Annotated in this window: 44 protein-coding genes and 1 tRNA gene (1 of these 45 running past the window's edge); 18 read left to right on the forward strand and 27 right to left on the reverse strand. The window is 45.0% G+C overall.

Going from position 1 to position 57,671, the window contains the following annotated elements; translation table 11 throughout:
• Positions 1 to 143: 143 nt before the first annotated feature.
• The 3 genes from X939_RS0119775 to ubiE form a co-directional block, all read right to left on the reverse strand.
• Positions 144 to 218, reverse strand: a tRNA-Val gene (locus tag X939_RS0119775).
• Positions 219 to 421: 203 nt separating this feature from the next.
• Positions 422 to 1,156, reverse strand: a complete 735-nt coding sequence (gene porT / locus X939_RS0119780; protein WP_044200153.1) for a type IX secretion/gliding motility protein PorT/SprT — start codon at positions 1,154 to 1,156, stop codon at positions 422 to 424.
• Positions 1,105 to 1,827: a bifunctional demethylmenaquinone methyltransferase/2-methoxy-6-polyprenyl-1,4-benzoquinol methylase UbiE gene (gene ubiE, locus X939_RS0119785; protein WP_025765016.1), complete on the reverse strand. Its 723-nt coding sequence runs from the start codon at positions 1,825 to 1,827 to the stop codon at positions 1,105 to 1,107. The genes porT and ubiE overlap by 52 nt, the downstream gene beginning before the upstream one ends.
• A 285-nt stretch (positions 1,828 to 2,112) precedes the next feature.
• Between ubiE and X939_RS0119795 the strand changes: the two genes are divergently transcribed.
• A complete protein-coding gene (locus X939_RS0119795; RefSeq protein ID WP_025765017.1) occupies positions 2,113 to 2,844 on the forward strand; it encodes a hypothetical protein in 732 nt (243 codons plus the stop codon).
• 42 nt (positions 2,845 to 2,886) lie between these two features.
• On the forward strand, positions 2,887 to 3,462 hold the full coding sequence (locus X939_RS0119800; RefSeq protein ID WP_198034463.1) for a hypothetical protein: 576 nt from the start codon (positions 2,887 to 2,889) through the stop codon (positions 3,460 to 3,462).
• A 31-nt stretch (positions 3,463 to 3,493) separates the two neighbouring features.
• Here X939_RS0119800 and X939_RS22700 read toward each other — a convergent pair whose 3' ends face one another.
• The 7 genes from X939_RS22700 to X939_RS0119835 all read right to left on the reverse strand — a co-directional run bounded on the left by X939_RS22700 (position 3,494) and on the right by X939_RS0119835 (position 13,036).
• Positions 3,494 to 4,012 (reverse strand): DUF6265 family protein, encoded by a 519-nt coding sequence (locus X939_RS22700; RefSeq protein WP_229236119.1) that lies wholly within the window; start codon positions 4,010 to 4,012, stop codon positions 3,494 to 3,496.
• A 179-nt stretch (positions 4,013 to 4,191) separates the two neighbouring features.
• Complete coding sequence (locus tag X939_RS0119810) at positions 4,192 to 6,003, reverse strand: acyl-CoA dehydrogenase FadE (protein ID WP_025765020.1); 1,812 nt, start codon at positions 6,001 to 6,003, stop codon at positions 4,192 to 4,194.
• Between the two features lie 128 nt (positions 6,004 to 6,131).
• Complete coding sequence (locus tag X939_RS0119815) at positions 6,132 to 9,005, reverse strand: putative Ig domain-containing protein (protein ID WP_025765021.1); 2,874 nt, start codon at positions 9,003 to 9,005, stop codon at positions 6,132 to 6,134.
• A 216-nt stretch (positions 9,006 to 9,221) separates the two neighbouring features.
• A complete protein-coding gene (locus tag X939_RS0119820; RefSeq protein WP_025765022.1) occupies positions 9,222 to 10,343 on the reverse strand; it encodes a glycosyltransferase family 4 protein in 1,122 nt (373 codons plus the stop codon).
• The gene (locus tag X939_RS0119825) at positions 10,340 to 11,338 is read right to left on the reverse strand and encodes a glycosyltransferase family 2 protein (RefSeq protein WP_025765023.1); all 999 of its coding nucleotides are present in this window, start codon (positions 11,336 to 11,338) and stop codon (positions 10,340 to 10,342) included. Before X939_RS0119825 ends, X939_RS0119820 begins: the two co-directional genes overlap by 4 nt.
• 107 nt (positions 11,339 to 11,445) lie before the next feature.
• Complete coding sequence (locus X939_RS0119830) at positions 11,446 to 12,624, reverse strand: acetyl-CoA C-acyltransferase (RefSeq protein ID WP_025765024.1); 1,179 nt, start codon at positions 12,622 to 12,624, stop codon at positions 11,446 to 11,448.
• 175 nt (positions 12,625 to 12,799) lie between these two features.
• The gene (locus X939_RS0119835; RefSeq protein ID WP_025765025.1) at positions 12,800 to 13,036 is read right to left on the reverse strand and encodes a PspC domain-containing protein; all 237 of its coding nucleotides are present in this window, start codon (positions 13,034 to 13,036) and stop codon (positions 12,800 to 12,802) included.
• A gap of 300 nt (positions 13,037 to 13,336) precedes the next feature.
• Between X939_RS0119835 and X939_RS0119840 the strand changes: the two genes are divergently transcribed.
• The 3 genes from X939_RS0119840 to X939_RS0119850 all read left to right on the forward strand — a co-directional run bounded on the left by X939_RS0119840 (position 13,337) and on the right by X939_RS0119850 (position 17,879).
• Positions 13,337 to 13,525 carry a hypothetical protein gene (locus X939_RS0119840; protein WP_131694756.1) on the forward strand — a complete coding sequence of 63 codons (189 nt, stop codon included), beginning with the start codon at positions 13,337 to 13,339 and terminating at the stop codon, positions 13,523 to 13,525.
• A gap of 170 nt (positions 13,526 to 13,695) precedes the next feature.
• Positions 13,696 to 17,034, forward strand: coding sequence for a preprotein translocase subunit SecA (secA, locus tag X939_RS0119845; RefSeq protein ID WP_025765027.1), 3,339 nt, complete (start codon positions 13,696 to 13,698; stop codon positions 17,032 to 17,034).
• Positions 17,035 to 17,219: 185 nt separating this feature from the next.
• Positions 17,220 to 17,879 (forward strand): phosphatidylserine decarboxylase family protein, encoded by a 660-nt coding sequence (locus X939_RS0119850; RefSeq protein WP_025765028.1) that lies wholly within the window; start codon positions 17,220 to 17,222, stop codon positions 17,877 to 17,879.
• Here the strand turns inward: X939_RS0119850 and X939_RS0119855 are convergent.
• Both X939_RS0119855 and X939_RS0119860 read right to left on the reverse strand, forming a co-directional pair.
• Entirely contained in the window at positions 17,871 to 18,491 is a 621-nt protein-coding gene (locus tag X939_RS0119855) for a rhomboid family intramembrane serine protease (RefSeq protein WP_025765029.1), read from the reverse strand. The two genes, X939_RS0119850 and X939_RS0119855, sit on opposite strands and share 9 nt — an antisense overlap.
• 52 nt (positions 18,492 to 18,543) lie before the next feature.
• Positions 18,544 to 19,518 (reverse strand): polyprenyl synthetase family protein, encoded by a 975-nt coding sequence (locus X939_RS0119860; RefSeq protein ID WP_025765030.1) that lies wholly within the window; start codon positions 19,516 to 19,518, stop codon positions 18,544 to 18,546.
• Positions 19,519 to 19,736: 218 nt separating this feature from the next.
• Between X939_RS0119860 and X939_RS0119865 the strand changes: the two genes are divergently transcribed.
• Entirely contained in the window at positions 19,737 to 20,567 is an 831-nt protein-coding gene (locus X939_RS0119865) for an aminotransferase class IV (RefSeq protein WP_025765031.1), read from the forward strand.
• A 208-nt stretch (positions 20,568 to 20,775) separates the two neighbouring features.
• On the opposite strand, the gene thiL is transcribed toward X939_RS0119865, so the two are convergent.
• Together thiL and X939_RS0119875 are read right to left on the reverse strand one after the other, a co-directional pair.
• Positions 20,776 to 21,801, reverse strand: coding sequence for a thiamine-phosphate kinase (thiL, locus tag X939_RS0119870; protein WP_025765032.1), 1,026 nt, complete (start codon positions 21,799 to 21,801; stop codon positions 20,776 to 20,778).
• A gap of 97 nt (positions 21,802 to 21,898) precedes the next feature.
• Positions 21,899 to 22,351 (reverse strand): hypothetical protein, encoded by a 453-nt coding sequence (locus X939_RS0119875; RefSeq protein WP_025765033.1) that lies wholly within the window; start codon positions 22,349 to 22,351, stop codon positions 21,899 to 21,901.
• Positions 22,352 to 22,487: 136 nt separating this feature from the next.
• On the opposite strand from X939_RS0119875, the gene X939_RS0119880 reads away from it, so the two are divergent.
• The 8 genes from X939_RS0119880 to X939_RS0119915 all read left to right on the forward strand — a co-directional run bounded on the left by X939_RS0119880 (position 22,488) and on the right by X939_RS0119915 (position 30,222).
• Entirely contained in the window at positions 22,488 to 22,718 is a 231-nt protein-coding gene (locus X939_RS0119880; RefSeq protein WP_025765034.1) for a cytochrome b5 domain-containing protein, read from the forward strand.
• A 54-nt stretch (positions 22,719 to 22,772) separates the two neighbouring features.
• Positions 22,773 to 23,636, forward strand: coding sequence for an N-acetylglucosamine kinase (locus tag X939_RS0119885; protein ID WP_044200156.1), 864 nt, complete (start codon positions 22,773 to 22,775; stop codon positions 23,634 to 23,636).
• Between the two features lie 113 nt (positions 23,637 to 23,749).
• Positions 23,750 to 24,991, forward strand: a complete 1,242-nt coding sequence (locus X939_RS0119890) for a sensor histidine kinase (RefSeq protein WP_025765036.1) — start codon at positions 23,750 to 23,752, stop codon at positions 24,989 to 24,991.
• Positions 24,992 to 25,028: 37 nt separating this feature from the next.
• On the forward strand, positions 25,029 to 25,715 hold the full coding sequence (locus tag X939_RS0119895; RefSeq protein WP_025765037.1) for a response regulator transcription factor: 687 nt from the start codon (positions 25,029 to 25,031) through the stop codon (positions 25,713 to 25,715).
• An 86-nt stretch (positions 25,716 to 25,801) separates the two neighbouring features.
• A complete protein-coding gene (rpmB, locus tag X939_RS0119900; protein ID WP_025765038.1) occupies positions 25,802 to 26,041 on the forward strand; it encodes a 50S ribosomal protein L28 in 240 nt (79 codons plus the stop codon).
• Between the two features lie 132 nt (positions 26,042 to 26,173).
• On the forward strand, positions 26,174 to 26,686 hold the full coding sequence (gene folK, locus X939_RS0119905) for a 2-amino-4-hydroxy-6-hydroxymethyldihydropteridine diphosphokinase (RefSeq protein ID WP_025765039.1): 513 nt from the start codon (positions 26,174 to 26,176) through the stop codon (positions 26,684 to 26,686).
• Positions 26,687 to 26,897: 211 nt separating this feature from the next.
• A complete protein-coding gene (locus X939_RS0119910; RefSeq protein WP_025765040.1) occupies positions 26,898 to 29,270 on the forward strand; it encodes a TonB-dependent receptor in 2,373 nt (790 codons plus the stop codon).
• 34 nt (positions 29,271 to 29,304) lie between these two features.
• Positions 29,305 to 30,222 (forward strand): DUF4249 domain-containing protein, encoded by a 918-nt coding sequence (locus X939_RS0119915; RefSeq protein WP_044200158.1) that lies wholly within the window; start codon positions 29,305 to 29,307, stop codon positions 30,220 to 30,222.
• A gap of 70 nt (positions 30,223 to 30,292) precedes the next feature.
• On the opposite strand, the gene X939_RS0119920 is transcribed toward X939_RS0119915, so the two are convergent.
• The 13 genes from X939_RS0119920 to X939_RS0119980 form a co-directional block, all read right to left on the reverse strand.
• Positions 30,293 to 31,780 (reverse strand): tagaturonate reductase, encoded by a 1,488-nt coding sequence (locus X939_RS0119920; RefSeq protein ID WP_025765042.1) that lies wholly within the window; start codon positions 31,778 to 31,780, stop codon positions 30,293 to 30,295.
• Positions 31,781 to 31,904: 124 nt separating this feature from the next.
• Complete coding sequence (lon, locus tag X939_RS0119925) at positions 31,905 to 34,424, reverse strand: endopeptidase La (protein WP_025765043.1); 2,520 nt, start codon at positions 34,422 to 34,424, stop codon at positions 31,905 to 31,907.
• Between the two features lie 126 nt (positions 34,425 to 34,550).
• Positions 34,551 to 35,066, reverse strand: a complete 516-nt coding sequence (locus X939_RS0119930) for a DUF6702 family protein (protein ID WP_131694755.1) — start codon at positions 35,064 to 35,066, stop codon at positions 34,551 to 34,553.
• A gap of 40 nt (positions 35,067 to 35,106) precedes the next feature.
• Entirely contained in the window at positions 35,107 to 36,423 is a 1,317-nt protein-coding gene (rseP, locus tag X939_RS0119935) for an RIP metalloprotease RseP (RefSeq protein WP_025765045.1), read from the reverse strand.
• A gap of 168 nt (positions 36,424 to 36,591) precedes the next feature.
• Entirely contained in the window at positions 36,592 to 38,409 is a 1,818-nt protein-coding gene (locus X939_RS0119940) for a MutS-related protein (protein ID WP_052353510.1), read from the reverse strand.
• Entirely contained in the window at positions 38,406 to 40,220 is a 1,815-nt protein-coding gene (locus tag X939_RS0119945) for an ABC transporter ATP-binding protein (RefSeq protein ID WP_025765047.1), read from the reverse strand. Before X939_RS0119945 ends, X939_RS0119940 begins: the two co-directional genes overlap by 4 nt.
• A 230-nt stretch (positions 40,221 to 40,450) precedes the next feature.
• The gene (locus X939_RS0119950; protein ID WP_025765048.1) at positions 40,451 to 43,228 is read right to left on the reverse strand and encodes an alpha-amylase family glycosyl hydrolase; all 2,778 of its coding nucleotides are present in this window, start codon (positions 43,226 to 43,228) and stop codon (positions 40,451 to 40,453) included.
• Positions 43,229 to 43,285: 57 nt separating this feature from the next.
• Positions 43,286 to 45,130, reverse strand: a complete 1,845-nt coding sequence (locus X939_RS0119955) for a glycoside hydrolase family 13 protein (RefSeq protein WP_025765049.1) — start codon at positions 45,128 to 45,130, stop codon at positions 43,286 to 43,288.
• 99 nt (positions 45,131 to 45,229) lie between these two features.
• Positions 45,230 to 46,552 (reverse strand): SusE domain-containing protein, encoded by a 1,323-nt coding sequence (locus tag X939_RS22705; RefSeq protein WP_025765050.1) that lies wholly within the window; start codon positions 46,550 to 46,552, stop codon positions 45,230 to 45,232.
• Positions 46,553 to 46,645: 93 nt separating this feature from the next.
• Positions 46,646 to 48,190 (reverse strand): RagB/SusD family nutrient uptake outer membrane protein, encoded by a 1,545-nt coding sequence (locus tag X939_RS0119965; protein WP_025765051.1) that lies wholly within the window; start codon positions 48,188 to 48,190, stop codon positions 46,646 to 46,648.
• An 11-nt stretch (positions 48,191 to 48,201) separates the two neighbouring features.
• The gene (locus X939_RS0119970; protein ID WP_025765052.1) at positions 48,202 to 51,192 is read right to left on the reverse strand and encodes a SusC/RagA family TonB-linked outer membrane protein; all 2,991 of its coding nucleotides are present in this window, start codon (positions 51,190 to 51,192) and stop codon (positions 48,202 to 48,204) included.
• 44 nt (positions 51,193 to 51,236) lie between these two features.
• On the reverse strand, positions 51,237 to 51,428 hold the full coding sequence (locus X939_RS0119975; protein ID WP_025765053.1) for a hypothetical protein: 192 nt from the start codon (positions 51,426 to 51,428) through the stop codon (positions 51,237 to 51,239).
• Positions 51,429 to 51,439: 11 nt separating this feature from the next.
• Positions 51,440 to 53,332 (reverse strand): helix-turn-helix domain-containing protein, encoded by a 1,893-nt coding sequence (locus X939_RS0119980; protein WP_044200184.1) that lies wholly within the window; start codon positions 53,330 to 53,332, stop codon positions 51,440 to 51,442.
• Between the two features lie 102 nt (positions 53,333 to 53,434).
• Here X939_RS0119980 and X939_RS0119985 point away from each other — a divergent pair, with 102 nt between their 5' ends.
• From X939_RS0119985 to X939_RS0120000, 4 genes are all read left to right on the forward strand, one after another.
• A complete protein-coding gene (locus X939_RS0119985) occupies positions 53,435 to 54,556 on the forward strand; it encodes a DmpA family aminopeptidase (protein WP_025765055.1) in 1,122 nt (373 codons plus the stop codon).
• A gap of 111 nt (positions 54,557 to 54,667) precedes the next feature.
• Positions 54,668 to 55,027, forward strand: a complete 360-nt coding sequence (locus X939_RS22710; RefSeq protein WP_025765056.1) for a hypothetical protein — start codon at positions 54,668 to 54,670, stop codon at positions 55,025 to 55,027.
• A 283-nt stretch (positions 55,028 to 55,310) separates the two neighbouring features.
• Positions 55,311 to 57,341, forward strand: a complete 2,031-nt coding sequence (locus tag X939_RS0119995) for a tetratricopeptide repeat-containing sensor histidine kinase (RefSeq protein WP_025765057.1) — start codon at positions 55,311 to 55,313, stop codon at positions 57,339 to 57,341.
• A 132-nt stretch (positions 57,342 to 57,473) separates the two neighbouring features.
• Positions 57,474 to 57,671: the 5' portion of a hypothetical protein gene (locus X939_RS0120000; RefSeq protein WP_025765058.1), read on the forward strand. 195 nt of this gene lie beyond the right edge of the window; 198 of the gene's 393 nt are visible here — the first part of the coding sequence; its start codon is at positions 57,474 to 57,476; its stop codon lies off the right edge, out of view.

The following is a 57,671-nucleotide window of genomic DNA, read 5'->3' on the forward strand; positions in this document are numbered from 1 at the left end:
CAAACCTAGAAAAATGCAACAGACTCCACAAGTTTTTGACTTGATCCTTGGTTAAGTGCTAACTGGCACGCAATTGGCACGGGGGCATTATTGGTCATGAAAAAAGCCCTGTAACTGTCTGAGTTACAGGGCTTTAGTTCTTGTGGGAGTTGAGGGATTCGAACCCCCGACCCTCTGCTTGTAAGGCAGATGCTCTGAACCAACTGAGCTAAACTCCCTTTTTTTTTGTTTCCCTTACTCGTCGTTTGGGAGTGCAAATATGGCGGGTATTTTTTTATGGTGCAAATCTTTTTTGAAAAAAAATTGAATTTATTTTTAATAAAAATATAAGTTGTTGATTATCAATATTGTCTGTTTAAAGGTGTTCAGTGGTATATTTGCCAGGGAAATCCCAGGGGTAGTATAATATCCTCTTATCCTCTTATTCGAAATTCAGATACAAGGTTACTGTGTGGGTAGTAAGCTTTTTGATACCCGAGGTATTGCTGTTTTGCGAAGGGTTTAATACGTTCCCCAGCCCATGGGAGAAACGAAGTTCTGGTGCAAACTTAAAAAATTCGAAAAAACGTTCATAACCTACCCCGTAATCGAAGGTAAAGTCGCTGGTGCGGGTATCGAGTACCCCGGAGTTGCCTCCTCTATTACGCTTTACATTGGTCTCCAATCCGAGCGAAAAGCCAGCGAGCATGTACATGCGAGAGTTGCCTCGTCGTTCCGATTTGTATTTGAGAAGCAAGGGAATCTCTATCCAGGTCGATTCTCGCTTACTGATCTGGGTGGATCCGGATGGATAGCTAAAGCGCATCTTCCTATCGTATAGCGAAACGGAAGGGGTAGATCGTATATCGAAGCGTTCGTTCAGATAGGCGTTTATGATAAAACCCATACGGAATGCCGCAGTTTTCGGAGACTCAATAAGGAAGCTTGAATCCTTATCCATAAATGTGGAATTATGAGAAAAGCGGTAGTCCGTAAATGGCACCGCAAACAGAATCCCATAATGAATAGGCTTGTCATCATAATATTCCAGATGCTTCCTGCGGACTTGCTGAGCCGATGCCGGTTGAACGCAGGGCCCCAGCAATAGCAATAAATAAAAGAGCCCTATTTGTGACCTACGTAAATGGAGCAAATTCCGAATGTTAATGGTATGCATTGGGTATTTTTGAATCCTGCTTTGTTATAAATTTCTAGAAAATCATTCCCATCTGGAAAGGCCTGAACCGATTCGGGTAAGTAGGAGTAAGCGGAACTATCCTTGGATACCGTTCTTCCTATCAGCGACAAAAGATACTTCGAGTAGAAATGGTATAGCTGCTTGATAGGAAATGCCTGTGGTTTTGAAAATTCTACTACAACACAAGTGCCTCCTGGCTTCATTACTCGGTTCATCTCCGTAAGCCCCGAGAGTAGGTTTTGGAAGTTTCTTACCCCAAACGAAACGATAACAGCATCGAAATAATTGTCTGAAAAAGCCAATCTTTCCGAATCTCCGGTCTGAAGCGTAATAATATCCTGCTTATTACGCTTCAGGATTTTCTTGCGTCCCACCTCGAGCATACCTTCCGAGATATCCACCCCAACGATTTTATCTGGGTTCAGACTCAACGCCTCCAGGGCAAAATCTCCTGTCCCTGTGGCTATATCCAGTATGATTTTAGGTTGCTGTTTTTTGAGGATTTTAATCGCTCTTTTTCTCCAGTAAATATCAATTCCCCCACTTAATACATGATTCAATAGATCATATTTCGGGGAAATATTATCGAACATCTCGGCTACTTGCTCGCTCTTGCTGGATTGTTTATCTTTATATGGTAATACACTCATTAGTGGTATATCAATAGTTTATAAGTACAAAGCTAATGGTATTTGCGGCCAGGAAGATGATATTCCTGGTAAATTCTCAAGGTTTAGCCCATTTATCCCGGCTTGGGGTGCAGGCGCCAGGAATTCCCTCCTAACACGATAATGACCTATATAGTGTCTACATGGTAAGCTGTTAACATTATTACAAGGCATTAAATTTCAGGAACTGTCGGATTAACCAGTATAACTTTAAATTGTGAAAGGGGTATGTGTAGGCGTTGGCTTCTCGTTATAATGGTTTTATTGATGCCATGTTCCATAACTGTGGGGCAGCAAAAAGTTGCCCATAGCCCGAAAGAAAACCGGCAAGGACATTGGCAGGTAAGCGCTCGAGCTGGGCTCACCCAGTTTTTCGGCGAGCTCAATAGCCAGGATATGCAAGCCAATGCAGGGATAGGCGTGGCCTATTGGTTTAACAGACGTATTGGATTGATTCTGGACTATGGAGTAGGTAAGATAGGTGGGGAGCGAATACCCTTTTTTAATTCCTATTTTACAACCTCGATGAACGAGATAGACCTGCTTGTTAGCTGGAATATTACCGAGCAGTTTAATCGAGCCAAAACGCCAGTACCTTTCAATATTAAGACTTATGCTGGTTTGGGAATAATTAATTTTAATGCCAAGGCTTATGATATAGGGACCAACGATCTGCTCCGGTTTTCTAATAGCCCCCTAAGCAAGCGCAATCAATTATTTCTCAAATGGGGTAATCCGCATGGCCCTAGTGGAATTAAAAATACCCGAGAGCGGGTTATTCCTATAGGAGTTGCACTCGACTTTAGAGTACTTCCACGATTAGCAGTTGGTTTGGACTACAGGTTTTGTTTTGTCAGAACGGATAAACTAGATGCTACCTCGGGGTATAGGCTTATAAATCCGGAAGAGCATACCACTTACAGTGATACCCCGAATGACCGATATAGTTTCCTTGCCTTTTCGTTAGTGCATCGTTTTGGCAAAAATGTGCAGCATTAGACTCTGTAATCTTATTCTACCAAACGATAAATTCAAATGTTCATGAATAATATAGAATATCGCTTTTATCCTTCCCTACTAAATACCTTTAGTCGGTATAATCGGGGATATCTCGAGCGGCAAGAGCTTCTTGACCGGATCAACAGGGTGCCTATCCCCACCACTCCGGCCCAGGGCAGGGGGATTCGGTTCGAGGATGCGGTGATAAAGGGCACAGATGAAGAGGCCTACGATCCTGATCTGATGAAGGAGGTCAGGGCCCTTCTTCCCAGGCCTATGGTAAAGGCGCAGGTATACTGCGAACACCAACTTGATAACGTGCTGATTTACGGATTTGTGGATGTTATTGGGAAGTCCTTAGCCGTAGACCTGAAGACCACCCGTCATTATGAGCCAGGAAGGTTTGCTCATGACCACCAAAATTTTTATCTGCCCGCACTCCGCTCCAAAGGAATTCGGACTTTACGTTATGTTATTACCGATTTTGTGGGCGTATATCAGGAAGAATATCGGGAGCCATTGGATCTTTCTTCACAGATTGAGCAGGTAAAGGCCTTTTGTGATTTTCTAGAAAGTAATCGGGAGCTGATTACGGATACCAAAATTATGTGCTTATAAAAAAAGCCGGACAAAAAGTCCGGCTCAACGATTAATTCAGTTTTTTAAATATAAACAAGTCATTAAAGACCCAGGAGCCATTTTCAGGTACACCTTTTTGAAAAACAAGTTGATTTTTCTTGCGAAGCTCGTATAAGATGCGGACTGAACCATCATTTTTTTCGAACAGAGCCGTATTTTTCTCTGCTTCAATAAACTTGTAAGTATCCGCAACTTCCATTTCCTCTATCGAAATCATGCCTGGTTTGAAATGTTTAACTCTGGCGACCGGACCATTCTCAGTCTGCTCAAAAGCAAAAATCTCATATAGAGTCGCCTTGCCCTCTTTCATCATACGCAGGTAACCAACGATATTGTCGCCCATTGGATTGGTCCAGCCTCCATCAATAGGCCCACCGTTAAATTCACCCCGCCACTGTCCCGTAAGGAAACTAAGGTCGTCAAGGGATCCTTTTTTACTACCCTGAGCTTGGGTGTTCATACTGCTTCCAATAGCAATAAAAGCCAGCATAATGGCAGCAATAAGGTTTTGTTTTTTTAAACGAATCATTTGTTCCGTAATTAAGGTTTTAGGTTTCTGAATCTTATTGAACCGGCAATTTAGCCAATAAAAGGTTTTTGAGGAGATAATAAACAAAAAAAGAGCCAGATCTGATGATAATCTGACTCCGTCCTCAGAGAGGATTTTTAGTTGCACCGGGAGCATCTCCCAGAGTGTATGAAGTTAAATCAGTAGGTGAAATCGTTTTTTGCAATGATATCATCAGCGATTCGTCGACGCGCATCTTTTAGATTCAATGGTTCGATTTTGGTAAATCGCTTCAATCCCATAAGCATAACCCTTAGCTCATCACCGCTGGCAAAACTGGTAATGGCCGAGCGGCCGGCCCGGTTAATTTTATCTGTTGCATGGTGTAAGTATACCAAGGCCAAATCGCGGTAGAGTGTATTGCCTTCCTCGCCGTTTAAAAGTATGCGTTTTTCTACCCTTAATAAGGTCGATTCGGCGATATAAGTCTCTATGATCATATCGGCCACATCCATGATGATTTCCTGCTCTTCGGAGAGTTTCATCATGAACTTCTGAACAGCGGCACCGGCTATCATAAGCACTGCTTTCTTAAGGTTGCTTATTACCCTCTTTTCCGCATCAAAAATTCCATCATCTTCAAAAGTCGAAAAGTCAGGAATGGACATGATCTCTTTGCCTACGGCAGTTGCGGGGCCCATAACGTCCAGGTGCCCTTTCATGGCACGCTTTAAGATCATGTCTACAATCAGCAATCGATTAATTTCGTTGGTGCCTTCGAATATCCGGTTGATACGACTATCCCGGTAAGCTCTGTCCATGGGTGCATCGGCGGAATAGCCCATACCTCCGTAAATCTGTACCCCTTCGTCTGTAACATAATCGAGAACCTCCGAGCCATGCACTTTCATAATTGCGCATTCTATAGCGAACTCTTCTAAGGCTTTTAGCTTGCTGTCGGCATCGGCCATGCCCTGCTCCTGAAACGCCAGGATCAGATCGTCGATATTTTGCCCTATACGATAGGCTGCCGATTCCGTGGCAAACATTCTTACCGCCATTTCGGCCAATTTGTGCTTGATGGCTCCAAAGGAAGAAATGCTGGTCCCGAACTGCTTGCGTTCGTTGGCGTAGTTTACCGCTTGTTGGGCCACTTTCTTAGAACCTCCCAAAGCGGCTGCGGCTAATTTGATCCTTCCGATATTGAGGATGTTTACCGCTATTTTGAAGCCATTTTCACGGGTAGAAATCATGTTTTCAACGGGAACCATACAGTCGTTGAAAAACAGTTGGCGGGTGTCCGATCCCTTAATTCCCATTTTATGTTCGGGCTCATTCATGGTAATGCCACCGAAGTCCTTTTCGATAATAAAGGCGGTCAGATTCTTATCGGTATTTCCATTTTCTTCGATTTTGGCAAAAACAATAAAGATATCAGCGAACCCACCATTGGTGATCCACATTTTCTGCCCATTCAAAATATAGTGTTTACCATCACCGCTTAAAACTGCTTTAGATTTGCCAGCATTGGCATCCGATCCGGAATCTGGTTCCGTAAGGCAGTAAGCTGCTTTCCACTCGCCCGAGGCAAGCTTGGGCAAATATTTGCTCTTTTGTGCATCGTTTCCATAATACAAAATGGGTAGGGTGCCTATGCCAGTATGTGCAGATAGGGCCACGGAAAACGAATTGCCCGGGCCTGTAGCTTCGGCCACTAACATGGAGGTGTTAAAGTTCATGCCGAATCCGCCGTATTCCTCTGGAACCACCGTGCCCAACAGACCCAGGGCACCTGCTTTGTCCATTAAGGAGGACATAAGCTCAGGTGATTTGGCCTGATCTATTTCGTCTAACCGAGGCCAAATTTCTGTCCGAAGGAAATCGTGGCAGGTTGCAGCAATCATCCGTTGCTCTTCTCCAAATTGCTCCGGAATGAAGATGTCCTTCGCTAGCGTCTCTTTGATCAGAAATTCTCCTCCCTTTAGGATTTGTGTGTTTTCAGCAGCAGGCATGACTATCAGTATTTTGTGGTTTTGGGAATATAAGTTATTGGTATGCACGCATACCAATAACTTTCACAAATATAAATATTTCATATTATTATGCAAGCATACTAATTGAAAAAGTCCTGAATTTGCGCCTATCTTCGAAAGATTCGGAATTGCTGTAGTAGCTCTCCTTCACTTTCTACCCGAATCAGGTAATTGCCTGAGGGTAAGTTCATTTTATAAAGGTCGATATTGCTCAAATTATCCGCGGTCGTAATGAATGCTGCGGGAATCGGTATGATTTGTCCAGCATTATTGACCAAAGAGTACTTCAAGAGAAGGTTATTTTTGTCGTTGGGTAAACGAATGTTAATGACGTCGGTAGTGGGGTTGGGATAGAAGACCCATGCAGGGATATCGCGAACGATGTCCAAGCTATCTCCGCGGCTGATGCTAAACTGGATAGAATTGGACACGACGGTACTATCGCGGTTGATGGCTTTTACCGTGAGCGTATATCGCCCTACCACCGGAGGGAAGCCACTCTCATTTTCATAGAGGGCATAAGGGAATTTTTTCGTACTTGATTTGCGGTGGAAGGGGCCTTTCAGATCGAATTCGACCCGGTCGTAATCGAAGTTTCCATAGGCGTAGATATTAAGTAATGGAGGGAGGCCTTCAGATGGTACCACGTTTTCTCCTTCCAGCTTGCGGATGATGGATTGATCTATCGCCCTGCCTCCTCGTACCAACTCAAAACGTAGCCGGGGAATTTCGACGATCAGAATCAGAGGGATTTCTACATAAGCTCCTCCATTATCATAGGCACGGACAATTAACCGATACTCCCCTTCCTGGGGCGGTGTACCCGAAAGTACATTCAGAGATAGATCGAGCCAGGAGGGGCGATTCTGAATCGTAATGGAAGATATATATCCGTCATTATCTCCGAATACATTGGGTAATACATATTCGAATGCATAATTTAAAGAGAGATATTTGACGGGTAGCGGACTGGAAGCATAGGGAGGCTGGTTGAGATTATGAGGCTCTACCACTCGTATGGTGAAATACGTTTCTACGAATGCGTTTAGATCGTCATAGGCTCGTAAAAAAATGCGGGTTTCTCCCAGGCTATTTGGGGTGCCAGATAAAATACCATTGTTAAAACTCAGCCAAGCGGGAAGCTCAAAAGCCTCAATCTTTGTTATTTTCCCGTCTGTATCGATGAATGCGTCCTCGGGGATACGCAGGCTATAGGCTTTATTTACGGCGATTGTCTGGTTAGAAAAATTACTGTTAACCGTAGGAGGTTTATTGGCATTTTCCCGGGTATCTACCCGAATGGTAAAAAAAGCTTCCGTCCGACCGCCTTCATCATCAATTCCTATTACTTTGATCCGGAAGTCGCCCAAGGTTGTAGGCAAACCCTTGAGTTGCTCGCCTTCAAAACGCAACCAAGCGGGTAGGTTACTGGCTTCTATTCTGATGATGGTACCATCTACGTCGGAGAAAGTGTCGGTGGGTAGTTTATAGGTAAAATCTTTGTTAACGGCTATAATCTGCATGGGTATAGGCCGTAGGATATAAGGAGGGTAGTTGGAGGCATCGTCCCAGTAGGAGGGGTCCAACAGGTCTTCATGAAGGGTCACCTTAACGGGTTTTGGGTTATTCGGATCGGCGTAGGCGCGCTGGGCCCAGGCCTGGTAAATTACATTTTGTGCGCCTTTTTTCTCCACTGCATCCGAAAGTCGGTACCCTACAGAGTCGCGGTAGACAATAGGCTGCATGGGACTGTTCAGCCATTTGCTAGCGGCCTGGCGAAGGTAAGGTTCGGAGCGCTGCATGGTTTTAGTGGTAGATATCAAAGCGGCTACCAGATTAGCCCCGTGCGCGAAATTCTCATCGATTTGTTTCTGATGCAGCGCATTGTCGAGGAATTCATCAACAAAAAGTTCGTTGGCAATAAAGAAATTGTCGGGACTGTCACTTTTAATAATGTCTACCGACCAGCGGTGGTCAAAGCTCGCCAGGTCATCATTGACCTTGATTCCATCTGTCTTTTCATTCAGGTCTTTATAGCCCAGGGTACCCCTACCAAGAGAGGCTCCATCGAAAACAGAGCCATAGTCGGAGATAAATTTGATCTTAGAATCTACTGATTTGATGGTTCCCACCATCTGTTCAACATATTTCTTGAAGACGATATGTCTGTAGATATACCAATCTTTCCCATAGCGCTGGCGGAAGGCCTGAGCCGGTTCCCAGGGGGTGGAAGGAGCCGGAGCCTCATCGAATGTTTTGTAATGAGTCCCCCAAAGAAAATTGAGCCTTTCAATTTTTTTGTAATGCACTTTCAGCCATTCCTGGAATCCTTTGCGCATGCTGGGGGAATAATCGTACACCGTACTCTGTTCCTTCCCATCGATCTGGATTCCGCCATAATACTCCCCTTCCTGGGTTGGCGTATTGGTTACGGAAATAAATATCAGCTTGTTTTCAGTTTGTAAATATTTGTAACGATTGGTAACTTCTTTGACAAAGGCCATGCCTTTTTCTACAATAGGCTGATTGTCGAACCCGAAGAAGGTGTCTTGATAGCCTCCTAACAGGGGTGCCCCCGTCTGGCTGATTTGACTATCGCTAGTATTCCAAAATCCATTAATGCGTGTACTATGCCGTCCTAAATGGATTCTAATCGCTATCTTCATTCCCAGGCTGGTTGCAAGCTGGATCTGCTCATCAAATTTTTCCCAGTTAGGGGTTTCATTTGGAGATACCCGGTAGACCTTGTCCCAGGGGATGGCTATATATAAGGCGTTGAGACCATAATTGCGGGCGGTACGTATCAGCTCTAGCTCCGGCCCTTTTTCAATGGGCAGGTTTAACAGGAGCAAGGCCAGGTAGCGCTGGTTGGTAGCATCCGAGGCCATGCTATTTTGTGCGGAGCATATGCCAGGTAGCATGCAGATTACCAGCAGCAAACCAGTAAGTTTTTTTGAAATTGAAGTATAGGTTCGTCGCATATTGATCTTTTAATGGTCCTACTCAAGTCTTAGCCGGATTATTTAAACAACAGCAGGTCTGGGCGGTTGGCTTGGGGAATAAAATTAACCAGATGTTCCCATCTAATACGCCGAAAAGAGGTATTTATTTTACCTTGAAATTACTAAAGTAAACCAAGCGCATTAGGAAGGTTTTTTTAAAATTTTTCCTGTTAGGAGGAAATTAGACTTGCTACACTATTTTTTTTGGTAGAAGTCTTCAATGATCCTACACCAGTTGGCCATGCCTTGCCGGGTGCCGAATGAGAGACAGTGGTTTTGTGCCGTCTTCGTGTCGAAATGCTCACTTTTCTTTCTCCATTCCAGCATGGCAGCGGAAAATTTTTTCAGATCGAAACAGGGAATTAGGGTTCCCATGCCTGGCTTAATAAATTCTTGAGGACCACCACTTTCGAAGGCTACAATAGGTTTTCCGAGCCAGGCGGCTTCTACCATTACCAGTCCAAAAGGTTCCTGGCGAGAGGTCATCATAAAACCATCGGCAGCTGCTAGGTAATCATAGTATGCTGCATTTTGTGCCCCTACAAAATGAATATGTACGTTTTTAATTCCCGCACAGCGCTGCTGAATCCAGGACGTAAGTCCATCGTCCAGAAGGCGTCCTACCCACATCAGGTGCAGGGTCCGATCCTGCGGGAGTTCCTTGGCAAGATCGGGCAGTAGATCGAAGCCCTTGCGCTCTGAAGTGGTACCCGACATGGCCCATATAAAATCGGAGGGGCCGGCTCCTAACTCATTTCTGATAGACTCCACCGATGATGCTGAAGTCTGGATCGATTCCAGGTCCACAAAAGAATACAGTCTTTTAACATTTTTCGCCCCTGAATCTGAAAGGATGTCACAAACAATTTGGGAGCAGCCGATCAGTAAGTTCGAATCTTCCATCAGTGTCCTGAAGTTTTGAACGCTGGTAGAAGCGAACATATGACCTAGCTCATGCACATGTGTTACAACAGGGATGTTTAGCCTCTTCGCCTGGTCTATTACAAAGGGAAGCATGATGGTGTTGATATACCATAAATCTGCTTTAAATGCTTTGGCCGCGGCCTTAATTCCTTCCTGGGTGGGGTTCCAGCCTAGGTGAAAGGCAAGCTTTTGAGTGATGGAGTAGGACTCAGGAATATGAAAATACTTTACATCGGCGGGGAGTTCCGACAGGAGTTCGCCCTGGCGAAAGCTAACCACGGCCATCTCGAATTTGCTGCGGTCGAAATGCTTGAAAATATACCATAGCATGACCTCAGAGCCGGTCCGGGATGCATAGGGGGTAAAAAACAAGATGCGTATTTTGTCTTTCATAAACGGCCTTGTAAATCGATGTTTTCCGAGGGCAATATCTTAAAAAGAAACTTCTTTCCAAGGACAGTCTTCCAGAAATAGCGCAACATGACCCCAATTTTCTGGGTATATAAATGTTGTGTGCGTAATTCACCAAAAGCTTTACCACTGTTTTTGATATTAAGCATAATTTTCCAAATGTAGATCACCGGTATCATGCTCGTATAATGTAAAATCATAAGCAGATAAGCGCCCAATCCATATTGTTTTCGAATCCAGAGCAGATTGGAGAGTTGCATCTGGGTGCCAAAACGATTGATCCAGGAAATGTTCGTTCGGCGGAAAGGATTCGTGTTTTCTAAGTGCAAGAATTGGCAGTCCTGAAAATAACAGAGCTTGCCATGCATGGAAAGGCGACTACACCATTCCACATCTTCGCCGTACATAAAAAAGTCTTCGTCGAACCCCTTCGTTTTTTCGTAGCCTTCTCGTCTCACAAATAAAAATGCACCTACGAGCCAATCGCACTGATCCGGGTCTGCATATTTTGGGTCGGGAAAGGCCCGGTCTATATATCTGGAAATGCCAGGAGGAACGATAAACAAGGTGCGGCGTATCGCATTGAAGCTGGAATAGTAAGGCATTGGGCTTCGGTCGGCATATAATTGTAGGGCGCCGGCAGCTACGATATCGGGCCGTTGCTCCATGCGGTCATAGCACCTTTGGATAACGGGATCAAACAGGAGGGTATCGGCGTTCAGCAGGAGCAGGTACTTGCCTTTCGCCTGGGCCATCCCCCTGTTATTTGCGATACCAAATCCTGAATTAAAATCCATATCGATCCAGTGCACAGAAGGGAATTCAGCTAATACCAAATGCTTGCCTCCTTGTATAGGATCGTTGTCAACGACAATTATTTCAATTTGGAGGCCATGCGTATATTTAAAAACAGACCTTAAGCAATCAATAATCAGTTGTGGTGTGCGATAGTTTACAATGATGATGGATACATCCATTTAAATTTTCCTTTTCGGTGGAACCGCAAAAGTATAAAAATCTCCGTGGAAGCATTAAAATACTTGCACGGAGATTCGTTTGCGGCACTAGGGATAGCCTCGATGCTTTAATTAAGACGCTCAAAGATTCCCGCTACACCTTGGCCACCTCCCACACAGGCCGTAACCATTCCATACTTCTGATTGCGCCGTCGCATTTCATTGAGGAGTTGTACGGTTAGCCTGGCTCCAGTCGATCCGAGGGCATGGCCCAGTGCGATAGCTCCCCCATTGGGATTAACCAAGTCAGGATTGATATCCAGCTCTTGAATTACCGCTAAGGCCTGTGCTGCAAAGGCCTCATTAAGTTCTATCTGTTCGATGTCGTTCAGCTGTAGTCCAGCTTGTTTCAGCGCTTTAGGGATGGCGGCTACCGGTCCAATTCCCATAATTCTAGGGTCTACACCGGCCGTGGCATATGCTAGCATTCGTGCCACAGGTTTTAGTCCTAACTCTTGTACGAGTGCTTCGGACATGACAGCCACAAAAGCGGCGCCGTCGGAAGTCTGGGAAGAATTTCCAGCAGTTACACTTCCCCCGGCTGCAAAAACGGGGCGTAAGCCCGATAAAGCCTCGAGCGTAGTGTCGGCACGAGGCCCTTCATCTTGGTCAATGACTGTAGTCTTTGTTTTTTTCTTTCCGCTCAGCTGGTCAAAATATGTTTCTTCTACGGAAATTGGGACAATACCATCCTTGAAATAGCCTACCTTCTGTGCGTTTAATGCCTTTTGGTGCGAGGCAAAGGAGAATTCATCCTGCCGTTGGCGATCGATTTTGAAGTCTTTAGCAACTTGTTCGGCAGTAAGGCCCATACTGAGATAGTAATCTGGGTTTGATTTGGCAATATCATAATTTAATGCAGTTTTCCAGCCCATAGTGGGAACCATTGACATGGATTCGGTACCCCCTGCTATGATGCAGTCGGCTAGCCCGGCATGTATCCGTGCCGCGGCCATGGCAATAGCTTCTACACCCGACCCGCAGTATCGGTTGATGGTAATGCCCGACACATGTTGAGGAAGGGAAAGAAGGGCCACATAGCGGCCCATTTGCATGCCTTGCTCTGCCTCGGGAACGGCGTTTCCAACAATTACATCGTCGATGCGGGCGGGATCCAGCTCGGGCAATTGTTCAAGTATATGCTTCACTACTCTGGCGCCCAGATCGTCGGGACGGGTGAATCTAAACCCCCCTTTATTTGCCTTGCCTACAGCCGTCCTGTAGCCCGAAACAATGTATGCATTCATAATGTTATTGGATTATGGTTCAAGAAAAGCCTATGTTTTACAATAGTATGCTAGCATACTATTGTAAAATTAGCGATTAACTTTAAAACAACAAACCGGCAGAAAACGTTTTCTGCCGGTTTGTTGTTTTGTATTTCCTTGGTAGGGATAGCGCTAAGGCCCGTTTGCCATCAGGCTATTCTGGGTTGTAGTGGCTCTGTGGCAATTCTTTCGGCTTTTTGGCAATATCAGGCATAATAATCCAGCAGATTATATACACGATGACGATAGAAAAAGGGATGGGGAAAAAAAATCCGAATACAAGCAGTACCCGTACCAGCACCACGTCAATGTCGAAGTAGTCGGCAAATCCGGAGGCTACTCCTCCAATCATTTTATTATTGGTGTTTCGATATAACTTATTGTTGTTCATGGCTAATAGATGTTTCGTTTTGATGAATCAAAGGTACTGTGTATTACATGGTAGTGGTTGGAAATTGTTATAAATGGTCGCGGGGCTGGAGAAAAGGCTGTGGAGCTGGAAGAGTCTGTTTATTTATTGAGGCCCAAGCTGAGGTTAGGGGTTGATATTGAATACCTAAGAGCGTAAAAGGGGCGTTATATATGGATATATTGCAGAAAAGTACAGATCTTTTGTTTCCTGGAATCCTATTTAGCGATGGGTACCACCAATATTTTGGTAAATTTGGAGCTGACTATTACATTTCCATTTATGGCAATTCAAAAATTTAATGACCGGGTTCGGGTACGAGTGAAGAACGATTCTGATGTATGGATAATTTTATCGCATGAAAAAATCCAGAAGGGTGCCACGATCAAGATAACCGGAAAGGTGAAATGTAGAAACGAGCAAACTGGGGAGGTCAAGTTCTTTAATGAGAAAAACTGCGAGTTGGCCTGATCAAAAAGGTCTTTAATGAAGGTTTAATCATATGGTCACCGATAAGATCAGGTAATGACTTACTTTTGTAAGCAATATAGAGCCTAAAATTGCTGACAATCTGGCATTTTTAGGATATCAGGCTTAATAATTTATCATATAAGAGGATATAAATTCAATATAGGAAGATCATGTTTAAAATATTTTCTAAGATTTTTGGAACAAAATCTGAACGCGACCTTAAGGATCTGACGCCCTATGTCGATAAGATCAATGCAGAATACGCTAAACTGGCTGCTTTGACACACGACGAATTAAGGGATAGCTCTGCTGCTTTGAAGGCGCATATTGCGGCTCAACTCAAGTCCATCGACGACCAGATAGACAGTTTAAAGCAACAAGCAGTGGTGGAGTCTAATGTCGATTCCAAGGAGGCTATATTCAAGCAGGTTGACGGCCTGGTCAAGGAGAGAGATAAGGAATTGGAGGTAGTGTTATTGGATATTCTTCCAAAGGCATTTGCAATTGTCAAAGAAACGGCAAGGCGTTTTAAGGAAAATGATAGCCTTACAGTGACTGCGACCTATTCAGATAGAGAAGTTGCGGCTCGGAAGTCGCATGTTCAAATTGCGGGCGATCAGGCAACATGGCAGACCACCTGGGATGTAATTGGCCAACCTATCCGTTGGAACATGCTGCATTATGACGTTCAGCTCATCGGTGGTCTGGTATTGCACCAAGGTAAAATATCGGAGATGGCTACGGGGGAAGGTAAGACCCTGGTAGCTACTCTTCCTGCTTTTTTGAATGCACTGGCCGGACAGGGAGTGCATATTGTAACAGTCAACGACTACCTTGCTAAGCGTGATGCAGAGTGGAACGCCCCTCTTTTTGAATTTCATGGCATGCGCGTGGATTGTATAGATCTCCATCAGCCTAATACGGAGGCGCGCAGGAATGCGTATCGGGCCGATCTGACCTATGGTACCAATAATGAGTTTGGTTTCGATTATCTGCGTGACAATATGTCACGCACACCAGAAGAGCTCGTGCAGCGTAAACATCATTTCGCTATGGTGGATGAGGTCGATTCTGTATTGATCGATGATGCACGTACCCCCTTGATTATCAGCGGGCCTGTTCCGCGCGGAGATGAGCAAGAATATATTTTACTGAAACCTCGGGTAGCCAAGATCGTAGAAGCACAGAAACGCTTGGCGATGGACTTGCTAAATGAAGCTAAGAAGAAAATTAATTCAGGAGACCGGAAGGAGGGATCTCTGGCTTTGTTCCGTGCGCATAGAGGGATGCCTAAATATAAACCCTTGATCAAGTATTTAAGTGAACCTGGTATCAAGGCATTGATGCAGGAATCGGAATCGATTTATTTGGCCGAAAATCAGAAATTGATGCCATTGGCCGATGAGCCCTTGTACTTTACGATTGACGAAAGGCATAATAGCATTGAACTTACAGAAAAGGGAATCGATTTCTTGACGGGTGAGTCCGAAGAAACGAATTTCTTTATCTTGCCCGATATTGCGGTAGACCTTGACGCTATTGAAAAAAACGCCAGTCTAACCGAACAGGAACGTATTATCGAGAAGGAGGCCCTTATACGGGACTACTCTGTGAAAACTGCTCGTATTCATACGGTCAATCAGCTCTTGAAAGCCTATACCTTGTTTGAGAAGGACGTGGAATATGTGATCATGGATAGCAAGGTTAAGATTGTAGATGAGCAGACCGGGCGGATTATGGACGGTCGTCGCTATTCTGATGGTCTACATCAGGCGATTGAGGCTAAAGAGAATGTTCGGGTAGAAGATGCTACCCAGACCTATGCCACTGTCACCTTGCAAAATTACTTCAGAATGTACCATAAGTTAGCTGGTATGACTGGAACGGCAGAAACCGAGGCGGGGGAATTCTGGGAAATCTATAAATTAGATGTAGTTTCTATTCCCACCAATGTACCGGTAGTCCGTAAAGATGAGGAAGATAAGGTATATCGTTCGGTAAGGGAGAAGTATAATGCAGTTACAGATGAAATAGTGGAGTTGGTACAGGAGGGACGACCCGTGTTGGTCGGTACTACCTCAGTAGAAAACTCTGAGATTATCAGCCGGATGTTGACCCTACGGAAGATACCTCACCAAGTGTTGAACGCCAAGCAGCACCAGCGCGAAGCTGAAGTGGTTGCCGAGGCGGGTAAGCCTGGAACGGTGACCATTGCCACCAACATGGCGGGTCGGGGAACGGATATTAAGCTTTTACCGGATGTTAAGGCTGCAGGTGGTCTGGCCATTATTGGTACTGAGCGGCACGAAAGTCGCCGGGTAGACCGCCAGCTGAGGGGCCGTGCCGGTCGTCAGGGGGATCCAGGATCGTCTCAGTTTTTTGTTTCTCTGGAAGATAACCTGATGCGTTTATTCGGTTCAGATCGTATGGCCAAGGTGATGGACCGCATGGGGCTGGAGGAAGGTGAGGTAATCCAAAGCAGTATGATTACCAAATCGATTGAACGGGCTCAGAAGAAAGTTGAAGAAAATAACTTTGGAATGCGTAAGCGTCTGTTGGAGTACGACGACGTGATGAACTATCAGCGGGAGGCGATTTATAGTCGCCGGAAAAACGCTCTGTTTGGCGATCGTTTGGCGGTAGATATCGCTAATACCCTGTTTGATGTATGTGAGGAGATTGTAAACGTAGCGGAAAACCATAGTAGTCTTGAGTTAGCGGCCATTACTACCCTGGGTATTGAGCTTCCCTACACAGAGTCGGCCTATGGAAGTATGAAACCCCAGGAGCGCTTGCAGCAACTCTATCAGGCAGCCGAGAAGCACTATCAGGATAAGAATCAGGCTATAGCAGATAAGGCACTGCCCATTCTAAACTCTATTTATGAGGAACGTGGTGCTACCATCACCGAAATTATGATACCATTCTCGGATGGAGTACGCCAGACAGGCGTAGTGGTGAAGCTCGAAAAGGCCATTGCAACGGGAGGCAAAGAGATTACCCGGGAAATGGAAAAGGCCATCGTACTATCTTTGATCGATCAGGAGTGGAAGGAGCACCTGCGTGAGATGGACGATTTGAAACAATCGGTACAAAATGCGGTATTTGAACAAAAGGATCCATTATTGATTTACAAGTTCGAATCGGTAGAGCTTTTCAAGCGTTTCTTGAGCAAGGTTAATTTTGACATGATCTCCTTCTTAATGCGGGCCGATATACCCCAGGAACAAGAGGCGCCCCCTACGGCAGTGCCTCAGCAGGTACGTCGCCCGGCGCCTACGCCCGAGTTGCATACCAACCGGGAAGAGGAGATAGAGGCCGAAACTGCGAATGGTCATGCTCCTCATATGGAGAATTCTACGAAAGCTCAACCGGTAAGAGTTGATAAAATTGCTGATCGCAATCAAAAAGTTTCGGTTCAATACCGCGATGGACGCATCCTGCGTGATGTAAAGTATAAGAAAGTAGAGCAGGAGGTCAAAAATGGCGAATGCGTTGTAATAGAATAAAATAAGGGCTGCTTAGCGTATCTCTATTCTGTCCAGAATTGGTCGGCGATAGAAGTAATCGGCTCCCCCTAAATGGATACCCTGCCCTTCGGTAACAGAAAGGCAGGGTTTTTCTTTCTGATACAATCAGGAAATATGCGATATTTGCACACTGTAATCGAATCGAATGTACTAACACCCCTGATATGAAATTGCATAGAGAAGGATATACGATCATGACGGTAACGGCCATCGTGTTGCTCCTTATTAATTTAGGCTTGAATTATTGGCTGCCTGACGGACACTGGGCTACCGGACTGGCCCTGGCGGCTAGTATCGTGATCTTTATACTGGTGGTACAGTTTTTCAGAGTTCCTAAGCGGTTGAGCTATAAGAGTGAAACCCAGGTTGTCGCTCCCTGCGACGGCAAAGTGGTGGTGATCGAAGAGGTGGTTGAGACGGAATATTTTAAAGGTCCACGACGCCAGATCAGTATTTTTATGTCTCCCCTGAATGTGCATATCAACTGGAACCCTATCTCGGGGGTGATCCAGTATTTTAAATATCATCCAGGACTTTACCTGGTAGCCTGGCATCCCAAATCGAGTACCGAAAATGAGAGAACTACGGTAGTTATCCGGAATCATGCGGGAGTAGACGTTTTGTTCCGTCAGATAGCCGGAGCCGCCGCCCGTCGTATTCGCTGGTATGTCAAAGAAGGAGATGAAGTGGAACAAAGTACCGAAATGGGCTTTATAAAGTTCGGCTCTAGGGTCGATATCTTCGTTCCACTGGACGCAGAAATTAAGGTGAATCTGCAGGACAAAACAGTAGGGAGTGTCACCGTCTTAGCCGAATTAAAATAAACGCCAGCTAAGAATCTGTTGAAAAAATTGAGGTACAGAGGGAGGGTAGACCACCGCCATGAATACCATTCCGAACAGGGCGCCGTATAAGTGGGCGCTATGATTGATATAGCCGCCCCCTTTACGATCGGAATAGTAGCTGTAACCCAGAAACAGAATTCCGAATATGAATGCCTTAAGCTGAATGAAGAAGTAGAGATATATGTCCATCAGAGGGGCATATAAGATGGCTGCGAACAATACAGCCGACACTCCTCCCGAAGCTCCGAGAGAGTTGTAATTGGAATTGGATTTATTCTTGAAGAAGGTGGGTACATCTGAAATCACGATACCGAGAATAAATAGCACCAGGAAGTAGAGCGTGCCACTGGCTCCAAAGAGCATAGCGAAAAGCCGCTCAATCCCTTCTCCAATAAACCATAAGCTAAGCATATTAAAAATTAGGTGGCCATAATCGGCATGAACGAAGCCGGAGGTGATAAAGCGATAATATTCATTTTTCTTCGTTACCCGATAAGGATTCATGATCATCTTTTCCATAAAGGAATAATTATTGAAGGCATAATAACTGATGCCGCAGATGATGATGATTAAAATGATGGTAATTGACATATAAGGGAAAGGATAAGTGAAGGCTGAAAGGGCAAAGGAGCCCCTCATACGATTAATTTTCGCGATTTACGAGATTATAAACAAATTCTAATAAAGGCTTTTTTCTGGATTCGTCTACGGGTAAAGCTTCCAGATGGGCAATTCCTGCTGAGAAGCATTCCGCAATTTTAGCCTCGGTGAGGGCCCTGATACCGAGTTGGTCATATATTTTTCTTACGGCCTCCACCTTTTCATCTTTTTCGAAATGAGAAGCTTCAATCCATCCATAAAGGGCCTTTTTTGTCTCACCGGTGGCTCTGGCCAGTGCTTCAATAAGCAGGAAGGTTTTTTTATTGGCCATGATGTCTCCTCCTACTTGTTTGCCAAACTTAGTGGGGTCTCCATATACATCTAAGAGATCATCTTTAAGCTGAAAACCAATACCCATGGTCTCTCCGGCCAAATACAAAGATTTTTTGCTACTAGCATCGGCTCCGCCAATGATGCCCCCCAGCTCCAGAGCCATTCCGAGTACAACAGAGGTCTTCAGTCGGATCATCTCCAGATATTCGGCCTCTGTTACATCCCAGCGGGTTTCAAAATTCATGTCCAGCTGTTGACCTTCGCATACCTCCGCAGCCGTTATATTGAAACGCTCGAGCACATTCCGAAGGCGATCATCCTGAACCTGTATCAATAATTCGTAGGCCTTAATCAGCATGACATCCCCAGAGAGAATTGCAGTGTTAGCATTCCACTTTTCATGTACCGTTTGCTCGCCCCTGCGTAGCGGAGCCTGGTCCATAATGTCGTCGTGCATCAATGTGAAATTATGAAAGACTTCCACGGCCATGGCCGGTTTAAGTGCCTTGTCCAGCTCGTCGGTATATAGGGAGGCCGATAATAAGGTCAGCAAGGGCCGAAATCGCTTGCCGCCCAATGACATAATGTATTGAATAGGATCGTAAAGCTCGGAAGGATGTGTTCCGTAACGATGTACTGCAAAAGCTTCGTGCAGATTTTTTAGAAGTGGATCAATCTGTATCATTCAACGGTTAATTCAAGTCAGGAGGAACATGGATATCCTGCATTTCGATTGTGTTCCCTAATCGTTAAGGGAAGCACGCAAAGTACCTAAATAGTAACGTAAATCTCAAAAGGTTCTGGGAATTGACTGCTATCTATGCCGAAAATGTTAATATATTTAGGCTATATGCGGCTTGGTTAGTATCCTGAGCGCTTTGGTTTATAGAAAAATGATATCGTATGGCTTTTTTTCAATATTTTAATGGGCAGGTCCTTCCATTGGATTCGTCCATCTTACAGTCCAATGATCTGGGGCTAATTCGGGGTTTTGCTATGTTCGATTTTTTTAGAACTTATAACGGTATCCCTTTCCGGTGGGAGGATTACTGGAAAAGATTTGAAAACTCGGCTCGTTTGCTGAAGTTACCCCTTCCACTGACCCAGAAACAGGCATATGATATATTGACTGAACTCTATACTCGATCAGGAGAGCCGGAAGTGGCATTTCGATTTATCCTGTCTGGAGGCCATTCTCCCGATGGAGTACAGGTCCAAAGTCCTAATTTCATTATTCGTACGGAACAGCTTCCAATGGACAGCCCAGAGGGACGAAGCAAGGGTATCAAAGTGCTTCCATATGAATACGTACGGGATTTGCCTACTGTCAAAACGACAAATTATGTTCATATGATATTGATGGCCGAGGAGATGAAAAGAAAGCAAGCCGCTGACTTGCTCTTCCATAAAGATGATGAGGTAAGCGAACTCACCCGGAGCAACGTTTTCTTTTTCAAAGGAGATCAGCTGATTACTACAGACCGTCATATTCTCCATGGCATTACCCGAAAGGTAGTTTTGGAGATTGCCCAGGATCATTTTGAGATCGTTATACGTCCCATATATCTTACCGAATTGCTGGAAGCAGAAGAGGTCTTTACTACCAGTTCTACCAAATGGGTTATGCCCATTCGTCAGATTGGCGACCAGGTGATTGGTCAGGGCTCAGCAGGTCCAAAGACGCGTATGCTTCAACAAATGTTTGAGGAGGTACTTATAAATTGGGGAAAATAGATTCATTATTTATTACCAGATACAGAGGCTCGACTTAGCCGATAATATCCTGAATCCAGAGTGCCTATTATAAAAAGTACAGTTGTCTCTCCCTATTCATGAGCTGCGCATGCTTGCCGTTCTTATATCAGAAATAGAGGCAGTATACTGTTCCAAAAAAAAGCACGATCCTTACTGATCGTGCCTAATATAAAACTTCCTTAAACTACTACTGCTGCCAGCCTTGTGCAGTAATAGGGATACGGTTATCACCATTAGTGTGCAATAATACCTCGTTGGCTACATCGGTAATATACCCTACAAAGCTAATTTTAGGGTTGTTTTTGATCAGGTCGTATGCCGATTGCGGAACGGTGAAGAGCAGTTCATAATCTTCGCCACCATTCAATGCTGCAGTGATAGGGCTAAGTTTCAGCTCAGTGGCTGCCAGAAAGCTCTGGTCATCTATGGGGAGCTTTTCCTCAAAGACCACCGCCCCAACTCCCGACTGGGCGCAAATATGCAGCAGGTCGGAGGCGAGCCCGTCCGACAGATCGATCATCGAGGTAGGAAGCACACCGGCCTCTGCGATCTCGTATATCACGTCCATGCGTGCTTCTGGCCTCAATTGTCGTTGGATCACGTAGTCCATTCCATCCAGCTCCGGTTGCATATTCGGATTGGCAAGGTAGACTTGTTTTTCACGTTCCAGAAGTTGGAGGCCCAGATAAGCTCCCCCCAGGTCTCCGGTTACACACAGGAGATCACCCGCTCTTGCCCCATGTCTATACGTAATCTTATCTTTTGCTACCCGGCCAAATATATTTACTGAGATGATAAGTCCGGAACGGGAAGAGGTGGTATCCCCTCCTACCAGATCTACATTAAAGTCTTTACAGGCGAGTTTTACCCCTTCATAGAACTCATCTACGGCTTCAACAGAGAACCTGTTGCTAAGGGCTATTCCAATGGTGACTTGGTGAGGCTTGCCATTCATGGCGGCTATGTCCGATACATTGACGGCAACGGACTTATATCCCAAATGTTTTAAAGGGAAAAAAGACAGGTCAAAATGGACGCCTTCTAATAGTAAATCGGTAGATAAAAGGCCAAATTCCTCTCCTAGATCGATCACTGCAGCATCGTCGCCTATGCCCGTAACCGTGTCGGGAAGGTTGGGTGTAATACCTTTGTTGATCCTTTGAATCAGTCCGAACTCACCTAGGCTGCTGATTTCCGTTCTTGTTTGTGACATATTAATTTAGGCTTTCAAATAAAGAAGCCACTTCAAAATCGAAATGGCTTGAACTATATCAATGAAATAAATGAATGCTGGGTTCCAAAATACCTGATTATCGGGTCAAGGTATAGGTATTCTTGGTGTCTCCTGTTTTCTTGCTGGTCGATATTCTGGTCAGTACGAGTTTGGTATCATCCAGTGAGGTAATCGTAAATTCGATGGTGCCCCCTGTTCCGGTAGGCTGGGGTTCCAATCCTTTAAGAATCAGTTTCGAATCTCCTTCCAATGCCCAGGTACCACTGAAGCTATTTTTATTAAACTCTACGTAAGTGACCCGATTTTCACCGTTTACAGTACTAAGGGTAAGCCGAAAGTCTGAATAACCCGGCCAGGTATTAGCCGTGCCTCCCTTCAGATATACGGTTACATTATCATGGTTAACGGTTTCTGCCAGCCATGCTTTGGCTATCCTCTCCGATACAGGGGCTACCTTTTTCTTGCAAGAGGCTGTCCAGCAGATGAGCCCTACGAGTATACACCATACAAAAGCGTATTCCTTTTTCATATTTCAGGTTTATGTTTGTGCAAAACAAAGTGCCAAGTTCTTACTTTTTTGGCTTAAAATCAAAATATTATCCTCAGATGCTTTTTATTTGCCTGATAATTCGGTAATTGAAATTTTAGAAAAACCAGACGATTAAATGAAGCAATATTCCCGGGCTCAGTTGGCCCTGCGAAATGGGCAGGATAGAGAGGAAATCTGGTGTGCTTACCAAGGTATTATTTATGATGTTACTACCTCGCGGTTATGGCGTAATGGGCATCATTACGAACACTGGGCAGGGCAGGACCTGACCAAAGAACTTGGAGATGCTCCTCACAGCGACCAGGTGTTTAATCGTTTTCGTGTAATTGGTAAGCTGGTAGGATAATTTTAGAATAGGCGTAGTATATAAGCAAAGTGCAATCAACAAATTTTCAGGAAAATGTCTAGTAAAACAACCAATATACTTATTGCCGATAGCGGCTCCACCAAAACTGACTGGGTTCGGGTGAGTGAAGCTTCCGTTAGGGAACAGTTTCAGTCGACGGGAATGAACCCTTTCTATCAGAATCAGGACGAAATTATAGAAATATTGAAGGCAGAGGTCCTTCCGAACTTACCGGAGCCAATTGATTCTGTATATTTCTACGGTGCCGGTTGTGCCGATGAGCTCTCGTCCAAGCCCATCTCTGAAAGCCTTAAGTCGGTATTCCCCGACCTTGGACATTTGCTGGTCGCTAGTGATATGCTAGGAGCTGCCCGAGGGCTATGTGGACATAAGCCTGGATTGGCCTGTATCTTGGGTACTGGAGCCAATAATGCCTTGTACGACGGGGCTCATATCACGCGTTCTATAGGCTCTCTAGGTTTTTGGCTTGGAGATGAAGGGAGTGGTTCTTACCTAGGAAAAACCTTACTGGTCGCTTATTTACAAGGAGAATTGCCTGAGGTAATTCAGGAAGATTTTAAAGCAAATTTTCCTGACATCAATCGGCTATCGGTACTGGATCGTGCGTACCGCCAGCCATTCCCCAATCGATATTTTGCTGGCTTTACCAAGTTTATCGCCAGGCATACACATCATCCTTTTATACAGGAGATGGTGGGTGAGGCCTTTGCCTCTTTCATAACCAAATATATCAGGAAACATCCCGAATCCGCGCATCTTCCAGTGAGTTTCACTGGTTCTATTGCCTATTATTTCAGAGATATTTTGGAGAAACAGGTCGACAGGCAAGGACTGAGAATAGGAGTAATAGCCAAAGCTCCCTTGCAAGGCTTGGTGGATTACCATCTGGTAGGATAGGAGAGCCCGGGCACGCAATAGCCCTGAAATTTGTTGTTAAACTGTATCACCGATTTAATTTACCAATTCAATGAAAGCTGCCGTGGTGCGATGATGCACCCGGTTTGAGAAATATGTCAAGGAAAACAATTCAATGGTTAACGGTATTTTCGGCGGCCCTCATTATGGGGGTAGTCATCACGCAGATATTCTGGGTAAAACAGGCATTGGAGCTTCGCCGTAGGGAATTTAATCAAAATGCCCATGTCGCATTGCAGGATGTAGCAGGCAGGCTTGCGATTGTAAGTGGAGTGATGCAAACCACTAACCCCGTAGAGCAGCTATCTCCAGGGTATTTCCTGGTGAATACCAATTCCACTACGCAGCCAGAGCTCCTGGAGCTCTATATGAAAGAAAGTTTTCAGAAGCATAAACTGATTACGGATTTTGAGGTGGGTATATATGATTGTACCACCAATCGCATCCGCTATGGCATGTCTTTGAGCACGAAGAATAATGAGAAGTCCCCAACACCCACCTCCAGCTGGATAAAAACTGATAAATACCCATATTATTTCGGGGTCCGGTTTCCCGAACAGGCTACTTTTTTTGCTGGGAGTATCAACAATGCTATTGGATCCTCGGCACTGGTCTTGGTGGCCGTATGTTTCTTCGCATATGCCCTTTTTATTATTCTGCGACAAAAACAACTTTCCGAGGTGCAGAAGGACTTTGTCAATAATATGACTCATGAGCTTCAAACGCCCATCTCTACCATACGCATAGCCGCCGATGTGCTTAATAGCGATAAAATAGCTACCCAGCCCGAGCGACATAAGCGTTATGTACAGATCGTTCAAGAAGAGATAAAACGCATGCAAGGACAGGTCGAAATGGTGCTTAGCATGGCCAAGGCGGAGCAAAATGCCCTGTCCTTAGCCATGGAAAGGATTAGTTTAATAACGGTAATCAATTCTGTCTTAGAGCCCTATGGAGATCAGGTGACTTTGGTTACAGAAGGCGTAGAGCAGGAAGTGGATGCCGATCCTTTCCATTTCAGATGTATGATCAATAACCTCGTAGATAATGCTCTAAAATATTCCACTGGTGAACCACATGTTGAAGTAAATGTTGTTTTTGAGAAAAAGCGATGTAGTGTCTCAGTGGCCGATAAAGGCATAGGTATCGCTCCAGAATACCAGAAGAAAATTTTTAATAAATTTTTCCGGATTACCTACGGGGATGTTCATAATGTTAAAGGCTTTGGGATTGGTCTGAGCTATGTAAAACAGATAGTACGGGCGCATAGATGGAAGCTTACCCTAGAGAGCGTTTTAGGGAAGGGGAGTACCTTCAGGATTGCTATCCCCTTATAGGATTAAATGAGATCTTTTACCAAAAAATACAGCGGAATTGAAAAAGAAAATATTATATGTAGAGGACGATCCCAATCTGGCATTTGCCACTGCCGATAGTCTGGAACAGTACGATTATGATATTGTGCATGCCCATGATGGGGTCGAAGGACTCAAAATATTTGAAAAAGAGCATTTTGACATATGTGTACTGGATATTATGCTTCCCAGAATGGATGGGTTTGAGTTGGCGCGTCAAATACGTCAGCAGGACGCGCAGGTTCCTATCTTGTTCCTGACGGCCCGTTCTTTGCAGGAAGATAAGATTAAAGGGCTTCAGCTCGGTGCGGACGATTATGTTACCAAACCCTTTAGCGTAGAAGAATTGCAGCTTCGGATTGAGGTGTTCCTCAGAAGAAGCAATGGTCCTGTTCAGGTGGTGGAGCAACCCGGGATTATGCAGGTGGGTTTGCATTCTTTCAATTTTGAAAAGCTTACTCTAACACTTCATGATCAGACTCAGACTCTAACGTTTAGGGAGGCCGAAGTGCTGAAATATCTGGTGGAAAGACCTGGAGAAATTATTAAAAGAGAGGATTTGCTGAAGGCTATATGGGGGGATGACGATTATTTTATGGGCCGGAGCCTGGACGTGTTTATCTCTCGCCTTAGAAAATACCTCTCCGGTGACCCTGCCTTTAAAATAGATAATATTCACGGGGTAGGCTTCAAGGTACGTTGGTAATTAATTGTAATTATCTTTGGCAGTTGCTTGCAAGGGAAAACTATAGTTCCTATATTTGCACCCTCATTTGGAAAAATCATAAGGATATGGCTAAGGTTTGTCAAATTACTGGAAAAAGAACACGCGTCGGAAATAATGTTTCTCACGCTAACAATAAAACAAAACGTAAATTCTTCCCGAATTTACAAAAGAAGCGTTTCTTCTTGCCTTCAACTGGTGAGTGGGTTACGCTAAGAGTAGCTGCGTCTACCCTTCGTACCATCAACAAGAATGGTGTAGAATCTACCATTCAGAAGGCGTACGAAAAAGGCACACTTACGTTCTAAGAAATTACGAATTTATTGGAAAGGGACTATCCGCTTTGGTTGGTCCCTTTTTTGGCATCTTTGCATTGGTATGCTATTCCGCTTTGCAGGTAGGATCGAATGCAATTTTACAGATTCCCGTAAGCTGTGGCTATGGAATGCACTTCCATTAATATCTTATATCTCCTGCTAGGATCTAACCTTGGCGATCGTCAGGCAGTCCTGTCCCAGGCGTCGGAAGAGATAGTACGTGCTGTCGGAACGATTCAAAAATCTTCGTCACTATATGAAACGGCACCCTGGGGTGTCACCAATCAACCTGCTTTCCTTAATCAGGTGCTGGAGGTACGTACGACCCTTTCCCCCGATGCCGTGCTTCATTCCGTCCTCGAAATAGAACAGGCTTTGGGGAGGGTACGTTTTGAGCGCTGGGGAGCCAGAGTGATCGATATTGATATCCTTTTTTTTAATGACTTGGTGTGTCATGAGGCGCGCCTTACCATACCTCATCCACGGCTGCATGAGCGTCGCTTCACCCTTGTGCCCTTAGCCGAAATTGCCCCTGTTCTGGTGCATCCCTTACTGGGTAAAACGATCCAAATATTGTTGGATGAAACTTCAGACATCACGGAGGTGACTTTATTTTCTTTAAATAGTACTATTTAGGTATTTGCCTCCAACCCGCTTTACAGCCCATTCAATAATATATTTTGATGCTTCATCATTATTTGTGAACGGAATCCCTATAGATTCTCTTTTTTTGTAAGGAAGACTTTTAATAAGTTTTTTAATACTTCTACATAGGGGATGGCCTTACTCGGTTGTCGTTCATATATACCACATGATCTAAAAATTTAAAAAGGTAATTTGTTACAGCATGAAAAATAAAATCTATCAGCTGAGCTTGCTTTTGCTCGGCGTCTTGTGGGGTCTGTCCGTGCAGGCCCAAAGTAAAACAACCATTAGCGGGTACGTGAAAGACCGATCCAATGGTGAGGGGTTAATTGGAGTATCGGTCTATGTGCGCGAAGCACAGACTGGTGTCACGACCAACACCTACGGATTTTACTCCATTACCCTTCCCGCAGCAAATTATACGCTTATTTATAGTTATATCGGCTATGAACGAATTGAAAAGTCCGTGGATCTAAACGCCGATCAAACGCTGAATATTGAGTTAGGGGCAGAGAGTGAACAACTTAAGGAGGTGACGGTATCCACTCGCCGTGACGATGAAAATGTTCAGAGTATAGAAATGTCGGTCAATAAAGTCGATATGAAAACGATCAAGAAAATGCCCGCTCTGCTGGGGGAGGTAGATCTGATTCGTAGCATTCAGTTGTTGCCAGGGGTAACAACAGTAGGAGAGGGAGCCTCCGGATTCAACGTGCGGGGAGGTGACGTGTCCCAGAACCTGGTACTATTGGACGAGGCACCAGTTTATAATTCTTCGCATTTATTTGGCTTTTTTTCCGTTTTTAATCCTGACGCGGTTAAGGATGTGAAACTGATAAAAGGAGGGATTCCTGCCCAATATGGAGGACGAATTTCTTCTATTCTTGACGTCCGAATGAAAGAAGGGAATTCTAAGCAGCGGGAAATAAATGGTGGGATCGGAACCATCTTCTCCCGTCTTACCTACGAACAACCTTTCGCCAAAGGGAAGGGCTCTTTTATTGTTGCCGGTAGAAGATCTTATATCGATGTTCTGGCTAAACCGTTCCTGAATAAAGACCTTAAGGACTCTAAATTTTATTTCTACGATTTAACGGCAAAGGTTAATTATAGGCTTGGTGATAAAGACACATTTTATGCATCCGGCTATTTTGGAAAGGATGTTTTTGGAGGAGGCGATTTCGGATTTGGTTGGGGAAATGCTACCGCAACGGTGAGATGGAATCATATTTTCTCTAATAAACTCTTTATGAATCTCACCAGCTATTATAGCAATTATGACTATAGCTTAGGCCAAAATACTAATGATCCCGATGCTAAAGATAAGTTTGACTGGAAGTCTAAAATTATCAGCAACAGCTTCAAGCCAGATTTTACTTATTATTTGACACCTAATAATCAGCTGACCTTTGGCGGACAATACATACGTTATGATTCTCGCCCGGGTTCTGCCACAGCTATTTCGGAAGGAGAGACTACGGATATTAGTCTTGAGCCTCGTTATGCAGATGAATGGGCCTTATATGCTGGTGACGAGTTGAAGATTGGCAGCAAAATTTCCCTGCAATATGGCCTGCGCTACAGCTTTTTTAGGAGTCTGGGGCCAGGTGTTGAATATGACTATCAAGAGGAGGTTAAGGGCCAGAGGAAAGAGCCCATATTTCCGGGAAAGGAATATGAGAAAGGAGATGTCATCAAAACCTATGGGAACTGGGAGCCTAGAATTTCTATTAACGTAGGGGTTACTCCTTCAGCATCTATAAAGGCCAGCTATAACCGTACCTCACAATACTTACATCTTTTGTCTAATACAGCGGCCAGTTCTCCCCTAGACGTATGGACCATGAGTTCGGCAGTTATTAAACCTGAACTTGCCGACCAGGTAGCTTTGGGCTGGTTTCAGAATTTTAATAATAACACCTACGAAGCATCTGTCGAGGTTTATTATAAAAAACTATATAATCAGATCGATTATGTTCCGGGTTCTGACCTGCTTTTAAATCAATTTGTTCCGGGTGATTTGCTTTTCGGAGAAGGGCGGGCCTATGGTGCAGAATTTTATTTGAAAAAGAACAAAGGCCGGTTAACCGGCTGGATGAGCTATACACTGTCGCGTACGGAGCGGTTGGTAGAAACCATTAATAATGATGACTGGTTTCCGGCACGTTTCGACAAGCCGCATAACTTTACCGCAGTAGCTATTTATGATCTGACACCCCGACTTTCCCTCTCTTCTAATTTTACATTTGCTTCGGGAACACCGGCCACTTTCCCTACCAACAGGCTTGAGGTGAATGGATGGGCGATAGGACATAATTTCGAGGGGAAAAGGAATAATAGCCGCATCCCTGCCTATCACCGACTGGACTTCGCAGCTACCCTTAAGTCCAAAAGAAAGTTATTTAGAAAGGGTGAAGGAGAGTGGGTATTCTCAGCATATAATGTCTATAACCGAAGAAATCCATTTTCAGTTTATACTCAGGGAGATGAAGATAATGCCCTCCGTACGCAGGCTATCAAGTACTCCGTTATTGGGAGTATTATCCCTTCCGTTACTTATAATTTTAAGTTTTAATAAAATATCGGATTCTACAATATTAATTAGTACTATGGAATATATTCAGAATACATGGAAATTATGGGGGATAATTCTGATACCCTTTCTCCTTTTAACGGGCTGTGAGGATGTCATCGACTTGGATAGTCAGGCTGGGCCCAGTCAACTGGTGGTTGACGGTTGGATAAATAATACCAAAGGCCCCCAAAGCATTCGGCTAACCTGGTCGGCTCCCTATTTTAGTAATGCGCCGGCAAAGCCTGTAGTTAATGCCACTGTAGTGGTAGAGGACAATTTGGGCACAAAATTTGAATTTATGGATCCCGATGGAGATGGGCGTTATGTTTGGGGCAACGATACGACTGTACTAGGAACAGTAGGCCGAACCTATACCCTTACCGTACGAGCTGAGTCGGAAACCTATCAGGCTGTGAGTGAATTGCGGCGCGTTCCGGCCGTAGATTCTATCGTTTATCAAAAAGAGACCCTTCCAATTAAGCCGGAGAAAGGGCCTAAGGAGGGATATGTGGCTCAATTTTATGCCCGTGATTTTCCTGGTGAAGGAGATACTTATTGGATCAAACCCCTTCTAAATGGGCAACCGAGGGTAGACAATCCCCGCAATATCTCTATTGCATACGATGCAGCCTTCAACGCCGGAGCCCCTTCGGATGGGCTTATATTTATTTTGCCACTTCGGCAGTCCATTACCGTGGACAGCCTCTATTCGGCTGGAAATATGGTAGGGGTAGAGCTACACAGCATCCCTCAGGAAACCTTCGAATTTCTCAAACAAGTGAGAGAGCAGGCGGCCAATGGAGGGTTATTTGCAACACCTATCGCCAACGTGGTGAGCAATATTACCAATACAAATTCTAAGGGTCCCAAAGCGTTGGGATTCTTCACTGCTTCAGCCGTGAGTAAGCTGTCGACGGTGATCGACCCGGAGAAGGCGCGGCCGGAAGAATAAGCCATAGTGTACCGACACAGAAAAAGGGCAGCCTCCATTGGGAAAGCTGCCCTTTTTCTGTGGCTCCATTTTAGGCCTGCTGAGAGACCTGATAGGACGCAAGACTAGCCTTAACGGCGTCGGCGAAGCCTGGGAGGACAGCCAGGTTGGCTCCCCATAGGTTTTCGTCGGACAAGACGGCCTGTGCCAGCGATTCGGGATGATCATGCTCCTTCCATTGACGATTAAAATAATCGGCAGCATCGCAGCGTATGGGGTAGAATTCGCCATTTCTGGTACCGAAATATTGGCCGTCTTCCTCCTTTACAGGTTTCATAAATTGCAGGAAGGCAGCAAAGCCGCTGGCGATTTTCATAGGCACAGCGTCTGTTTTACGATAATGATTCAGCAAGGTTGGGACATTGCGCATTTTCATTTTGGCGGTGCACTGCACCGTAATATCGATGAGCTTGTGCCTGATAAAAGGATTCCGGAAGCGGTCGAGCACTTGATGGCCAAACTCCTGAGCGGCCTTAGCATCTACTGGAAAGGGAATCGCAGGGGCGAGCTCTTCCAGCATCACTTCAGATATAAATTCGGCCGAATCTTTGGCATCCATACATTCACGAACCGTATTTTGTCCGTTCATAAAGCACCATACGGAGGCTAGGGTGTGGGTACCGTTCAGCAGTCTCAACTTTAGTTCCCGGAACAAATCTATATCGGGGGCGATTACCACACCCGTGTCTGTCTTTGCAAAGGATAGCACTTCTTTTACTACGGGATCATGCGCCTGAATGGCCCACAGACTGTAAACTTCAGAAACAATCAGCAGTTGGTCGTCATATCCGTTTTTTTCGGCCAGCTCACTTATTGTAGCCGCTTCGGGCTTGCCAGGAACAATGCGGTCGACTAGAGAGCTGCAGAAATGATTACACTCCTCTATCCAGCGAATAAAAGCCTTATCCAGCCCATGGCTAGCAGCTTGCTTCAAAACAATCTCCTTTAGTTTGTCGCCGTTGCCGATAATTAATTCGGTAGGAACGATGACCATTCCCGACTCTTCCGATCCTTCGAAAGCCTGGTAACGGGCGAAAAGAAAGGCGGTTAACTTGCCCGGGAAAGAGACGGGCGGACTGGCGGTAAGGTCGTCATCGCTAAATTGTATTCCCACTTCAGTGGTATTAGAAATTACGACCTGCATGTCAGGATTAGCCGCGCACTGCAAGATGGCCTCCCACTCCTGGTTGGCGTTGAGTGTACGGCTGATTGCCGCATTGATAAAGGTAGTATCTACCTGCTGACCCTGGTCAATCCCTCTGATAGTATGTGAGAACAATCCCGATTGATCGTTGAAAGCGTCTGTTCCGCCACCGCTGGTAGATTTTACTACGACGATACGTCCATTAAAGACTCCCTGCTGGTTGGCCTTGTGAACGAAATAGTCTGGAAGGCCTCGAAGCAATACGCCTGTTCCGAATTGTATGATCTTTTCGGGCAAGCTTAATAATTTAAGATGATCGGGCAGCAGTTCGGGCCGTTGATCGAGTAATGCAGGAGAAAGTATGGGTCGCGACATGAATGATAAAGTTTCTGTTACGTCTTTATGACGCTAGTAATGAACGCTAACCCTTAAAAAGAAAAAGAGACACGCGTAGGTGCCTCTTTTTCTCAATCTTTTTCTTCCAAACCCGAACCCAGGTCTAGACGGTCACCACTTTAAAGGTGCCATCTTCGTTGCTTTCCTTTTTTTCGGATGGGAATTCGAAGACCATAGCGTCTTTTACTTTCTGGGGGAGAAGGGCAATTTCCAGCACCTCATCTACCTGATCCACATAATGAAAGGTCAGATCCTTAATATAGGTCGCTGGTACTTCTTCTACATCCTTGCGATTTTTTACGCAGAGGATTATCTCTTTGACACCAGCTCTCCGTGCTGCCAGAATCTTTTCTTTTACTCCACCTACAGGCAAAACCTTCCCACGAAGGGTAATTTCGCCTGTCATGGCTATATAAGGTTTTACCTTACGCTGGGTAAAGATTGAAGCCATAGAAGTGGCCATAGTAACCCCGGCAGAAGGACCATCTTTGGGTACAGCACCCGCTGGCACGTGTACGTGGAGGTCGTAATGATTGAAGATGCGGTAATCGATACCTAAGCGATCGGCATTGGCCTTCAGATAGGAAAGGGCGGCGACCGCCGATTCTTTCATGACATCGCCTAACTGCCCCGAGAGGGTTAGGTTGCCTTTACCTTTGCTAAGGCTCGTTTCGATAAACAAAATTTCTCCTCCTACAGATGTCCAGGCCAGGCCTGTCACCACACCTGCGAAATCGTTGTCCTGATACAAATCCTTGTCGAAAACCTCCGCTCCCAGGAATTTTTCGACCTGATCCGCTTTGATGCTTTTTACGTAGGTTTCTTCCATGGCCACCGACTTGGCGATCTTCCGCACCACGGTACCGACCTTTTGCTCCAAATTCCGAACGCCCGATTCCCGGGTATAGCCTTCTATGATCTTCAGCAAGGCGGAGTCATCTATTTTAATATCCGTTCCTTTCAGACCATGGTCTTTGCGCTGCTTGGGTACGAGGTATTTCTTTGCAATCTGAAGTTTTTCCTCTATGGTATAGCCAGTCATTTCAATGATCTCCATACGGTCGCGCAGGGCGGGATGAATGGTATCCAGAGAATTGGCAGTCGCAATAAATAAAACCTGCGAAAGGTCGTATTCTACCTCCAGATAGTTGTCGGTAAATGAGGAGTTTTGCTCAGGATCCAATACTTCCAGAAGGGCGGAAGAAGGGTCGCCACGGTAATCGGAGCTCACCTTGTCAATCTCGTCGAGAATGAAAACCGGATTGGCCGTACCAGCCTTTTTGATATTTTGTATCACTTTGCCGGGCATGGCCCCTATATAGGTTTTACGGTGTCCCCGAATCTCGGCTTCATCGTGCACCCCCCCTAAGGCCATTCGGATGTATTGTCGGTTAAGTGCCTTGGCTACAGACTTCCCTAAAGAGGTTTTACCCACGCCAGGAGGGCCATACAGGCATAGAATAGGTGCCTTCAGGTTGCCCTTTAACTTCAATACCGCAAGATATTCTATGATTCTTTCTTTAACTTTTTCCAGGCCGAAATGGTCTGAATCGAGTATTTTCTGAGCGCGGGCCAAATCGAAATTGTCCTTGGTAAATTCACTCCAGGGAAGATCCACCATAGTCTCCAGATAATTCATGGTTACCGGATATTCCGGCGCCATAGGATTGATCCGTTGAAGCTTCGTCAACTCCTTCTCAAAATGGGCCTGAACACTAGGTTTCCACTGTTTCAAAGAGGCTTTCAGTCTGAGTTCGTCCAAGTCTCGCTCAGGGCTATCCATGCCCAGTTCATCATGAAGAACTTTAATCTGTTGGCGCAAGAAGTAGTCACGCTGTTGCTGGTCAATATCCGAGCTAGCTTTCGACTGAATCTCTCTTTTAAGTTCCAGCATCTCGATGTCGCGCATCATATACTGCAGGAGGAGATTGGCTTGCTTGTGGCCATTCCGTTCCTCCAATAATTTCTGCTTGTCGGCCACATCTACATTGATGTTCGACGACAAGAAATGAATCAGAAAGATAGGGCTCTCTATATTATCCAGTGCGATACGAGCCTCCTGAGGTATCTCAGGGTTGAGCTTCATTATCTTGTGGGCGCCATCGCGAAGAGACTGAAGCAAGGCCTTGGATTCCTTTTTGGAAGCGCTGCCAAAAACGTCTTCTATGGCCTGGACTGTAGCGGTGATATAGGGGTCTTCGCTGACAATAGATTTTATTTCGAAGCGCTGGCGGCCCTGAACGATAATGGTAACATTGCCATCGGGCAGGGTTATCATTTTCAGGATTTGCGCCACCGTTCCTACATTGAAAAGGTCGTCGGCCGCAGGGTCTTCCTTATTAGGTTTTGCCTGGGTCACAGCCCCTAGTATGCGCAGGTTAATATCAGAGTTACGGTAGATCTTTTTTACCAAACGAATGGCTTTCTGACGTACTACCGTCACGGGAATTACCATGCCAGGGAAAAGTACTGTTTGGCGAATTGGCAAAATGGCCAGTTCGGCAGGAAGTTCCAAGGGCTCGTCCGCTCCGTCTGGTCCTCCTAAAGGTACTATTTCAAGGCTATCCATATCATCTTCCGATGCGAGCAGTCGACTATATAAGTCAGAAGGTTCAAATTTCATAGGCGTTCTGTCATTGTGACAGATAATCATGTCCCAATATATAAATAAAGAATTTCAGAATAAAGGTTAATTAACCCAAAATAGCCATGCCACCCCCCACACTGGCAGGGATTGGAATGGATATTTTTAGAGGGTCAGCCGGGTCTGGCCTTTCTTGAAGAGAAACGTTTTCTTATTGTCCCCCCACTTCAGATTGGTCATATTGACCTGGTCATTGAATACGTCCAGCAAGGTGCTATTGGTGAGTATATGCCCCTGTAACTTACTGCTAAGGGGTATCTCCAAATAAATCCAGGTAGCATCTGCTTCGGCCTCTTTTCCTAGATAAGTAAGAGGCAATGTTTTTTCTTTTGCATCCGTCAGTACAAAATGCTGGCGGATATATTTTTCTATATAAACATTATTATGATCCTGATTGTTAATGACAAAACGGCGGTTAGCATGGGCCATAGATAATGCTGTTTCCAGGTCATCGGTAAATACCCGAAGGCTGATCTCCAATGATCTGGTGGTGCTATTATATTGCATTTGGGTGACACTCACGTGATACTCATGGACTAGAGGGGGCATAGCAGCCTCCACTGACCCCAGACTCCTCGCTAAACAATATACCAGGCTTAACCAAAAGGATAAATGGTTCATTTTGTAACGGGATTTCGGTTATCTTCCTTGCCACCCATGTTTAAAATACGGCCTTCCAGACGTCGTTAAAGATGGCAAAGGCCATCAGCCCCAGCAATAGGACCATTCCGACTTTCTGGGCATTTTCCAAGAATTTGTCCGAGGGTTTGCGTCCAGAAATGATTTCATACGATAGAATCACGGCGTGACCTCCGTCCAGTGCCGGAATAGGCAGGGCATTCATAAAGGCCAGTACCATAGAAAGAAGGCCCGTCAGGTACCAGAATCTACTCCAGTCCCAAACCCCACCAAACATGCGTGCAATGCCAATAGGTCCGCTTAGGGCCTTGGAGGCCGAGACTTCTCCTCTAAATATTTTACCAAAGCCCTTTATATTATTATAGACTACGGCAAAAGCATCCTGTGTACCCACCTGAACGGCTTCGACCAGAGTATAATCGACAACCGTAAAGTTGAGAAGACTGACCGGATAAAATCCGATGGTACCATCTTCGTTAACATCGACGACTAAATTCTTATTTTCACCCGCACGTTGAACGGTAAGGGCGGCTGATTTGCCGGGTAGGTTTTTCAATGCTTCCTGCATTTCATTGAAATAGGTAATCGATTGCCCATTAATGGCGATCACTTTGTCGTCCGATTTTAAGCCAGCCTTTTCAGCAGGAGAACCCGCAAGGACTTCACCGATCTTGAAGGGCTCCAGGGGACGAATGAAATTTCCTTTCTGCTCGGGATCTGAAAGCTTTTCGATGAGGTTGTTAGGTATATCGATTTCTACTTCCTGACCGGCTCTTTCGACCGTATAGGAGCTATTAGAACCCAAAAATACTTCAGACCCTAATAAATCGCTGAAGTTTTGATAGGGTTGACCATTTACGCGGACAATTTTATCCCCTGTTTTCAACCCGATTTCCTGAGCTAATTCGCCGGCAACAATGCCATGTTTATTAACTTCTTCTCCGGATAGGAATTTCTCCCCTTCATTATACGCAATAGCAATAAATATCAACACACCGACTACTATATTGACAATGATTCCCCCGAGCATTACCACCAGCCTCTGCCATGCCGGCTTGCTTCGAAACTCATAGGGTTGCGGCTCCCGGTTCATGGTATCGGTGTCCATCGACTCATCGATCATACCTGATATTTTCACAAATCCTCCCAAGGGAATGGCGCCTATGCCATATTCGGTCTCACCTTTTTGGAAACTAAAAATTTTGGGAGGGAACCCGATAAAATATTTTTCTACCCGCATTCCAAACATTTTGGCGGCTGCCATATGTCCCCATTCGTGCAATCCTACCAATATTGACAAGCCCAGTATGAGCTGTCCGGCCATTATTAATACTTCCATTTATTGTAATTTGTGAGCGTTTTCTAAATTAGTAATTAGTGGGTATTTTTTTGTCTGCATATCTCAATCGAAATTAAAAATGCATCCTGATATTGGGTATAACGTAAAATTAATCTGCAAAGTTACGCAAAAGCGGGGATAAGAATGTAACGCATCCGTTTTTGTGTGCTACTGGTCCTGATTTCTCTCGATTTTGATACCCATCATGCGCATCAACTCAGAGGCATTGAAACTTTGGCATATTCCTGGATGGAGCTTATAGTCGAAGTCGAGCCTGCCTTCGGCCACATCCGATCGGAAATGGTAGTTTTCTACGTAATCTTGTCCCGCTCCCCATTCGCCGAGTTCCAGATCGTGGGTAGAAACCAGTCCCGCCGAGTTCTTATGATGTAATTGTTTGATAAGCGCTTCAGCTCCTTTATGTCTGTCAGCAGAATTCGTTCCTTTTAAAATTTCATCTAAAAGGTAGAACACCGGAACTGTATCTGCCTGGTCGGCGAATTCAAGAAGAAGGCGCAGGCGTTTTAGTTCTGCATAAAAGCTAGAAGTGCTTTCTTCCAGTGAGTCCTGTGTTCGCATGCTCGTAAATACTCGGGTGGGTGTGCAGGTGAACTGGTCGGCACAAACTACGGAACCGGTTTGAGCCAATACCAGGTTCAGCCCTAAGGTACGTAGGAATGTGCTTTTTCCGGACATGTTAGATCCAGTGATCAGCATGGTCGTGCCAGTTCCTTCCATTTTGAAGTCATTGGTGACTTTGGAAGTAGGGGCGATAAGGGGATGACCAAGACTTTTGGCTTCTATCTGAAGGCTACCTCCCCAGGCAACTTGAGGAAAGCGGTAGGTTGGATTGGCAAAGGCAAATCCTGCCAGACTGTTGATTGCCTCAAGGTCGGCCAGAACCCCCAGCCACTGATTGAGGCCTGCATGTTGTTGGCTTTTCCACTTTTCAAGGCTTGCCAGGCAGTGAAGGTCCCACATGGTAGGAATGCCGATAAAAATGGAAAAGTAAGGATTGTTCCGAAAATCTAGTTTATCAAATACTGAGCCCACCTGACGTAAAAGACGGCTGGAATTATCAATTTTACGTTTTCTTTCCATCCACCACCTGGATGAATACGAACTTTTCTCGGCTATTTCTAATAGCTCTGCATAAGCGAGCATTGTTTTTCCTAGGTCAGTTGTTTGCGCGAGCAAATTGTTAAGATAGGGCTGGTATCTTTTCAAAATTACCATTTGCCAGGCCAGGCTTAGCAATAGGAGCCAAAGTGGAGCCCAGCCAGCTAGTAAGGCTATTGCGATGCCCATTGTCAGCAGAGGGAAGAATCTCCACTTCAATGCCGATTTTAAGTTAGGGTCCATAACTTCCTTCACCCAGGAGCGAAGGGCCCCAATCTGTTGTCCTGCATTTTGGTGAAGCATGGCAGTTGCTTCCCAGTTTTGACGCCATTCTGGTCTCTGTGAGAGTTCTGCAATAGCCTCCTGGCGCATCAGTATATCTTCCAATGCAGCGGGTTGTTTCAGCCAATCGCCCAGTCGCGAACCACCGGCTCTGGTATGGGTCCGATTAAGGAGACTATAAAGAGAATAAGCTCCGAAGATATCTAAATCTGCGGCGTAAGGATGGTCATTATTTTTAAATTCCTCCCCATTTTCCTGTCGGTTGAATTGAAATTGCTGCCTTCCCAATTCATCTAAGTTGATAAACTGTAAATTTCGCTGATAGTCACGTTTTCTTTTGGCTTCCTGCTGACGTCGCATCAGCATTAGAAATGCAATGAAAAGGATCAAACCTAACCCACCGTATAAGGAGTCGTCGGTTTTGTGCCAGGCCCAGCCACTCAAAACGGCACCTAAAAAGGCTGTCAGGCGTAGTGTAGCCAATAAATTAAACCTTTTTTGGGCAATTTTTTCTTCAGACAGCGCCTGATTAAGTCTTGTTTGAAAGAAGGAGGAAGGGTCGATTTCAGGTGTGTTTTGTGTCATTTTGAGTTTTCAGCGTCTTCAAATTGCATTTTAATCAGATTGGCATATAGGCCATTGGGAAGAGATAGTAGTTCCTGATGCGATCCGGCTTCGGCAATCTGCCCTTCACGAATCACATAAATGGCATCTACTTTTCGGATGGTGGCCAGGCGATGAGCAATAACAATGGTCGTACGATTTTGCATTAACTCGTCCAATGCGACTTGTACTAACTTTTCCGATTCGGCATCCAGCGAGCTGGTAGCCTCATCCAGGATTAAGATCTTCGGATCTTTTAATATGGCTCTTGCAATAGCGATACGCTGGCGTTGTCCTCCTGACAGCTTTATGCCCCGCTCTCCTACCAATGTATCGAGTTTTTCCGGAAAGGTTTCAATAAATTCTAGTGCATAGGCCTTGCGCGCAGCTTCGTAAACCTCTTGTCGGGTGGCATTGGGACGCCCGTACCTGATATTTTCATAAATACTACCACCAAATAACATGACCTCCTGAGGAACAATAGCGATATTATTACGAAGATCTGTGAGCCCGAAGTGGGAAATGGGCCGGTCGTCAATGCGAATTTGTCCTGAGCTTACATCGTAGAACCGCATGAGCAGCTGTATAATGGTCGACTTACCGGCCCCGCTATAGCCTACCAAAGCTATCTTTTCGCCAGCACGAATATGGAAGTCAATTCGTTTTAAAACGGCCAAATCGGCTCGGGAAGGATAGTTGAATTTGACTTGATCGTAAGTAATGTCACCCTGAATAGGGATAATGGTTTGCGGATTTTTATCCTGAATATCAATTTCTGCCGGTTCGGCCAATATTTCAAAAAGTCTTTCAGAGGCACCGACGGTTTTGTTGATTTGAGCATAAAGATCGCCCATCCCACTGATAGAGGCCCCTATGAAGGTGGTGTAAAGAATAAATGTAAAGAGGTCGGCGAGGCCAAACTCTCCGGATTGTACCAGGCCAGCTCCGAACCAGACGACTCCTACGATGCCTCCGAAAAGGGCAAAAATGATAAAGGAAACAAAGCCCCCTCGGAATCGTGCCGCATATAATGATAAATCTACTACCCGGTTCAGAATGGTTCTATAGCGCTCCGATTCTAACTTTTCGTTGGTAAAGGCTTTTACTACATTCACCGACTGAAGGGTCTCTTCAGCTACAACATTGGCTGCCGCTAGTTCGTCCTGAGCCTTTTTGCTTAGTCGTCGCATATGCCGCCCAAAAAAAACGGAGGCGATCACCAGTATGGGGAAGGTGGCCAACATGAATAAGGTGAGCTTCCATGAAGTGTAAAATAAGATGGCAATACCAACCACCAGGGTCGCTACCTGCCGAAATAGCTCAGCGATGGTAAAGGAAAGCAAGCCCTGGAGCTGGCCTACATCGGAGGTAATACGGCTGGTTAGCTCCCCAACTCTCCTTTGTTCGAGAAAACTAATGGGCAAGGTGATAATTTTGCTGAATACATCGCTCCGGATGTCGGTCATCGACCACTCACTCACTTGAGTAAAAAGATAAATCCTGAAAAAGGAGAATATTGCCTGAAAAATCAGAATTACGAATAGGAACAAGGTAATCTGATTGATGGAATAGGGCGACTTTCCCTCTATTACTTCAATAATACTTCCGATAAGCTTAGGGAATACTAAGGATGTTCCCGTAGATAGAGCCAGGAAGATAAGGCCCAGAATAAAGGTGCCTTTATAGGGCAATAGATATTTAAATAGTTTCAGGGTTATTTTAATCCCATCCTTACTTATTTTTTTTACGGTAAAAGGCGAAGCTGCCTCCTTTGGCTTTTCTGTTTCCGGCATAGGTAATATTTGAGGTTAAAACCCCTTCTGTCTATCTTTTGGGTCCGAAGCCAACCTTGCCCCCCTGCGGGAAGTATCGGCTTCCTGACAAAGGTAGTTAAACTAGAAAAAGGAATAACCCATCCCTTTATGAATTGTTTAACCCGTTCATCGTCTGCTGTGGTACTTACCCTTCAGCCATACAGAAAGAATAAAAATCTGACAGCTTATCCTATACCCGTTATGATGCACTATTGCTTAATCCATTTTTTGCTAAAGGAATGTGTCCCTTCCTGAATTTGTAATATATAAATGCCGCTTGTTAAATGATCAAAGCCTAAATACTGCTTAAATTGAATGTCGGTTTTGGGGTATTGGTATGTTTCCAGAAGTTGACCTCCGGAATCGAAAATCTTCATGGAGATGTAGCCCAAATAAGTGCTGGACCAGCTGATTAGCGCGGATTCTGTTACCGGATTAGGGGCCAGAATCATTTTTTTTGCCTCCGTTTTGGGCTCATTTCCTGTTACCACACTCACTTCCCAAGGTACAAGATTCGGCTGTGGACTTGGTAAAGCCACCGAGGTTAGGATATGGAACTGGCCGGGACTAAATGTTAACTTGTCAACATTAGGCAGGGTTTGGCCCGTGAAATAGTCGAACCAAGTCCCTGCCGGAAGGGTAAGGTCCGCTGGTTCCAGTCCTAAATTTGCCAGCACCCATAGTTCATAATCCTGGGTGGTAAGGTGAAGCTTTTTTTGGGGGTTTACGCCTGCGTCCAAATCAAATGCTAAAGGGGTACTACGATCTCGTAGTGCTATAAGCTGGGCTATTACCTGATACAGTTTTTGACGGTTTTCTTCCTTTTGGTACTCCCATTTAATGGGCTTGGCACCCGTACGACCGTTTTCATCAATGGAGATATCATAGCCGAGTTCACCAAATTGCCAGATCATTTTTGGGCCTGGAGTCAGCAAAAAGAGTGCCGAGGAGGCTTTTACCCGCTCTAAAGCACTGTTAAGGTTTCGTGCCGAGTACCCGTTGCCTATCCCCCCATTGGTTTGGGCATCAAACATCAATCTTTCTTCATCGTGACTTTCCATATAACCAATAGCGGCTGGACGGTCGAACCCTATATGATTTTTCCAGGACAGGCGGTTGAAGTTCCCCTTTCCATTTTTTATGGTCTCGCGAAATGCCCCATTCTGGTTGTCCCATACTAGCATCCCATGCTTTGTGAGCTCTGCTTCTTCCTGGTCGCTTCCAAAATGCTCTAGAATGACGTAGGCTGTGGAATCGACTGAGCGTATATGGTTGTAGATTTCTTTCCAAATGGCGATCCTGCTGGCATCATACTGCCCCCAAGCATTCACATTACCTTCCGAAAGCGTTTGGGTGAACCCCTTGGACAAGTCGAAGCGATATCCATCGAAATGGTACTCTTCCAGCCAAAACCGTGTGACGTCTCTGACCAGTTCTTTTGTGGCAGGGGCCTCATGATTGAAGTCGAAAAATACGCTAAAGGGGTGTGTAGCCTGCCTATTGAACATAGGACTGTCGCTAGCGGGCTGACTTCCATCCCAATACATCTTCACATATGGAAAATCGTAATCGGCCTGGTTGAGTACCATATCTAAAATTACGGCTATACCATTTTGGTGGCAGAGATCTATAAATCGCTTCAAATCTTGGGGACGCCCATAGGCTTTGTCGGGGGCCATGGGAAATATAGGGTTATAGCCCCAGGAGTCATTTCCTGCAAACTCCATGATCGGCATTAATTCGATGGCATTGATTCCAAGTCTCTTTAAATATGGTAGCGTGTCTGCCAGAGTTTGGTACCACTGGGTGGCCGCAAAGTCTCGAACCAACAATTCATAAATTACTAAATCCTCAGACTTGGGCCGTTCAAAGGCTTTATTTTGCCAGGAATAGGTGGGTTGGTTGGTTTGCAATACCGTTACAATATTGTCCTTGGCCCGATCGGGAAAGGGCAGCAGGTCTGGGTAATTTCTGTCCGGAATAAAATGGTCATTATTTCGATCGAGTATCTTCTCTGAATAGGGATCGGCCACTGCCGTTACACCATTCACCAGATATTGAAAGGGGTATTCTCGACCAGGTTCTAAATTTTTCAGTTCCAGCCAATAGGTTTTACCGTCGGGGGTACGGTTCATTAGATACTCGGACTGAGGCATCCATTCGTTAAAGTCCCCTAGGAGGTGAACGAAATTTTTGTCGGGAGCGAATAATACCAAAGTGGCCGAACGATCTGAGGTGTAGTTTATACCTTTTTTCAGGCCTTGGGGCAAAGATGCTATGCTTGGGCTGGGATTAACGGTAAAGGTAAAGCTATCGTGTTTTTCTTCTCCGTTGGCTTTCGCCGTTACCAGTACTAGGTGTGAGCGATTGTCGGCCCTGCCGGTAGGTATTTTCGCTCCGATAATACTATCGGTGAGTGAGGTCAGCGGGATATTGTCTACGGAGATACTCAGATCACAGACCTTAGAGGCCTTGGCCAGAATATCGATGGTCGTATTAGCTTCTACGAAAAAATGTTCCTCCTGTGGCTGGGTGAAGGCTACCTGTAGCGCACCTGAAAGATATAGATCGAATGTGAAATCTTCTGTCTGTGCCGAGCCATCTGCATTTTTCACTAAAACACCCATCCAAACCAGCTTTTTACCAGTTGGAACTGATAGATACTGATCTGGAATAAAGGTGATACTCCATTTATCATTTCCTAAGGCGGTCAGTTTCCCCGGGGCAAAGGGTTTGTCGAAACTAGTTTGTCCTTCGGGACCATATTCGGACTGATTATTGGCTTCGGAGCCTCCCCACGCCCAAATATACAGATCTGCAGATGGGTTTAGCAATCCCTCTTTTCGGCTATCCTTAGCCAATTTCAGATCGAAAGTGAGGGTGACTTTACCGTTGGAAATAGGGAATGCCGGGCTGACTTGCAGGGCCTGTCCCAGGCACAAGGAGGAAATCCAGCAAAGGAAAATAGTAATGATATAATTTTTCATTTTCTGCATGGTTTTAGGGCGTCAGCATTGCTCCGATGTATGAAAGAAAATTTGCCGCTAGAATTCCAATATCATTGCTTTACCGGCTTGAAGCATTACGGATTTTTTGACATGAATGGTAGTGTCTTCCAGGATATTACGGGCTGTAAACTGGTTTGGAATTATTTCTTTGAAACGTTGCAGGTCTAGCTGATACGGCTCTTTATTTTTATTGAGTATGACCATTATTTTTTGCTGGGCGTTGTATCGGACCTGAACATACACGCCATTTTCTGGTGCAAAATGCATCAGTTTACCCTGATGTACTGCCGAAGCCGATTTTCGCCAATTGAGCAGTTTCCTTGTGAAATGGAGCAGGTCTGCCTGAGCATCTGTAAGGCCGGTTTGGTTGAATACGCTAATACTGTCTCCTTGCCAACCTCCAGGCATATCACCCCTGATTTCCCCATGCTCCTCACTGTTTGGGTTTGACATCAGGATTTCTGTGCCATAATATAGCTGAGGGATTCCCCGGGTAGTCATCAAAAACACCAGGGCCTGTTTTAAATGGTCTGAATTCTCTTTCAATTGAGTGAAAATCCTACTCATGTCATGGTTATCTGTGAAGGTTACCAAGTCGTTGGGCTGTGCATAGACGTAGTCGTTGGCCAATGTTTGATATAACCTGATAAGGCCTTCGCCCCATGATTCTTCTTCGTTAAATGCTTTAATCAGAGCTTCATTCAGAGGGAAGTCCATTAGGCTTTTGAGATTGGAGCGATATCCATCCTTATTTTTCACCCCCCTTTGCCAGTTCGCCACAAGGCTGGGGTTGTATGACCACTCTTCTCCTACTATGTTGAAATCAGGATATTCAGCCATGATACGCTGGCTCCACTCCGCCATGAATTCCTTGTCTGGATAGGGGTAAGTGTCCATTCTGATGCCTCCCAGGTCGGCGTATTCTACCCACCATATGGCATTTTGAATGAGGTATTGCGCCAGATATGGATTCCGCTGGTTCAAATCGGGCATAGTGGGCACAAACCAGCCATCGCTTTGAAGTTTGATGTCGGAAGCGGAGGCATAGGCATCATGTAGTGCTTCACGTCGGTGATTTGTGATGGTCACAGGTTGATTTTGATAATTTACCCAGTTGCTATCGGGCAAATCTTTCATCCACCAATGTTCCAAACCGCAGTGGTTTGCCACCATGTCGGCAATAAGTTTAATGTTCCTTTCTTTTGCCAACAATGACAGTCGCTTATAATCTTCATTGGTTCCAAATCGGGGATCCGTTTTGCTGAAATCGGTAATCGCATAGCCATGATAGGAATAGGTGGGCATGTTGTTTTCCAGCAGAGGGTTGATCCATAGGGCCGTTACTCCTAATTTTTCTATATAATCCAGATGGTCGATAATTCCTGCGATATCCCCGCCATGACGCGCATACATGGCCGTTCGGTCTAGGGTATCGGAAAGCCCGGAAATCTGATCATTTTGTTGATTACCATTAGCAAAACGATCGGGCGTGATCAGGTAGATGACGTCCTTGGCAGAGAAGCCCTCTCGTTGCGCCGAATGAGGGGTTCGTTCAAGAAGAGAGTAAGATTGGTGAATAGGCTTTCTTCCACTCTGTTCAAAAAGAATATCCATCTCACCCGCCTGTGTATTGGGGCTGATATGTAAATCTATAAATAGATAATTGGGGTTATTGGTGCGATGCACTTTTTTAATGGTTACCCCCTTATGATTAATTTTGGGCTGGTAAGAAGAGATACCTGTCTCATGAACCATAAGCTGAAGTAGTGGACTTTTCATACCCACCCACCAGTTCAGGGGTTCTATATGCTGGATTGGCCCTTGGGCATTAGCGCCTAAAGCTATTAACAGCAGGCATAAATATTGGAGATTTCTGAACATAACAGGAAAGAATTTTAGCGATCATAAAAAATTTAAAGGGCACCATGGCCCATTGACCAGGTGCCCTTTCGGTTTTTATTTGATGGTGCTGATGTATGTTTATTTGCTTTTGGTGGCTGTATAACTCGCGTTATTTGGGTCTTTCAGGTCTAGGACAAAGCTCCATGTCCCTGCCGTCACGCTAAAGTTTTTGCCACCACTTTTCAATGGCCCGCTTGCGGCAATGGGGTCGGGCTCGGTTTCGGCAGTCGATCCCATATTAATACCCCAATCGTCATTTTGGCGAAACTTTATCGCTCCTGCTTTTAGCACCACATTATTGAGATACCAGGTTTCGGTACTCAAATCGTATTTGAATTTCTGGTCGGGCTTATCACCCCAACCGGTAGCGGTAGCATCGCCGACGATGCCCCAGGGCGCGTAGGTGGAAAGGGTATATTTAAGATTTTTGAAATCGGCAGTCACCAGATAGGTGCCTTTTTTAACGATGATATTATCTCCATTATCCACCAAAACACCATTAGCCCCCCCGTAATTGATGCCCCAATCGTTATTTAATCTGAATTTCATTTCCCCATCGATCAAATTCACTACGGCAGTCCAGAGGTCTACTGAGGGGTCATACGTCAAGGCCAGATCGGGCGTTTTTCCCCAGTCGTTGGCGGCACTGCCCACCAGTCCCCAGCTGTATTTTTCAATTTTGTAAGTAAGGGCCACAGCGTTGAAGCTTACCTTGTAAGTACCTGCCTTTACAGTAATATTGTCACCGCCATCAGAGAGTTTTCCATCTTTCCCGCCCAGATTAACGGCCCAGTCATTATTTTGACGGAATTTTATCTCCCCATCGATAAAGGTAACATAGGCTACCAGCTCATTTGCTACATCGGTTTTGTAGAGGGGAGCGTCGGGAGTTTTTCCCCAATCGTTAATCGCGCTGCCCACAATTCCCCAGGGAGAACTAAGGTCTAGCTTTACGGAATAGGGGGTAACCTTTATGGTCATCACCTCGGAGGTGAGCAGGGTGGCTGCACCCAGCTTGGACTGGACGCGGATATCTACCTCGGAAGCTTCACCGGGAGCCAGGCCAAGTCCTATTAGTAAACTGTTGAGCTCAGCGGTTTTAAATTTTTTCTCCTGAGCCGATCCAGTTGTAACGGAGGCAGCTTTGGAAAAATCTCCCCCTTTTTTGTCAAGGAGAATCGTATTGGCTGCAGCGGCATTGAAGCCATAATCTGTTTGCCAGCTTATAGAAAGCGCTTCTGTTTGACTGGCCTCTTTGTCGAGCACTAAGTCCTGAGAAGATAGGCTGACGTTAGGGATAGCCCCTGTGTTCAGGATGGCCATATCCTGCTCCTTCATACAGCTCCAGGCAAGGAGTGCAGTAAATGTTAGTAGCAATAATTGATTGAAAAGTTTCATCATCTTCTGATTTTAAGTCGGTGTAGACAATCTAAAGGGGGGCTGGGACCTCCAGATTTGGGACCATCCCAGCCCGGTATAATTGGTGAGCTGGATTTAGTAACCCTTATTTTGTACCAATGAAGGGTTGGCTACCAGGTCAGTACCGGCAATAGGGTAAAGAGTTCTAAAGTCCTCCACATCTTTCCCTGATTTTTCTCCACCTTTCCATGCCCAGTTATAGCCAGATGTGAACTTGCCAAAGCGAATCAGGTCTGTGCGGCGATGTGCTTCCCAGAAGAGCTCCCTGCCGCGTTCGTTCAGAAGGTTGTCCAAGGTTAGGACGGTCAGTTTATTGGCTTCCGCACGGGTCCTTAACCTGTTTACCAGTTCCAGGGCGAGGGAAGTATCTCCATTACCACCTCTTAGTACTGCCTCTGCATACATCAAATAAGCGTCAGCGAGGCGGTAGACGGCAAAGTCAGTATCAGTATGGGTAAGGTTCTTGCCCGGAGTGCCATCCTTTTTAATATTTTTCCACTTGGTTACGGCATAGCCCTCTGTAAACGTGGTAATATTGTCGATTTCAAGGGTCTGCCCGGTACTGTAAAACATGGCCCTGGTATCCTTCTTATCATCAAATAGACCAACCAACTCCTTGGTGGTTCGGAAACCCGCCCAGCCTCCATCCACACCGAAATCGGTAGGGTTCATGCTTCCGCCTACGGCTGCGTGAATAAGGGTAGTAGTGCCTCCCCAGGTTTGTGTTTCATTCCCATCGAAATTGATGGTAAAAATGGTTTCTGGAGAGCTGTCATTGTCAGCCAAAAAGTTATGAGCGTATTTCGGCGCGAGCGTATAACCTGCGTCTACGACTTTTTTGGCATATTCTGCGGCCTCAGTATACTTTTTCTGTCCTACATAAACTTCGGCGTTCAGATATAATTTAGCGAGGGTCATCCATGCGGCTGCTTGGTCGGCCCGGCCATATTCATTGGTTTTTGGAGCAGGAAGTTCCGCTTCCAGAGCCTTTAACTCTCCTTCCAGATAGGTGAATAATTCCTGACGGGTCGCTTGTTTGGGTAGGGCGGATCCTACCTGATCTTTTTCGGTTACCAAGGGTATGTTCCCAAATAAATCGATGCCATGGTAGTAAACCAATGCCCGAATAAAACGTGCCTCTGCCCTGTAATTTTTGATGTCCTGGCTATTGGCAATTCCCCGTGAGCTAAGTTTTTCATCTGTTGTTTCCCGCAAGAATTCATTGGCTACCGCAGCCTGAAACAGGATACGAGAGTAGAATGCAGAAGACCATTGATTGGAAGCTGTCCAACTCATTTTATGAAGGTCGGGAAGGCCCGGGTCTCCCCAGCCCGTAACAGCCTCGTCGGTAGGGAACTCCTGAAGGTACCAGTAGACCCGCATATAGCCCTGAGATCCTCCATCGTAATTTTTTAAATCTACGTCGTCGTCCTTTGGTTTGATTCCTGATACGGCTAAGCCGGCGTAAAGTTTGGCCAGTATAAGCTTATAATTATTAACATCCTGATAAACCAGCTCCGAAACCTCGCCTACGTAGGGCTTCGTGTCTAAATCTTTACAAGCGCCAAGCCCCAGGAGCATCAGCGTGGCGCAAAGGGTAGTCTTAAATATATTTTTCATATCCAATATAATTAGAAGTTAAGGTTGAGGCCTACGGAAATGGTACGTGGACGGGGATAGACCTGCTTATCGAGGCCATCTGCAATTTCCGGATCAAGGCCTTTGTATTTGGTAATCACAAATACATTCTGAGCTACCAATGACAATTGAGCCCGTATTTTCCCACTTTTGAACAAATGATCGAGATTATATCCGAAGTTTATATTGTCCATCCGAAGGAAGGATGCATTCTGAACATAATAATCAGAAAGTATTGACTGATCTGTTCTACTAGCAAATCCTGTTTCCAGGACGTTAGAGGAAAGGTTACTCAAAAAGTTGCCTGCCCCGGTGATGGCTTGATAGGTACCTCTGTTGGCATACACATTATTGAAATTGTAGTTGCCCACATTGGCCCGCATCACGAATCCGAGGCTAGCCTTTTTATACATAAATTGTGAACTAAGACCCAAGAATAGGTCGGGAGCCGCTGCTTGGTAGCGGTAACGATCTAGTTCGCTGATAATACCATCTTCATTGCGGTCTACGAATACGCCTTCTATGGGTGCTCCTGATTCATCATAAACCTGCTGATACATAAAGAAGGCATTTGGTGCATATCCTGTAGAATGAACCTGGGCATAATTGCCCGTTCCTCCATCTATACCTCCCACGAGTACCCCCACATAGCTTGGGTTATCTACCTTGGTCAGGGCAGTAATCTTTCTTTTGTTATAGGTAAGGTTTCCGCTGATGTCCCAGGTGAAATTCTCGGTCATAACGGGACTGTAGTTAAGGACAATTTCTACTCCTGTATTCTCAAGACTACCTACATTAGTGGTTACCTTATTGCTGAAATTGGATCCGGCTGGAACATCAATTTCGTTGATCAGATCGGTTGTTTTTTTCTGATAAACGTCAATGCTTCCGGAAATTCTCTGCTTGCTTAATCCGAAGTCTAAGCCAATATTGGTGGATTGTGTTTGCTCCCATTTGATATTAGGATCGTAGGCATTTGGTCTTAGGACATTTACGAAAGTATTGCCGAGCTGGTAACGCAGTCCTTGTCCGGGGGTATAAGCGTTGAGATAGGGGTAATCGCCCGAAGACAGGTCCTGCTGGCCGGTGATACCCCAGCCAAGGCGGAGTTTAAGATCCGAGAATATATCGTCCCGGGCGAACTCCTTGTTGATTTTCCAGGCTAAGGCTACTGACGGGAATGTGCCCCAGCGATTTTCTTTGGCGAAACGGGACGAGCCGTCTCGGCGCACGGTGACCGTAGCGAGGTAGCGGTCGTTGAGGGCATAATTTAGCCTTCCAAAATAGGATAGCAAAGCATAGTCGGTCTTAAAATAGGAGCGAATACCCACTACGTCAGGATTTCCATAGGTAGTTCCATTCTCATTTTCGCGGACGAAACCTTGATTTTCGGCCCCCGCCATGATATTGAAATTCTGCTTGCCGACTTGTTTTACATAATTCAAATAGAACTGGTTGGTGAAATTATGACGCTTTTGAGTATAATATCCCGTGGAGCCGTTATTGGTGAATGACCCTGCCGAAACAAGGTTAGAAGAATATTCCTCTCCATTGGTTTTGGATCGGTCGAGTCCAATATTCCAATTGGCACGAAGGTCGGGAAGGAAGTGAAACTTGTAGTCGAATTGAACGTTGGCGATCACCCGGTCCAGGGTACCTTCATTGCTTTTTAATTTTAGTAATGATAAAGGATTAGAAGCCGCCAGGGCTTCTATGTTCCCTTGAGGATTAAGCCATTGAAAATAACCTCCAAATTTTTCGTTATCTACATAAACCGGCTGAGTAGGATCGAAGCCGATGGCACTGCCAATGGCCCCCTCATCGGGGAAGTCACTCTTGGTGGTGGATGCTTTTAGGTTGATATCGACTTTCAGATGATCTTTCAGAAACATTGGGCTAAGGCCTAAAGATGCTGAGGTACGATTCATGGCCGAAGTTTTCAGAATACCGTTCTGTGCATTATAACCAACCGAAACTCGATATGGGATGCTTTTGACGGCACCTGTTACACTTAGATTATTATCACTGCTGATAGCCGTTCGGTAGATCTGGTCCTGCCAGTCGGTATTGTCGGAGCCCAGTAACAGCTTTTGACTCTCGGTTCCTTGAGCATTTACTACTTCGCGAAACTGGTTGGCATCAAGCACATCCATTTTCTTAGCAATGCGACTTGCCGATAGTAAAGTGCTGAAGGTTATTTTTGTTTTATCCCGGGTATTCCCTTTTTTGGTCGTGATGATAATAACTCCATTGGCGGCCCGAGAGCCGTAAATAGCCGCTGCAGAGGCATCCTTCAGTACGTTAAACGATTCAATATCGTTGGGGTTGATGAAACTTAAGGGATTGGCAGCTCCCTTGATATCGCTATTATCCAGGGGGATTCCGTCCACTACAATAAGCGGATCGTTGCTGGCGCTTAGTGAGGATCCTCCACGGATGCGGATTTTACTCCCTGAACCAGGGGCCCCTCCGTTCGAGGTGATTTGAACGCCCGCTAATTTACCAGCGATTAATTGTTCAGGAGTGTTGACATTTCCTTTTACAAAATCTGCAGAGCTAATGGCTGTTATTGAGCCTGTCAAGTCCGATTTCTTTTGAGTTCCATACCCCACAACCACTACTTCCTGTAATAGCCGGGAGTCGGACTGCAGTTGTGCATCGACGATTGAGCGGTTGCCTACCGCTATGTCCTGGCTGAGCATTCCCACGAAACTAAAGGACAGCACCGCATCTGCTGGAATTCCTGAGAGTTCATACGTTCCATCCAGATTAGTTTGGGTACCTACGGTTCCTCCCTTAAGCAGGACCGTAGCTCCCGGAATGGGCGATCCATCGGCTTTGTCGGTCACTGTACCTTTCACCGTAAGCTGAGCATAAACACTCTGCCCTATGATAAGTAAAAATAGCAGAAGGAAAAGGAGTCTGCTTGGTACGGTACTGGACGCATTTCCCCATTCCCGTTTTGACGTATAAATTTCTGTCATCACCTTTTTATTTAATAGTTAGATTTGCTATGAACCTTGACAGGTCACTCAATTATCAAAATTGATCTTGCAAAAATACTATAGGGAGCTACCTGCAGTCGTTCCACTTTGAGGGTGATGCCGGAAAAGGTACCAATTGAATTATAGTCAGTAAATATTTGAATATTAGAGGTATAGAGGCGATCAGAAAGACCCACTTTATAATGTGGTACATCTTTTTTTATGAATAATCGCATAAAATACTGGTTTAGTCCTCCACGCGAGAGTCATAAAAGTATTCACGAGGCGTGCTACCTGTCATTTTCTTAAATGCCCTGTTAAAGGCGGTTTTCGAATTGAAGCCTACTTCGAATGCAATGGCCAGCATGGTAAAATGTTTATTCTTTGGGTCCTCATACTGCATTTTAAAATCCTCGATCCGGTAGGTGTTGATAAAGTCGAAAAAGTTTTTGTGATAACCCTCATTAATGATTCGGGAAAGCTGGTGTGGGGGCATCTTGAGCTTTCCGGCCAGCTCGCCCAGAGTGAGGCCTGGATTGTGGTGGGGCTTTTCCTGAGTCATATAAAGTTCTATTTTGGGTTGCCATTCCAGCCATATCTGCTCAAATTCCTTTTCCTTGGACTCGTCCTGAACTGTTTGCTGGCTTATCGTTTCTGCTGTATGCTCCTTATCGGTCTTAAAGAGGCTTAAATCTTCCTTATTAGGAATCTTAAAAATTTCTGGCTGGTGAATAGCGAAGTAGCCTAAGAAATAAGGTATCAATGAGAAAGCCAGCCAGATCGTATCCACACTAGTCTCATAGGTAGCGTAGGTGTTCGAGATTTCCAGATGGTTGAAGAGCATCAGAGCCCCGGAGAATAGCCAAATGAGCAGGCAAATCGCCTGAATAATCAGTACGGTTTGAAGGTACTGGATATTTTGCTCATGAGAGGCCAGCGTGGTATATTCTCGATGATAGGTACGCATGGTGCGTCTACATAAAAACCAATAATAGGTATTGCTAACCAGTCCAATAAATCCTAATGAAATAAACATCAGATACATTGTCGAATCCTTATTGACAATTAATATCTGCAGCTCTTTATGTTCCATGAGGAAATAGGGCATGTACAAGAATACCTGAATAGAGGGCAGGATAAAGTGCCACCACCATTGACGGGGAAGTATAGGGGTTTTGAAGAGGAGGTTCCGCAGGTAAAAGTAAAATAAAGGAGCATATAAAAACATGGCAAAATCAGGAACCAGCAGTAGCTTGGTATTAGATTGGGCCACGCCGCGATAATTGGCAATGACATGGATGAAAATCATGACGGCTATAAAGGCGATTGAGATTACCAACCAATAGTTGGCCCGGCGGTTATAATCCTGCATACTAGGAATGGCAATCATCAACAGGACACACTGAAACGCTGAGAATAGCAACAAGAGATCATATATAGAAAAAAAATTGAAGGTGCCACTGAAGTCCTCCCAGGTCAGAATTTCGATATTGACATCCTTCTGTTCTCCGGCTTGGGCTCTTTCCAGCACTCTATTGGGCAAGGCACGCCCTGTCTGCTTTCCTTCTACACTATTCCAGTCTCCCCGGGTAAATTTGTATTCCAGACGGCTCAATTCCGAAACCACCGAAATTCGGTAGGTGTTATCCATTTGTTTCCGAAGTCGATAAACCTCCATACCAGGATCCCAATTATTAAAATTGCCCGTGATGTAGATTTGCGCATCCTTAGGAGTGTTTTCAGGGATTCGGGTTACGACGAATCGGTAAGTAGGCTTGCTTTCCCATCCTTCAATGCTTATGCGGATGGTATCCGAAGTATTTGCTGACCTGATAAAACGTCTGTTTCCTATTTTTTCTCCTTTTTTGGTCCCCTCGGCTAAGGCCCAGCTTCCCTGAGTGATTTTGTATTCAAACTGATTAAGTGTGTCGGGAAGATTGATTGTATAGGTATCATTTTCTTGTTTTTTTAGTTCATATCTTAAATCGCCCGGATCCCATTCATTGAAACTTGCGGCCAAAAACAGCCTTTCATTATTGGTTAGAAATGCGGGCGTAGATTCCACAATCAGTCGAGTTTGGGCCGACGTACTGGTGGCAATGATATACAATAGGAGTGCAAAAAGTCCCGTTAGTTTCATGATATTTGAGAATTCATCTGGGACAAGATTAAACATTTTGATTCAAATAGAACAATGCTACTGGAATATAGTTTTAAAATTTAATAAATTTAATAGAACCCTATGAAATCATTCGCACTGTTAGCACTCACTTTGCTGCCAACGCTGATTTTTGCCCAACAAAGAGCACGGGAATCGGGAATTGTCATCGGAGTATTGCCCACCGGCAATCTCAACGCCATTACCGACGTGGTAGGCCTGAAGGTGGGGCAGATCACCATTCATGAAGGTCGTGATATTCATACAGGCGTTACAGCCATTCTCCCCCATGAGGGTAATGTATTTCAACATAAGGTACCAGCTGCTGTGTATGTAGGGAATGGTTTTGGGAAACTGGTGGGCTCCACCCAGATCGAAGAACTTGGTAATCTGGAAACTCCTATTATCCTTACCAACACTTTGAATGTTCCTACCGCTTCAGAAGCGCTTATCGACTGGACTCTGGGGCAAAAAGGGAATGAGACTGTCCGATCGGTGAATCCCGTTGTGGGAGAGACCAACGATGGGTATCTTAATAATATAAGGGGTCGACATGTTTCCAAACAGCAGATTCTAAATGCTTTGGCCCAGGCAGAGGGAGGAAAGGTGGACGAAGGTAATGTTGGGGCTGGATCGGGAACGGTTAGTTTTGGGTATAAAGGAGGCATTGGTACCTCATCAAGGGTCTTGCCAGGCAATCTGGGTGGATATACGATTGGCGTTCTCGTGCAAACCAATTTTGGCGGTGTGCTCCAGATTGATGGGGTGCCTATAGGGCAGGAACTCGGTAATTATGCTTTTAAAAGTGTTTTGGACAAATCAAAAGATGGGTCCTGTATGATCGTTGTGGCAACCGATGCCCCTTTGGATGCACGGAATTTAAAGCGCCTGGCCAAAAGAGCTATGTTAGGACTTGCCAAGACAGGAGGGATAGCTTCTAATGGAAGCGGTGATTATGTGATAGCTTTCTCTACGGTCAACCGGGTGCTCCACGAGAGCCCCCAGTCAACTGCACCAGCCACTTTCCTTCATAATGATTTTGTATCACCTCTATTTATGGCCGTGATAGAAGCCACCGAAGAGGCGATAATCAATTCCCTATTTATGGCTAAAACCCTGGAAGGTGCCGATGGACACGTGGTGGAAGCCTTGCCCAGGGAAAAAGTACTGTCGCTGATGAAAAAGTATGGGCGGTTGAAAAAGTAAGAAGAATAGGGCCAATTGTTTAGCTATAGTTTAAAAAGGTTACACAAACTCGTCCATTAGACTCTGAATTATAGCTGTATATTTGTGAAAACAAAATATAGTAGGACAAGAATGATGCAAGGAAGAAACACGACAAAAAAAACGGGAAAGTCTATTCCAAGGGCTGCAGCACAGGAAGGTGCCGGTCTGGATGGTTCTTCTGAGGAAGATCCTATGCTGGTCCTGGACAGGGAGCTGGAAAGGCTAGACAAACAGAGCAAGCTCGGGAAATGGACTGTAAAGACCTTAATCCTCATTCGTGAGAACCCTCATCTGAAATCCGCTGATCTGGCCGTGAAGGCCAAAAAAGAACAAGAATGGCTCAAATTAAGTATTCGAAAGCTTAAGTCGCTGGGACTCACACTTAGCCATGAACCGGGATACTCTCTTTCTCCATTAGGGGAACAGTACCTGGCACATTTAAAGCTATAAGATTGGGTGACTTTTTATGCACGAGTCGTCTTAATGGAAATATATGGATAGACTGTCGATTTATTTCTAGAAATTTTGGAAAAATGCTTTAGAGTATCGCTATGGAAGTCTTAAAAATATTCATATATTTAGTTCAACTGAGCCTCAGCATATAGCACCTGGGGCTTAAGTTGAGGCCCTTTCTTTATTTGAGTGTTTTTTAGTAATTATGTCGGTGGATATATTTCAGAATTGTTTTGAGGCATGTAAATATGTTCTAGTCATTGTTGCGTGCAGTATATTCATGGGATGTACCCCCGATGATACACCTAGCGGAGCCGATAATCCGGAATTGATGAGGCAAATTCGGGAGCATGCCACTGCTATGCTTGATAAGGGGGAAATGGAAGGAGCCAGGGCCTACTATGACTCGGCTTTTGCAAGTATAGACTCTCCAGGCGTAGGCGACTATTTGGCCCGGTTCAGCTTTATAGGCGGGGAATATTATGGCAGGATAAACGAACCCCTGGAGTCGATAGAATATCTAGACAGTCTTCTTGCCTTATTACCAACTCCCGCTATCCAGGGGCAATACTTTAGCGTTTATACGGGTGCCTTATTTTTAAAGGGAGACCGTCTTTTCGACCTAGGGAAGTATAATCTGGCTTACGAAAGTTACTTTAAAGGAAAACTGGCAGCAGAAAAAAAGGGAGATCCTTGCGCACTCAGTGAGTGCATCTACCGGCTCGGAATGGTTAATTATAAGCAAGAACGATATTTTGATGCCGCCGATCGTTTTAAAGAGAGTCTGAAAGTAATAGAGTCTTGCCCGGCCAGTTTTGATGTCTTCGCCAGAACACAAGAATTACTAAATAATACCAGTATCAGTTTAGGTAAGCTCAATCAGATAGACTCGGCACTTGCCTATAGCCACAGAGCGCTTGAATATATTAACCGGGAAAGTCCTAAATATCCATCGAGAAGTGGGTATGCACAAGTAGCCAAGGCCGTAATTTATGGTAATCAATCCAATTTTTATCTCAATAAGGGGAAATACGGTCTAGCTGAGGCATTACTCCTCAAGAGTATAGCCATTAACACACAAAAAGGCTACGACAATTTTGACGCTCAGACCTCTATGATCAAATTGGGTGAGCTTTATTATGCCACCAATCAATCTCAAAAAATTGTGGCTGTACTGACTAAATTAAAGGCCTCCCTTGATTCTTTGTACGACCCCTATGTAGAGCAGCGCTATGTAAAACTTAAGTCGGATTATTATCTTAAAAATAATCAACAGGATTCGGCCTACGTATATCTGAAGAAATATCAGCGATTACAATCCAGCTCCGATTCTGTTCAACATCAGCTATATATGGCCGATCTGGATAAGGAATTCCAGCATTTGCGCCAGAAAAGTGATAACCAGGAGCTACAACAGGCCAACGAACTCAAGAAGGTATGGCTTTATTTGGCGCTATCCTTACTGGCTATGGCCTTGTTGATCTTATTTTTGATTTGGAGAAACTGGAGGCTTTCACGTCAGAACTTGTCCAAACTTGAAAATCTGAACGTGCAGATCAGTATACAGAATACCAAATACGAACAGACTTTGAAGGAGCTGAAGCGGAGTAGTGAGGAAAAGGATAGAATATTGAAGGTAGTGGCTCATGACTTAAGGAGTCCTATTGGGGCCATAGCCAGTATTTCCAGCATTCTTCTGGATGAGGCTCAGTTTGATGAAGAGCAATTGCGTATGGCCACTATGATTAAGGATTTAAGTTGGCAATCCATGGACATGATTCGCGATGTGCTTTCCAATAGTATAGGCCCCAACACCTCCGAACTAAGGATAGAACGGGTCGATATGGTTGAGTTGGCTCAGGCATGTGTAGATCAGATACGATTTAAAGCGGAAGAGAAGAAACAAAATATTTATTTAGAGGTTTTAGAGTCTGTCAGTATTGAGGGGGACAGAGAAAAACTGACCCGGGTGTTGGTAAACCTTCTTGTCAACGCAATTAAATTCAGCCCAAGCCATTCGGCGATAACGGTTATTTTAGGTCATGCTGACGGGAAAATGAGGCTGGAGGTGGCCGATAAGGGAATTGGTATTCCCGATGAAATATCCTCTCAGTTATTCGATACAAATGCTGGGGCCCAACGAAGTGGCACCCAAGGTGAAAAGTCTTATGGGATTGGCCTTCCATTTTCAAAGGAAGTGGTAACAGCGCATCAGGGGAATATATGGTTTGAAAGCCATGAAGGAGTTGGATCACAATTTTTTATAGAAATTCCCTTCCGGCAAAATATGGACGTAGAAAATAAATCATAATCCTCCATTCTCCCTATAATCGGAGGGCCTGGGGCCCGTTTGAAGCACATTTGGTAAGATTATCTAAATTGTATTTGTGATTTTGCCGATTTACTTTATAATTTGCGCCTTAATTGAACGCGTTAATCCCTTGTGAAAACAAAAAAGCTTATTAATCAGGCCATTACTATACTGATGTCTGCCATGGTTCTCATGGTAGCTGCAGGTAGATCATGGCCTGTGACAGAGCCTGGAATTGTTTCTGGAAGTTATACATCCAGCCTGGTAGCGCATACGGATAAGGCGTCTTCTGAAGATGCCTTGCCTTCTGGTACCGACGTTGTGGTACGC

The sequence above is a fragment of the Dyadobacter tibetensis Y620-1 genome (assembly GCF_000566685.1).
GTDB classification, from domain to species: Bacteria; Bacteroidota; Bacteroidia; order Cytophagales; family Spirosomataceae; genus Dyadobacter; species Dyadobacter tibetensis.

What these genes read in the sequence shown, in the direction of transcription:
- X939_RS0119970 (WP_025765052.1), bottom strand. Translation starts at nt 51,192, where the DNA reads ATGACAGAAATTTATACGTCAAAACGGGAATGGGGAAATGCGTCCAGT.
- X939_RS0119880 (WP_025765034.1), top strand. Translation starts at nt 22,488, where the DNA reads ATGAAGCAATATTCCCGGGCTCAGTTGGCCCTGCGAAATGGGCAGGAT.
- X939_RS0119930 (WP_131694755.1), bottom strand. Translation starts at nt 35,066, where the DNA reads ATGAACCATTTATCCTTTTGGTTAAGCCTGGTATATTGTTTAGCGAGG.
- thiL (WP_025765032.1), bottom strand. Translation starts at nt 21,801, where the DNA reads ATGTCACAAACAAGAACGGAAATCAGCAGCCTAGGTGAGTTCGGACTG.
- ubiE (WP_025765016.1), bottom strand. Translation starts at nt 1,827, where the DNA reads ATGAGTGTATTACCATATAAAGATAAACAATCCAGCAAGAGCGAGCAA.
- X939_RS22710 (WP_025765056.1), top strand. Translation starts at nt 54,668, where the DNA reads ATGATGCAAGGAAGAAACACGACAAAAAAAACGGGAAAGTCTATTCCA.
- secA (WP_025765027.1), top strand. Translation starts at nt 13,696, where the DNA reads ATGTTTAAAATATTTTCTAAGATTTTTGGAACAAAATCTGAACGCGAC.
- X939_RS0119975 (WP_025765053.1), bottom strand. Translation starts at nt 51,428, where the DNA reads ATGCGATTATTCATAAAAAAAGATGTACCACATTATAAAGTGGGTCTT.
- X939_RS0119940 (WP_052353510.1), bottom strand. Translation starts at nt 38,409, where the DNA reads ATGACACAAAACACACCTGAAATCGACCCTTCCTCCTTCTTTCAAACA.
- X939_RS0119830 (WP_025765024.1), bottom strand. Translation starts at nt 12,624, where the DNA reads ATGAATGCATACATTGTTTCGGGCTACAGGACGGCTGTAGGCAAGGCA.
- X939_RS0119915 (WP_044200158.1), top strand. Translation starts at nt 29,305, where the DNA reads ATGGAATATATTCAGAATACATGGAAATTATGGGGGATAATTCTGATA.
- X939_RS0119800 (WP_198034463.1), top strand. Translation starts at nt 2,887, where the DNA reads ATGAATAATATAGAATATCGCTTTTATCCTTCCCTACTAAATACCTTT.
- X939_RS0119950 (WP_025765048.1), bottom strand. Translation starts at nt 43,228, where the DNA reads ATGAAAAATTATATCATTACTATTTTCCTTTGCTGGATTTCCTCCTTG.
- X939_RS0119850 (WP_025765028.1), top strand. Translation starts at nt 17,220, where the DNA reads ATGAAATTGCATAGAGAAGGATATACGATCATGACGGTAACGGCCATC.
- X939_RS0119885 (WP_044200156.1), top strand. Translation starts at nt 22,773, where the DNA reads ATGTCTAGTAAAACAACCAATATACTTATTGCCGATAGCGGCTCCACC.
- X939_RS0119995 (WP_025765057.1), top strand. Translation starts at nt 55,311, where the DNA reads ATGGGATGTACCCCCGATGATACACCTAGCGGAGCCGATAATCCGGAA.
- X939_RS0119875 (WP_025765033.1), bottom strand. Translation starts at nt 22,351, where the DNA reads ATGAAAAAGGAATACGCTTTTGTATGGTGTATACTCGTAGGGCTCATC.
- folK (WP_025765039.1), top strand. Translation starts at nt 26,174, where the DNA reads ATGGAATGCACTTCCATTAATATCTTATATCTCCTGCTAGGATCTAAC.
- X939_RS0119825 (WP_025765023.1), bottom strand. Translation starts at nt 11,338, where the DNA reads ATGGATGTATCCATCATCATTGTAAACTATCGCACACCACAACTGATT.
- X939_RS0119860 (WP_025765030.1), bottom strand. Translation starts at nt 19,518, where the DNA reads ATGATACAGATTGATCCACTTCTAAAAAATCTGCACGAAGCTTTTGCA.
- X939_RS0119855 (WP_025765029.1), bottom strand. Translation starts at nt 18,491, where the DNA reads ATGTCAATTACCATCATTTTAATCATCATCATCTGCGGCATCAGTTAT.
- X939_RS0119810 (WP_025765020.1), bottom strand. Translation starts at nt 6,003, where the DNA reads ATGCCTGCTGCTGAAAACACACAAATCCTAAAGGGAGGAGAATTTCTG.
- X939_RS0119820 (WP_025765022.1), bottom strand. Translation starts at nt 10,343, where the DNA reads ATGAAAGACAAAATACGCATCTTGTTTTTTACCCCCTATGCATCCCGG.
- X939_RS0119815 (WP_025765021.1), bottom strand. Translation starts at nt 9,005, where the DNA reads ATGCGACGAACCTATACTTCAATTTCAAAAAAACTTACTGGTTTGCTG.
- X939_RS0119865 (WP_025765031.1), top strand. Translation starts at nt 19,737, where the DNA reads ATGGCTTTTTTTCAATATTTTAATGGGCAGGTCCTTCCATTGGATTCG.
- rpmB (WP_025765038.1), top strand. Translation starts at nt 25,802, where the DNA reads ATGGCTAAGGTTTGTCAAATTACTGGAAAAAGAACACGCGTCGGAAAT.
- X939_RS0119965 (WP_025765051.1), bottom strand. Translation starts at nt 48,190, where the DNA reads ATGAAAAATATATTTAAGACTACCCTTTGCGCCACGCTGATGCTCCTG.
- X939_RS0119920 (WP_025765042.1), bottom strand. Translation starts at nt 31,780, where the DNA reads ATGTCGCGACCCATACTTTCTCCTGCATTACTCGATCAACGGCCCGAA.
- X939_RS0119835 (WP_025765025.1), bottom strand. Translation starts at nt 13,036, where the DNA reads ATGAACAACAATAAGTTATATCGAAACACCAATAATAAAATGATTGGA.
- X939_RS0119795 (WP_025765017.1), top strand. Translation starts at nt 2,113, where the DNA reads ATGCCATGTTCCATAACTGTGGGGCAGCAAAAAGTTGCCCATAGCCCG.
- X939_RS0119890 (WP_025765036.1), top strand. Translation starts at nt 23,750, where the DNA reads ATGTCAAGGAAAACAATTCAATGGTTAACGGTATTTTCGGCGGCCCTC.
- X939_RS0119840 (WP_131694756.1), top strand. Translation starts at nt 13,337, where the DNA reads ATGGCAATTCAAAAATTTAATGACCGGGTTCGGGTACGAGTGAAGAAC.
- X939_RS0119910 (WP_025765040.1), top strand. Translation starts at nt 26,898, where the DNA reads ATGAAAAATAAAATCTATCAGCTGAGCTTGCTTTTGCTCGGCGTCTTG.
- X939_RS0119945 (WP_025765047.1), bottom strand. Translation starts at nt 40,220, where the DNA reads ATGCCGGAAACAGAAAAGCCAAAGGAGGCAGCTTCGCCTTTTACCGTA.
- porT (WP_044200153.1), bottom strand. Translation starts at nt 1,156, where the DNA reads ATGCATACCATTAACATTCGGAATTTGCTCCATTTACGTAGGTCACAA.
- X939_RS0119955 (WP_025765049.1), bottom strand. Translation starts at nt 45,130, where the DNA reads ATGTTCAGAAATCTCCAATATTTATGCCTGCTGTTAATAGCTTTAGGC.
- rseP (WP_025765045.1), bottom strand. Translation starts at nt 36,423, where the DNA reads ATGGAAGTATTAATAATGGCCGGACAGCTCATACTGGGCTTGTCAATA.
- X939_RS0119985 (WP_025765055.1), top strand. Translation starts at nt 53,435, where the DNA reads ATGAAATCATTCGCACTGTTAGCACTCACTTTGCTGCCAACGCTGATT.
- lon (WP_025765043.1), bottom strand. Translation starts at nt 34,424, where the DNA reads ATGAAATTTGAACCTTCTGACTTATATAGTCGACTGCTCGCATCGGAA.
- X939_RS0119980 (WP_044200184.1), bottom strand. Translation starts at nt 53,332, where the DNA reads ATGAAACTAACGGGACTTTTTGCACTCCTATTGTATATCATTGCCACC.
- X939_RS22700 (WP_229236119.1), bottom strand. Translation starts at nt 4,012, where the DNA reads ATGATTCGTTTAAAAAAACAAAACCTTATTGCTGCCATTATGCTGGCT.
- X939_RS22705 (WP_025765050.1), bottom strand. Translation starts at nt 46,552, where the DNA reads ATGATGAAACTTTTCAATCAATTATTGCTACTAACATTTACTGCACTC.